Below are 57,671 nucleotides of genomic sequence, written 5' to 3' on the forward strand. Positions count from 1 at the left end.
GTCCAGTTCCGCCCGCTCCCGGGGCATCAGCCCGGCGCCGACCTTGTGCGGTCCGACCGAGGGGTGGTACACGATGCCCGCCGCCACGTCCCCGCATCCGTTGATCCAGCGTTCCGGGTGGGCGAAGAGCTCCTCGGGTTCCGGGTAGTGGCGCACGATGTCCAGGTCGGGCAGCAGCAGAGCGGGACTGCGGCGACGCCAGACCAATTCCTTCAGACGCCGGTCGTATCCGAGTGTGTTCACCGCCAGCCGATGCCCCCGGTCCGGTCCACCCGGCCACGGCAGCGGGGCGTCCAACAGGACCGTCGCCCCGCCGAGCGCGTGGGGGCGCACCTCCAGCTCCGTGGCCCAGCGGCGCACCTGGCTGGAGACGTGAACGCGGAATCGCGGGGCGAACGGCACGGTCTGGACCGTGATGTTCAGGCAGGCGGAGTAGTACCAGGTCCGCTTGTTCCGCTCGTACCGCTGGGGCGGCCAGGAGACGAGACGGGCCCCGCTCCCCGAGCTCTCCACCCGGAAGTGAAGAGTGGCGCCACGGGTGCGATACGGTCGGGCGGCCAACCGGAAAGCGACCCACTCCGGCAGCAGGCCGTAGAGGCGCGGAGCGGGTTCGGCGGTTCCTCCCGCCGATGTGACCGTCTCGGTGAGATCGATCCGCTCGGTCTGCCACTCGGGGAGCCTCATCGGAACAGTCGGGTCCGTCTCTGCCGCCAGCAGCCGCTCCTCCAGATCGGGACCGTCGTCGTCCTGTTGCTCGGACAGACGCGCCGCCCAGGTGCCGATCAGCGGGGCCAGCACATCCGGCGGCACCGTCTCCCTCGCGTAGAGCCAGGGCAAGCTGCCGTCCGTGCCCGCGTTGCGGCCCGTGGCGATGACCCCGGGGGCCAGCGCCTGGAGCAGGAAGTTGAGCTGCCGCACCGGAAGCCGGTCGGGGTGGGCCCTGTCTCCGCCGGCTTCGGCGTGCATCCGGGAGAGCTCGGTGTGCAGATCCTCGCCCAGCCGCAGTACATGCGATTCCTCCTGCCACGGGCCGTTCAGCGGGTCGGGTTCATAGGCGGTGGAACGAATGGTCCGGTACACGGCTGCCTCCTAGTGAGAGGTGAGGTGCGGAGCTTGAGAGCCCGCGGGCCGGGGGGCGGTGAGCAGACGGGTGAGCATGCGCCGCAGCGGCTCGTACAACGCGCGGGCGATGAACTGCTCCTCGGCCGACTTCGCGTCAGCCTCGAAGTAGGGATCCAGCACATTGAGGATGCTGTGCAGGAGGCTGGATTCGGGAGTGTCGGGCCGCTCCGGCGTCGCCGCGCGGTTCGGGGCGAAGGCCGCGTCGACGAACACCACCCGGGCCGGTACGCCGCCGCGCACCAGCCGCCCGATCACCTGCCACATCAGGACCAGCATGTCCCAGGTGACCGGTGCCCGTTCATCATCGTCGAGGCGGCTCCAGGCCATCGACCGTGCGAGTACTTGGTACCAGCGCGAGCGGGCCAGGCGGCGGACCTCGTCGGCGCCCTCCTCGATGCTGCGGGCCCCTCGCACCCAGGAGCTGAAGGTGCTCGTGGTGGTGGCGCGGACCATCCAGTCGTTGACGGCGTGGACGGCCAGGGACAGGTCTTCGGGGTGCGGGTTGGGCCGGGCCAGGAAGTAGACGGTGCCGATGGCGGCCTCGGCGTCGTCGTTGAGGATGTTGTGGCCCCGCTCGACCGCCAGCAGGGGCGCCACGAGAATCTCCGCCTCGATCTCGTTGAGGTGCTCGACGTCGCCCCGGCGCAGGGAGCGGGCGCGGTTGACCGAGGGTGCCTCGTCCTCGGGGTCGATCTCCTCGTCGTCCGACACCAGGCAGAAGACCTTGTCGCGCCAGCGCTTGTTGAGGTTGTGCAAGGTGTCCGCGACCAGGCGTGCTTCGACGTAGCTGCCGACCAGCAGCAGGATGCGCCCCCTCTTCGAGGGCAGGGCCATCAGCTCACGCTCCAACGGACCTCCTTCGGGAAGGTCGTGTTCTCCCTCGCCCAAGTAGCGTGCGATACGGCGCAGCTTTTCGGGGCGGTCCTCGGGGGTACTGCCGGAGATCCGCAGCTTCTCGTCACCGTCATCGATGAACTCGAACCGCATGTCGCTCTCGGCGGCGATGCGTTCGGTCACCTCACGCGGCGGCTCGATGATCACACCGACCGGGACGCAGATGTGGTAGCGACTGGACTCGCCGGCCCAGCTACTGCCGGACATCAGGAGCAGATGCGCACCGGGACGACCGTCCACGGAGGCCAGATGAGGCAAGGCGCGCAGCAGTTCACGGCCCACGCCGCTGCACCTGAAGAAGGTCAGCTCCCCGCTGCGGACTCCGCCGTCGTCCTTGCCGGGGACCCTGAACTGGAACCCCAGCACATTACCCATGGGCGCCTCGGGCACCATCGGCCCGTAGTCGAGCGGCCGACGGTACATCTGGTTGTAGCCCAGGTCGAGAGCTGCCTCGACCCTCGGCCACATGGCATTGATCATGGCGAGTCGGGGTTCGAGGGCGCTCAGCAGCAGAGTGAACTCGAAGCGGACGGCGAGTTCCTTGTGCCAGTCCTCCGGGCTCTTCGGCGGCTCGGTCCTTCTGGGTTCGCGGCCCTTGCGCGCGGCCTTTCTCCGTAACTCTTCCTTCCGCTCCCACTCGGCGAGTGCTGCCTCGTGGTCTTGCCGGCGGGCGGACATGTACGCCGCGTCCAACTGGAAGACCTCGTCCATCACCTTGACCAGAGCGCGTCGGGTGTTCTCCGGATTGCCCGTGTGGAGAAGCTCGTTGAGCAGGACTGTCAGGACACCGAAGTCCTCGTCCGTCCTACGGGCCCGGTCACCGAAGGGGTTGTCGCGGAACGCGTCGAGGCGCTTGCCCAGGGCCTCCCGGGGGGCGTGGTTCTCGTCCTCCGGGCCGCTGCCGTCCGCCAACGGATAGCGTTCGTCGAGCAGGCCCAGTTGCAGGGTCCAGGCGCTGAAGTACCCCGTCCGGACCCAGCAGCGCAGGTCGTAGTCGGTGACGAGCATCGCGTACAGCCGGTCCGTCGCGGCCGTGGCGGTGTTGAGCGCGGCGGAAAAGGTCTGTACGTCCCCCTCGGACAGCTGTGTGCGCCCGCTCGCCGCGAGTTCCCTGATCTTGTGCCGGGTCAGTTCGTCGATGAGGCCCTTGTCCTCGTCACTGGCGAGCACCGCCGCGGGCGCGAAGACCTGGTCGAGCTGCATCTGCACGCGGTCGGCCTCGTCCACGATCAGCAGGTCGCTGCGCCGACAGGCGAGTTCGAGGTAGCGGATGCGCTCGCCGTTCTGCGGGCGGGGTGGCGAGGCGTCGATCAGACCGGCCGGCGTGGCGACCCAGATGTGCGCGTCGACCAGAGTGCGTGCCCCGTGGTGGCGGGGGCAGACAGACCAGTACGGGCAGGTGGTCAGCCGTTTCTGCCAGGGATATTTCCCGTTCCCGTTCCCGCGTCTCGGGTCGGACGGCGGGCGCAGCCGGGAGCAAGGGGCCTCGCCGAAGGCGAGCGGCTCGGCGGGCGGGGCGGCGTCCTGTCGGTGGACGTTCAGGGTGCAGGAGGTGCCGAGGTAGGCGAAGGCGGGGTCGTCGTGGGCGAGCAGTCGGTGTTCGCCCCGCCCGGCCAGTCGGCGATGCAGTCGCTGGGCGTGCCGCTCCCGGCCGGAGGATCCCAGAACAGGGGCGGCGACACCCTCGGTGTAGAGGTTGTACGTCTCGACCAGCTTGAGTACCTCGGCGACGTCGGAGACCACGACGGTGGTGCGCTTGCCGAGCTTCGCGAGGTGGACGGCGATGATGTCGCGCAGCGTGCTCTTGCCCGCGCCCACGATGCCGAGGAGGTGCTGGATGCTGTCGATGGTGAAGGTGAAATCGTGGTCCTTGCGGAAAGCGCTCTGCGCCCCGCCGGTGGCGTCGGCCGGCTCTTTGACGGACATCTCGAAGTCTCCGAGCCGTGCCAGCCACCGCGGTGGCCTCCCCGACGTCGTGCCGGCGCGGACGGCTCGGGCGTGTACGGCGTCCATCTCCGCCGCGGTGCGCTCCAGGTCCTTCCTGGTGAAGACCAATGGTTCACCGCCGCCGGCCGGAATCATGTCGAGGTCGTGGGCGACGACAGGGGTGCTGGGCAGCATCGGCAGATGCACCTCCGCCAGGGAGCGGCTCACGGTGAAGGCGTGCGGCCCCGGACCTGCGACCGGCAGTCGCTTGCCCGCAAGCGGGGGTGCCGTCCGCAGCAGCCCGTCATACACCTGAAAGCGGTCGCTCGCGACGGAGATCTCGCGGCGAGCGGCCGGAGCCTCGGTGTCGGGCACGTCGTAGCCACGCGTCCGCGCGTCGAACTGCTGATAACGGTCGAGCGCCTCGCGCCATGTCCGGCCTCTGCGCAGGGTCCACAGCGAGTACCGGGCGACCCGCAGCGTCCGTTCCGCGTCCGGTGGCAGCGGTGCTCCGTACGCCTGCGCGAACCCGTATCCGCTGAAGAGCACCCACGCGCTGCCCGCCGGGGAGCCCGGCATCAGCTCCTGCTGGAGATACAGGCCGAGTTCCACCTGGCAGAACGCTTCCAGCGCGGGCTTGCGGAAGGATGGCCCCAGAAACGACTGAAGGCCGCTGAGCACGTCGTTCAAGGGCGGGGTGAGGCTACGCATCGGCCCGGCCCTCTCCTCGGATACCCGGTACGAGGCCGGTGGGCGTGGTCAGCACCATCCGCTCGCGGAGCGAAGCGGGCAGGGCGGACAGGAAGCGGGCTCGGTATCCCTCGCGGTCGGCGAGCCGCTGGGGCACGACGACGAACGTCCGGTCCGCGGACGGTGGCGAGTGGGCGATGCCGGCGGCGAGCAGGCCGGGCTCCAGACGATCGCGGATCCGTACTTCCATGGTTTCGCCGCCGGTCTCCCGCAATCGGTAGGTGCCCAGCTCTCCCGCTACGGAGGACCAACCGATCCCGGCCGCTTCGAGCATGCTCAGGGCCTCTTCCCCGACGGCGTGCGGCAGGGCGAGGAACACGCGCAGCGAGCGCGGCTGTACCAGGGCGAGCTTCGGTTTCCTGATCAGTTCGAGACCACCGTCGCGCGGGCATTCCTCTCCCTCGCACCACGCCTCCTCAGCGGCCATGGGGCTGCCGGGAAGGGGAACGGTGCGATCGTGCGTGAGGGCCGGGAGCCCGCATGTCGGACAGCGCAGGGCGACGTCTTCGACGTACAGAAACTCGGGCACGGGCCGGTAGAACTCCTTGACTTTGGCCCACGCGTCGTTGTTCCAGCCCGCCTTGTTCCTGCGGACGGCGAAGCGGTCCTCCTGGTGGACGACGGGGTTGCGCGCCAGGAACCGGCGGCACCGCAGGAACCGCTCGTCCGAACCACACCGTGCCAGGAGTCCGTCCAGGAGGGCGCGTACCTCGGCGTCCACTCCTGCGGCGTGGCGGTGGGAAGCCACTTCCAGGCAGGTCCGCGTGGGCATCACGCCGACGGGATGTACCAGTCTCGCGTCGGGAGCGACGAAGGAGGCCGGGACCCCGAAGAGGGGATCGGATGCCGTAAGACTCCTGCACCACTCCCACATCTCGGGCAGGCTTCTCGGCGGTCTGCGCCCGATGTCGAGGCAGCGGGCCACGGTGCGGTCGAACGCACGTTGCGCGAAGCCCGGGTAAGGCAGGGTGAAGGATCGCAGGCCCTGAATGTCGGCCAACGCCGCTACCGTCAGCGCGAGTTCGCAGAAGAGATCGGTTCCCGCTTCTTGCGTCTCACGGGCCTCGGGCGGGTCGCCGCGGTACGCGGCCTTCGGCGTGCTCACGCGGCGGCTCCGGCGGCGGGCGACTGATGGCACCAGCGCGCTACTTCGCACCGGTCGCAGGAACGCCCCGGGGAGGGAGCGTAGTCGTCGTCCCCGTGCCACGCGGTCACCATCGTCCGCACCACCTGCTCCGCCGTGTCCCGGTGGGCGGGGGCGAAAGGGTCGATGATCTCGAGGTCGGCCCCGCCGGGGCGCAGCACCTCCAACTCGACCCGTGCCCGGTCGGGGCTGCCCCCCAGGTCGCCCCGCGCCACCAGCAGGACCGCCAGCGCCAGTTGGGGGTAGTACTCCAGGAGCGAACGGTTCGGACGGCGTTCGCTCGCCGAGGTCTTGGTCTCTCGCCACACCCACGAGTCCGCGTCACGGTAGAGCAGATCGGGTTCCGCCAGCACCACGACGTCGGCGGCGGTGTCGTGCCGGACGACACGGGGCTCGGTCCTCACATCCGATCCGTCCCGGACGCACCGAAGCGGGCAGACAGCCGCGTGCCTGCGCAACAGCAGTTCGCCCAGTGCACGTTCGTGGTCGGGCAGGTCGAAGCCGTCCGGCACCCACCGCTCCGGAATCTGCGCCGTGCACGGGCGGGGAACGCGGCGGCCGTGGCGGTCGGCCAGGTAGGCGTGCACCGCCCGGCCCCGCTCTGCCGTCGCCTCCCGCTCGACGGCGTCCGCCGTCGGCAGCCGCAGTCGGCGCATGTGGTCACGGGCCGGGCAGGCGCGGTAGTTGCGCCCGTTCGTCACCGACCACGTGCGGCGCGGACGGCCCGTCGACTCCGTCCCCAGCAGTCCGGGTGTCGAGCGCAGGGCCGGGCAGACACTCACGTAGGAGCAGTCGACGCACGACGAACCAGGCCGGTACTCCTGGCCGTTGAGGATCTCGGCCAGGGCGCCCGGCCCGTGCGCACGGTAGCGGGCGAGCGCCTCGGTCCGGCTTCCGGCGAAGAGCTCCCGCGTACGACCGTCGAGAAGTGCGAACTCGACGATCCGTACGTGCTCCGGCGGCGGCCCCGGAGCGCCCTCGGCCAGCACCAGGGCCGTGGCGGCGACGAAACCCTCGGGCGGTGCGTCCGCGCCGATCCGGTGAACGGGCAGGCGGAGTTCACGGTGCTTCCCGTCCGAGGAGGCCAGGCAGCGGCCCCAGACGGTGAACCGGAACTCCTCCGCGCGCCCGGCCTCCGGACCGGAAGGCCGGTACCGGTAGAGCCACCGTTCGGCCACCTCGGTCAGTGGCCGCGACGGATCGGCCGGGAAGGCGGCGTCGTACATGGCCAGGCCGTGGTCCGTCCAGATCCGGAGCCCGTCGTGGAGCGGTGCGGTACGCGATCGGCCCGGGCCGGCCGGCGACGTGCCCGACCTGTTGCGGGCGTCGCAGGCGGCCATGAAGGGGCCGAGGGTGAAGTGCTCCAGTCGCTCGCGGCGGCGGGCCTCAGGGGCGACGGGGCGGTAGCCGCGCGCCTTGAGCGCGTCGGCGGCCGGGCAGCGGAATCCGCTCTTCTTGAACATGCCCGCGGAGACCGTGATGCACGGGGTGGTTCGGCGGACCCCGTCAGGGGGAAGCCAGGGTTGCGACATTTCCTGATCCTTTTCTACCGTCACAGCCATTCACCTTTCTCGAACAATTTTTCCGGCCGGGCTCTCCCGGCGGGAAGGAACGGAGACATTCATGGGCCATCTCGAAGAGATCGAGGAAATCGGCAACATCGAGAAGCACTATGAGGTAGTGGGGATGATGGGCGATGGGGGGCAGGGTGACCTCTACCTCGCGCATGGACTTCGGACCGGAAGGAGGGTCGCGGTGAAGACCCAGAAGGCGCGGACCGTAGGAACCAGCAGTGCTCACCAAAGCGCCGGCAGGCACCTCCTGGAGGAGGGCAGACGCATGTTGAAACTGACCGGCATCGACGGGATTCCCGAGATCTTCGCGTCCGGGAGGTACCGGAACCGCAGGTGCCTGGTGATGGAGTACATCGATGGCCCGCAGCTCCGGGACTCCTGGGCGAAGGCGAAACCGGTCAGGGACCCGGAAACGGTGGCGTCGGTGATCGGCCAGCTCTGCGAAACCCTGGAGAAAGTGCACGACCGGAAGCTGGTGCACGGTGACCTCAAGCCGGAGAACGTGATCGTGGAGCCGGACGGACGCCTTCGCCTCATCGACATGGGGCACGCGGTGAAGGAAAGAGAAGAAACAAGATGGGATCACGGCACCTTCGGATATTCCGCGCCGGAACAGTGGGACAGCAGCCCGCACGGCCTGACCCGCCGGGCCGACATCTTCTCCCTGGGCTGCATCCTGCTGGAGATGACCGTGATGTCCCTCCCCTACGGCGGAATGGAGGAACGTGTCACCCGGCACCACCCCGTACTCCCGGCCGACCGACTCGACGCGGTCCCCGTGGAATTCCGCGACCTCGCGCTTCACATGGTCCGGTGGGAGGCCGCGGAACGCCCCGCCGACGTGCGCGAGGTCTTCGAACGGATCCGACGCCACCTCCCGAAGGCGGGCTCGCGTCGGCGCCCGTCGAAGCGCCTGGAGCCCGACCCGACGGAGTACTACCGCGCCCGTCCGTCCCGGCCGTGACACCGCACCGTCCGCCGACAGGCGTCATCTCAGGCTCTCCAGCAACGCCCGGACCTCCCCGGCCTCCGCGCCGTCCATCCGCTCCCGCAGCACGAGAACGCGCTCCAACTGCTCGACCGCGGCCCCGGTTTCCCCCGCGGAGACCAGGACGTCCGCGAAGAGCCGCCGCACCTTGGCCTCGTCGGGCCAGTCCTCCTGCTCGCGGAAGATGTCGCACGCCTGTCGGTACAGCAGGACCGCTTCGTCCCGTTCGGAGCGGGCCAGATGCACTTTGGCCAGGGTGAACAGCACATCGGCCCGGCCGCTGCGATCCGCTGTCCGCTCGATGGCCACGAGGGCGTCCGCGCACCAGTGGAGCGCCTCGTCGTGCTCACCCCGGTCGTAGTGCATGGCCCCGATGCCATTCAGGGCCGCCGCTTCTCCCGCTGGGTCGGGGATCTCCCGGTACAGCTCCAAAGCCCGTCTGAGGTGTTCCTCCGCTTCCACCGCCTCGCCCTGCTTGCGCAGCGTGACGCCGAGCGCGTAGCAGGATCGGGCCAGACTGAGACGACTCTCCTCGCTGTCGTCCGTCTCGCTGAGGCGAACGGCCCGCCGCAGATACCCTGCGGCCGAGGCGAATTCCATGAGCCGCCACTGGGTTCCCGCCAGCAGGCGGTACACATGAGCGCACTCGACCGGCGATGCCCGGGTCTCCGCCACCGCGACCGCGGTTCGCAGGAACTTCAGCGCGTCGGCGAGCTTGGAGCGGCGCCACTGGTAGGGCACCAGGATCACCGGCAGCAGCCACATGTACCGCTCGATGTTCTGGCTGACGGCCAGTTCGAAGCAGTGCCGGACCGTCTCGTACTCCTTGTCAAGCGCCTCCGCGGCCTCCTCCGGGTCGGCCGGCTCGGGCAGAACCGTCACCCCGCCCGGTTCACCGATGGGCAGCACGCGTCGGCGGTCCAGCACGCGGCCGCACACCCGAACGTTCTGCAACTGGTGCTCCAACACCTGCCGCACGGTGGCCGCCTTCAGCTCTTCCGCGTCCTCCGGAGTCACGACGTCCAGGTGGTAGCGGGCGAAGACGCGCACCAGGTCGTGCAGGCGGTAGCGGTCCAAGCGAAACTCCACCAGGTTCGCCGCCACGAGCTGCCCCAGGGCGCGGTCCGTATCCATCTCCCCGTCCACGCCGCCGAGGTCCATGACCGCGTCCCAGGAGATGCTGGGGCCGGGATGGACGGCCAACTGCCATAGCAGAAACCTGGCTTCGTCTCCGAGAGCACGCGCGGAAACACCCAACGCCACGCGGATCGACCTCTCGTGCTCGGGCACGTGGAGGACCTCCAGCCTGGCTCCTTCCTCTTTCATCTGGGCCAGCAGATGCGGGAGGGCGCGCAGCGGACGGTTCTTGAGCCATCGCTCCACGACGACGAGCGCCAGTGGCAGATTCCCGCAGAGCCGAGCCACTTCGGTGAAGACAGGAGCGTGCTTGGCCCGGTCCTTCTCGGGCACGTTCGCCCAGAGCACTTCAAGAGCCTCTTCGTCCGGCAACAGCTCCACCTTGTGTCGATGCACCCCTTCCTGTGACCGCAACGCACCGAGATCGTCCCGGCTGGTGATGATCACGGCGTTGGCGCCCGCTCGCGGGAGCAACGGAAGCACCTGCTGGGCGTCGGCCGCGTCATCGAGGACCAGAAGCACTGAGAGACGAGCCAGGGCCGAACGCAGGACCCCGATCTTGTGCTGGAGCCCCGTCATCTCCGTCGAGTACGGCGGCACGGCCGCCAGGAGGCCGTCCAGCACGTGCTCGGGCTCGGCGGGCGGGATCCCGGTGTCGCTGAATCCGTTCAACTCCCTGTAGAGGTTGCCGTCCGGGAAGCACTCCCGCAGTCGCTGAGCGAGGGCACGGGCCAACAGCGTCTTCCCCACACCCGCCATGCCGGTGATCAGGACCACCGGCACCCGGCCGGCGTCGCGGTCGGTACGGACGGCGTCGACGAGGGCACGAAGCTCCGGCTCCCGCCCGACGATCTCGCGTTCGGAGGGCGGCAGTTCGTCGGGGGCGGGCGGCCGCAGCGTCCTGCCTTCCCAGGGCTCTCCGCTGCGTAGCCTGTCGATGATGTCCTGGAGTTCTCCGTCCGGCCTGCCGTACCGGCCGGTCCAGTCGTCGAGGAGGCTCTCGCGCTTCTCGTCGGTCATGTCCCGGCCGAAGGCGATCAAGTAGTATCCGCGCACCCTGGGGTTGGCCGGCAACCACGCGTACCACTTCTCCGCTTCCTCCCGGAGCCACTTCTCCTCGTCGGTTCGCCACGCGGCGTCCAGCAGGTCGCACACGGCGGCAACGCGTTCATCACGCATCCGCTGCCGGATCTTCTCGAAGCCCTTCTGACGCAGTCCCCGTAAGGGCTCGTCGTCCTTCCACTCCTCCAAGGCCAGACGGAGTTGCTCGTACTTCTCCAGAGGTGACCGGAGGGCGGCCGCCCGCTGCCGTCCCGCCAGGAAACGGAGATAGTCGACGCTCTCGGCCGGCACGAGGAGCTTGCAGCGACCCGACTTGCCCGCATGGGGCAGGAGCGCTTTCCCCAGGCGCTTGCGCAGATCCGCGACGGCTCGGTCCAGCTTGTCACCGACGTCCTTCCCTTCCCAGAGGACTTCGGCGATCTCCCTTCTGCTGCAGCTGCAGTCCGGCGACGTGACCAGCATCGCGAACAGGGCGGCCACCTTCGATGCCCCGAAGACAACCTCCTCGTCCGCCACTTCGACGCCGATCGAGCCCAGTACCCGCGCGTCCATCCCTCACCCCTTCCGCGCATGACAGCGGGGCCCGCCCCCGGTGACCTTGCGACACCCCTTGATCAGTGCGCAGCAGCGACCCGCTTCATACGCGTGCGCTCCTTCACGCCCCCCAACTACTCAGTTATCACTCAGTTTTCGCTCCGCGGAGGTCCTGGCCGGCCGGGCACGATGGCATCAGCCGCTCGCCGAACCGGTCGAGACGGCACCGTTCCCGATCAGGAAGGATCTTCCGCACATGAACAACCGCCAGCGCAGTCGCAGGCTGAGCCGTCTCAGGACGTCTCCCGGCTTCCCGCCGGATCGCCGCCGGAGGACGGCCACCCCGGCCGAGGGGACAACTCCCGCCACCCCGCGGAGCGAGTCACCGGACCCCTCGGCGCCCGAAACGGCCTGACGTTCAACACCTGGAGGGCGCCCGTCTGCGGGCGGGCGCCCCTTATCCGCTCAGAACAAGCGACACCCTTTTCCGAGCGGTAGGCCCGCAGCCACCCAACGTCACAGACGTCTGTAGAAAAGTGAGACGCCTGAGGCCACTTCCCGTTTTGTCCGGTTCTCACGGATGCTCGCAGCAGCGCACCGACACCGCGACAGCTCGCCTCTCTCCATCCGGCGCCCGAGGCCCTCACTGGGTCAAGGAGGGATATTTCATGATTGATTCCCACGGAACAAGTGCATTCGCCTCAGTGAGGCGGCACTTCGATCACCCTCGGATCAAGGACACCATCGCGTTGACCATCACCATGAACGCGGAAGGGGACGCAGCGACGGCGGAGCCTGTCCGGCTGACCGTCCCCGCCGCTCAGGAAGCCCTCTACGGACCGGACAGCAACCCGCGGCTCTCCGCCGCGATCTGGGAGGCGGCGCTCGCGGCCGCACAGGCCGATGCCACCCCCCACGGAACCGCGAAGCTGCTGGCCATCCGACTCGCGCTGCCGATGCTGAGCGGGACGGTTCATCGCATCTGCGGGCGTCTGCGCGCAGACAGGTCGGACGTGGAGGCCGAGATGATCCTGGCCCTTCTGGGCGGACTGGCGGCGTCGGAGCCGGCAACACCTCTCCGCATCACACCGCTGATCAAGGCGGCGCGCACCAGGGCGTGGCGCTTCGCGCGTGAGGGGCTGCGGGAGATTCCCTCCACGCAGGTGGAGCATGTCTCCCAGGACCGCGCCCTCGCCCCTGCCGGGACGGTGGAATCCGGCTCGTCGCCAGAGATTCTGGACGTACAGGTCGACCGCCCGGACGGCCCGGAGGGGCTGCGGGCACCGCTTCGCTTTCGCGTACGCTCCGAGCACCTGCGGGAGGAAGCTCTCACCGTCACATCCGGCGGGAGGGCGGACCGCCCACCGGCCTTCCGCCCGCGAAGGCGACGGCGTTCTCGGCATCGCGTCGGAACCCTGCCCATCCGCCCGTCTGCGGGGCGGCCGTGACGCCCGGGCCCGGAGGCCGACTGGGCTTCACCGAACTGTTCGACCTGCCGGTCGCGATCGATCTGCGCACGGCCGCCCGCGCGCTCGGGATCTGCACCGAAACCGCGTACCGGCTGAACCAGAGGGGCGTCTTCCCTTGCCCGGTACTGCGCGTCGGCGGCAGGTACCGGGTGTCGACCAGCGAGTTGATGCGCACCCTGGGGATCGATGAGCACCCTGTGTATGCCGTAGACCTCGGGCCGGACGAGGAACCGGGCGAAGTGCCGGGGAAGCGTTCCGGGAGCAGTGCTCCCTAGGCCTCCTGCCGCTCTGCCGTGCGTCCCCGGGACACCGGACCCGAGGCCGCACGGCAGGTGCGGTGGCCGCGACGACACACCCCCGCAGGGGGAGGTCCGCGCGTCGGTGATCCGACGTGACGGTTTCGTGCCACTGAGCGCGGCCATCGGGGCCGTACTGCCGAACTCGCGCGGGGCGCTGGCGTCGGTCAGGCTGCCGACCCAGGGGGCCGGCCGGGAGAAATGGGGAAGCGGGACGCGAAGCGCACTGAAAGGATGGCGCACTCCAGGGCCAGCCGACACGACGCGCGGTACGTCCGACCAGGCCGCCCGGCCCGGCACGCACCCCAGCACCAGGAGACGCACCACCGTGACCCGCACCAGCGCCGTTTCGCTGATCCGTTCCCGCTCTCTCTCCGACGTGGCCGAATACGCCTATGCGGCCACCGCCCCCGCAGAATCCCGGCTGATCTTCCTCGCCGGTTCGTGTCCGCTCGACGAGCACGGCAACACCGTGGCTGTAGGGGACTTCGCGGGCCAGGCGGCGAAGGCCGTGGAGAACCTCCGGACCGCGCTGGCCGACGCGGGCGCTTCGATCGAGGACGTCATCAGCACACGGGTCCTCGTGGCGTCGGCCCGACAGGAGGATCTCGTGGCCGCGTGGGGGGTGGTCCGGGACTCGTTCGGCGAGCACGACGTGCCGAGCACCCTGATGGGCGTCACCGTGCTCGGCTACGCGGACCAGCTCGTCGAGATCGAAGCCGTGGCCGCCGTTCTCGACGCACCGACGTCCGGTGGTCCGGCCTACGACCCGTCGGCGTGATGGCGAGGGGGGAGCCCCCGTACCCCTGTACCCCTGTACCCCGTACGGACGCGCGGACCGCGCCCTTCGCCCCCGCGCGGGCGACGATGGGGAGACCCGGCGCATACGGGGCCGGTACACCCCCGTCACTCGAATGGCACACCCCCACAGCAGGCTCATCTCATATCTGAGATAGTCTGCCGTTATGTCAGACGACTACCTCGTACGCATCGGCAAGCTCATCCGTGACGCCCGTCAGCATCGGGGCTGGACACAGACGCAGCTCGCCGAAGCGCTCGGTACCAGCCAGAGCGCCGTCAACCGCATCGAGCGCGGCAACCAGAACATCAGCCTTGAGATGATCGCCCGCATCGGCGAAGCCCTCGACAGCGAGATCGTGTCGCTCGGTTACGCCGGGCCCATGCATCTGCGGGTCGTCGGCGGCCGCCGGCTTTCCGGGGCCATCGACGTGAAGACCAGCAAGAACGCCTGCGTCGCGCTGCTGTGCGCCTCCCTCCTCAACAAGGGGCGTACGGTGCTGCGCCGGGTGGCCCGGATCGAGGAGGTGTTCCGCCTCCTGGAGGTGCTGAACTCCATCGGCGTGCGCACCCGCTGGGTCAACGACGGCGTGGACCTGGAGATCGTGCCGCCCGCGCAGCTGGACCTGGCGGCGATCGACGCGGACGCCGCGCGCCGTACCCGCTCGATCATCATGTTCCTGGGCCCGCTGCTGCACCGCACCGAGCAGTTCGCCCTCCCGTACGCGGGCGGCTGCGACCTCGGTACGCGCACGATCGAGCCCCACATGATCGCGCTGCGCCGGTTCGGCCTGGAGATCGCCGCCACGGAAGGGCTGTACCACGCCCAGGTCGACCGCTCCGTCACGCCGGACCGGCCCATCGTGCTGACCGAGCGCGGCGACACGGTGACCGAGAACGCCCTGCTGGCCGCCGCCCGCCACGACGGGACGACCGTCATCCGCAACGCCTCGTCCAACTACATGGTCCAGGACCTGTGCTTCTTCCTCGAGGCGCTGGGCGTACGGGTCGACGGGGTCGGCACGACGACGCTCACCGTGCACGGAGTGCCGCAGATCGATGTGGACGTGGACTACTCCCCCTCCGAGGACCCGGTCGAGGCGATGAGCCTGCTGGCCGCCGCGGTGGTGACCGAGTCCGAACTCACCATCCGCCGGGTGCCGGTCGAGTTCCTGGAGATCGAGCTCGCGGTGCTGGAGGAGATGGGCCTCGACTGCGACCGCACCCCCGAGTACGCGGCCGACAACGGGCGCACCCGGCTGGTGGACCTGACGGTACGGCCCTCCAAGCTGGAGGCCCCGATCGACAAGATCCACCCGATGCCGTTCCCCGGCCTCAACATCGACAACGTCCCGTTCTTCGCGGCCATCGCCGCCGCCGCGCACGGCCAGACGCTGATCCACGACTGGGTCTACGACAACCGCGCCATCTACCTGACCGACCTGAACCGCCTCGGCGGTCGCCTCCAACTCCTCGACCCCCACCGGGTCCTGGTGGAGGGCCCGACCCGCTGGCGCGCCGCCGAGATGATGTGCCCGCCCGCCCTGCGGCCCGCCGTGGTGGTGCTGCTGGCGATGATGGCGGCGGAAGGCACCTCCGTACTCCGCAACGTCTATGTGATCAACCGCGGTTACGAGGAACTGGCCGAGCGTCTCAACTCGGTGGGCGCGCAGATCGAGATCTTCCGGGACATCTGACCGGCGGGGTGTTGTGCCCCTTGGGGGCAAGGGGCACAACGCCTCAATCTGCCAGCCGACCTGCGGATACCTACCTTCACGGCCTTTCACTGATCTCTGTCATTTTTCAGTGCCTTGTGCAATGCATGTGCAAGATGATCTTGAATGACTGACGGCGTGCCAGGAAAGACTGAGTAACCGTCAGTCCTTATGGAGGGTTACCGCCGAAGTGACCTCGCAACATCCGATGTCGGTCGCGTCGCGCCGACCGCGTCTGGGCGACGAGGCGAACCGCCATCCGCTCGACGGCTCCGGCCTCGCGACGCAGCCTGGGGTAGACCGCGCACCCAAGTCCTCCGGCTGATCACTTCGCCACGCAGGAGAGGACCCACACCACGCGGGCGCGTCCTCTGTCGTAGACGGGCGCCGTGTCACGGGCTGAGCCTGCGCCCACCTCGTCGGAGCACCCGCCGCGACGTCCGGGCTGGCGGGGTGTCGGGCCGCCCTGCGATGAGCAGCGTGACAAGTCTCCGCGCCCCAGGCTGCGGCAGTGAACACACATCGACACAATGGATAGGAGAGTTGGGACCTCGACAGAGCTGCGGACGCACCGGATCAGGCTTCGACAACGCTGCCGCGGAAAGCTTCTGGGCACTGCTCAAGGAGGAGATCGGCATCCGCACCTGGCCCGACCGGGCCACCGCCCGCGCCTAGGTCTTTTCTTTCATCGAGACCTTCTACAACCGCCGCCGCCTGCACAAGACATTCGGCTACCTCACACCGGCCGAGACCAGGAAGCGGCATCAGCTCGCCCTCGCGGCATAACGATCACGCGTCCGAGATCACGGGGAAACTTTCACCGGGCCAGACACCTACTCCTGCGCCAGCTCATCCTGCTCAACTGACCATCAGTCACGCCGATCAACACCTACGAGAATCTTGGAAGACCCGTTCGCTACACAAACCCGTCCAGGACTCAGTCACGCGGGCAGGCTACTGACGCGCGGCCTCCACAGCCGTGATCACGGCCCGTGAAGGAGACCTGCCGAGCTGCCCGCCTGGCTCGCGCGCGCCTATCCCATCGCCGCCAGCCTGAGTCTCATGACAGCATGGTCCTCCGAAAAGGCGGTGGCGATCTCCAAGGAGAGCAAGTGGATCCGAGTGAACCCCCGTTGATCCAGCGCTTCAGGTCCTGGCTCGAGCCAGCGCCGTCGGCCGAGGACACTGCTCGAGAACTGTTCTTCACCGACGGGCTGGTCGTTCTCGACACGAACATCCTGCTCAGCTTGTACGAGTACACCGAGTCGGCTCGCGAGGACGTGTTCACGGCTCTGGAGGCTGTTTCGGATCGGCTCTGGATGCCGCATCAGGTGGGTCTGGAGTTCGTACGCGGGCGGCGAAGCACTTTGGAGTCCCGCAAGGCCGCCCTTACTGGCGCGGCCAAGGACGTCAACCGGCACCTGACGCAAGCGGTGGCATCGGTCATTGCAGCCCGCAACGTGGTGATCAGCCAGCTGGCGAAGTACGGAGCGGCGCTAGACGTCGGCGAGGAGCTGGCCCTGCTGATCAGCGATTCATCGGTGAGCAACCTGCTGCAGGAAAACCGCGCCCTGTTGAAGAAGCACCTCGACGGGCTCAAGTCGCAGCACGGGCTGCCGACGAATCTTGCCGAGGCTAATGACCCTGTCCTCCTCCGGGTCGCTCACATGTACGGCGATCGCATTGGCGCTCAGCCGGACGACTCCGTGCTTAGGGCGCGGATCGAGGAGGCCGTTGGCTTCCGCTTCCCCAACGAGATCCCCCCGGGCTACCGGGACTTCGGCAAGGACACCCCCGTGAAGGCCGCGGGTGATTTCCTCCTTTGGGAGGAGGTAGTCGAGCACGCGAAAAGCCTTCCGTCCGGATCCCGCATCCTCTTCGTCTCCAACGACACGAAGGAGGACTGGTACGAGACCAGGAAGGGCTCCGGGGGTGCTCAACGACCCTGGCCGAGGCTCTTCGAAGAAGTGCGCACCCGGGCTGGTGCGGAACTCCGTATAGAGACTCCCTCCCTCTTCTACGCCGGTATCAAGCAGTTCCTGCACACGGATCTGGACGCGACCACGTACGAAGAGATCGAGCGGGTCTCTTCAGCACAGGATCTTCCCGTAGACGAGGAAGGCGAGACCGGCCTCGTCACCGTGCACAGCGCGGCCCACTTGGCGCCTCCCCGAGGCCTCGCTACCGAAGCGTCCCAGTCCATCGGACTCGCCACGATGGGGACACGGACCGCTCTGGAGTCGGCGGCGCCGTCGTTCCGCATCTTCCAGTGGTGGATCATCAGTGTCACGGCGCAGTTGGGGCGGCGGGATGCTCAAGCGGCCGAGTACAAGATCGATATTGCTGCCGCAGTACGAGGGGACAAGCCCCCGCGCGGTTCGTGGGAACCTGCGACGGTGTTCAGGCCAGGAGAATGGGTTCACCGGGATTCCTGCTGGATCGCCTCCTGGTTCATTCGGCTGCTGAACGAACTGCCGAAGTCCGACCACGCAGTGCTTCGAAGCCTTGCCGCGCAGCAGGCCGAGGCGAACCGATTGGCCTCTGAGTAGACCAGCACTACTGCCGCAGGGTCTCCGCAACGGCTCTGCGCACATCACGACTAGCCACCCGCGCTCTGCTGCCGAGCAGTGCGCTGAAGAGGAGCCATGGAGAACGAGGAAGCGTACGCCTCCTGGAACCGCCTGAAGCCCGACACCAAGTTCGCCGTGGAGCAGCTGGCGGCTGCGCTCGGAGCGGCTGGTGAGTCAGCCGAGGCGGTTTTCGATGCCTACCTGTTCGCGAAGAAGGATCTGGCCCGCTCGATGCAGGACCTGCTCCGCGCCACCCTTCCGCCGTCCCGTCCTGCCTTCGCAGAGCTGCGCTCGCGCGTCAGTGAGTCACTGCAAGAGCGCTTCGGCGACCGGATCCCCGAGAGATACCTCGCCGTCCCGTACGACTCCGTAGCCTGCCAGGACCTGTTCGGGCTCCTGCGCGAGAACCTGGGCAAGCCGGTGGATGCCGCGGTCCTGCGTGCCATCAATGCGGATGACATCCACACGGAGCGGCGCATCCGCGAACTGCGGGAGCTCGGACTTCGTATCGACTCGGTCAAGCACGACGGAGTCGGCTGCTACCTGCTGGCGTCGCTCTATCTCGATCCCGCTCAGATGCCAGCTCTCGTCGCCAAGGCAATCAAGAAGTCCTCTCTGCCTCAGGCTGAGCAGAACAAGCTGATCGCTGCCCTCGACGCGTGATCTTACTGATGCGCCGACCCGCGAACTCCACGTGTATCTCGGCCGGGTTGGTCTTGCCCACTCTGAAGACCCCGAGGTCAGCGGCCACTAGGATGACCCTGCTGGGAGCCGAGGTCGCCCTAGGTGCGATGGCCAGCCGTCCGTTCGCGGTGGTGACAGCACGGTTCTGCATGAAGAGTGGGGGCTCGGAGTGGGGTTCGCGGCGTATGCCGAGTGGCAGCACGCACTGGAGCAGGCCTTCTTCAGCGAAGAGTGGGACAGCCAACCGGTTGTCCTCTTCGTTGATGAGCGCGAAGCCAGGTCCCTGCAGCAGAAGTACGGGGTCAGTGTTCCGCTCGTAGAAGCGGTGAAGCAGGTCGTGCAGCCCAGTTCGCCGCGGCCGTTTCAGGCTGTGGAGGACTACGAGTCATCGCGGCGGAACGGCGAGCGCGCTCCGTCAGTGCTGCCGCTCCTGGCCTGCTCCGTGATCGCCGCCACTCGGATGGCGAATGACGGAACGCACAGGGCCAACAACTACCACGACCGCTTCTCCGAACTCCTGGCGGACAGGCCCGGCGTCCTGACCTCGCAGCACTACCTCCCCGTTGCTGAAATGTGGAAGCGCCTAGCTGCATGGCAGATGCGATGGCGTGGTTTCCACGGGGTGTGCACCATCCCTTCGATGGAAGCCCTCCCCCACCATCAGGCGCGGATCGGCTATGCCCTGTCTCAGGCAGTGCTGCGAGACTCGGATCGTCAGCAGTTGCTCCGGTTCTTCAATGTCATGCGCGCAAGAGACGAGGCTGCCTGGCCCTTGCCAGGGGACGCGCTGGTCAACGGGGTCAGCGTCTGGGACTACGAGGCCAAGTTCTCCACGTCCTTCCAGCACTCGCTGCGCGACCCTGACTTCCGTCCCCTCGTGGAAGACCTGCTGGCGGCGATCGCCGACGCTTGGGACGGGTCTGACGTCTATGCCCCGCATGGTTCCCTGCGCGGGGAGCTGCTCGTGCGCTTCGAAAGCAAACGGCTGGGCTGGCTAGTGCGCCTTCCGCAGCCCGGTGACCCGAAGTACCAGCTGGAGAACGGTGTCACCCTGCGCCAGATCGCGGCTACGGAGTACTACATGCCGGAGGGTCTCGCCCTCCCGACAGCTCGCAGTCTGCAACGGGGGGCCCAATTGCATGGAGACGGTATAACCGTCTCCCGCTCCGCCGCGCCCATCGTTCTGCTCCGCCAGAATGTCGCCCTGGACTGCCGTACCAGTGCGGAACGGTTCTTGCCGGGCGAGGACCACATGATCCTCTCAGCTCCCGAAGCGGCTCCCGACGTTGAGCGGCTCCTCAGACGTGCGGCCTCGCCGGGACGCAAGAAGGAGCCGGGTCGCCTCTCCTGGATGCCGGACGGTTGGACTCTCCACCATCACGTGGTCTTTGATGATCCCGTCGTCCTTCGCTCAGCCATCCTCGACACCGCCGGCGCGGTTGTAGGGGCAATGCCGGCACCGCGATTCAAGGCCCGCTTGCAGGGTGGCCTCCTGATCGCGCCGGACATCAGCCGCGGCCTGTACCTGGCCGGGGGCGAACCGGACCTTGCATTGCCTGACAGCGCTCCAGGGAGCGTTTTCCTTGATGGCCGGGACCTGCGATCAGGGCCCCGGACCGCTGCACCACTGCAGCTGTCTGCCTGCGAACCTGCCCCCGGCAGGCATACGGTTCAGGTAGAGGGAAGCAGTCTGGAGTTCACGACCGCGGAGTCGGCTCCTTCACTGCGCGAAGCAGCCGTTCCGATCGGATTTCCCCTCGTCGGAGGGTGCGTCAAGGCTTACGCGGAACATGCCTGCGGCGATACGGCGATACGAGGCGCTGCGCTTGGCGCAGGCCTGGCCGAAGCTGATGCTGAGTGGCCTGTCCTGCTATGTCGCCGTGGTGCCGACGAGACACTTTTCCTTTCAGCCGACGGACGCGGGTGGCGAGTTGCTGAGCCCGACATCCCGGGATGGTGGGAGAGGCTGCCCGAGACCCCATCGGGGTACTGCTTCGAAGTCCGCGTGCCTACCTGCGGTGGATGGATCTTCCAGAACAGTCGCGATGCCTGGCGTCTTGAAGCAGCTCTGCCGGCCTTCCCCAACCTGAAGCCGGATACGCATCGTGGGCGGTGGGCTCAGTCAGTACGTGCTGTAGCTGACGTCGGCATCGGGGACGAGTGGGAAGCATGCGTACGGCTCGCGCAGGAGGCCATGCAGTAATGGAGATCGGGAACCTGCTCCTCCGTTGGGCCAGCGAGGTCGGCTACGGGAAGATCGCTGACTTCAAGGCAGCTCTAGCTTGGACAACGCGCAGCCGGGGTGTCAGCGTCCGAGTAGGGGCTGAAGGGCGGTGGCTGCGGGATGTATCGGCGCTCGGTCACATCGATGTCGACTGGCGAGCCGGACGATGGGCTGTTGCGCCGCCCGTGCTGACGACCCTTCCCTACTCGGACGGTCTCGCAGTTCTCACTGGTCGGCGCCCCGCCGCTGTCAGCGATGCTGTGGCGGACCTCTACGACTCCGGCGAGCGGATCCATTGGATTCGCAACGAGACCGCCGAAGGAGACATCACAGTGCCCGACACCCTGCTGCTGGGATACGAGCACCCCGACAAGCTCCTACAGCACGCAGCGAGCGTCGGCTGCACGTTCGTCCCCTGTGCGTCCCTCCGTCTCTTCGCCCTGCTGCCGGACCTGACGCCCGGCCCTCCGGCCGCTCCTCCGGCCGTCGGCAACATCCACACGGTGGAGCGCTACAACCACGAGAACCGGAATTACGAGCCTGCACAGTCCTATTCTGAAGACGGGCTGTACCGATGGCGCAGCACTGACTGGGCGCGCCTCGTGCAGATCCGCCGGAGGCAGGAGTGGCACAGCACGGAGCATGAGAACGGCGTCTTCTTGGAGCATGCCAGGCTCGGGACAGGCACCATGCGGTGGCGGCCGGAGTCCGGCAAAGGCCGTGAACGGACCGGCAGGCTCTCTGTTGACTGGGGAGCCCCGCTTCCGCCCCTGCACGCAAGAGCCGCCGTTCTATGCACGGGAATCCAGCCTCGAATCCACGAGCAGGCCCAAATAGTCCGCTACGACAACGTTCCCCGGCATGCAGCCGAGAAGCTGGCCGCATCACTGCTCCAGCAGCTCGAAGTCGAGCCCGCAGCAACCCGGAAGGCCGCACGATGACGACTTCGTCCCCCAGCCCGGGCCATCCTTCGGCCTCTGACATCCCCGGCTCGTTCCGAGCGCTGCGGGACACCCTCATGCGTTACTACGACACGCCGTTCGCGGTCGATGACGATTCCGTCATGCGAGAGAGGCGGGAGCTCCTCAACACGGATGGCGGGGCGTGGAGGGAGCCGCTCCTTGAGCTGCGACCGCAGTACCAGATGAGCGGGATGCCTCTGGCGGACTCCTTCCGCGCGGCTGGGGCGCACCGCCAGGCTGCAGAGTTCGCCCGGTTCGCGCTGCCCGACGGCGTGGAGGAGCTCTTCCGCCACCAGCACGACGCCCTTGTCAGTGCGTGCGGGGACGGCCGGGACTTCGTCGTCACCGCTGGTACTGGTTCTGGCAAGACCGAGGCATTCCTGCTTCCGCTGATCGCCGATCTCGTAGCCGAGTCCTTCCATTGGACAGGGCGGGGAAGCAGCCAGCCCCGGTGGTGGCAGGGCCGTGAAGGATTCACTCCCAGCCGGAGCGGCGAGTCCGGCCACCCAGCAGCGATGCGGGCTCTCGTCCTCTACCCGACCAACGCCCTAGCCGACGACCAGTTGGTGCGGCTTCGCCGGGCCCTCGACAGCGATCCGGCCCGTGCGTGGCTTGACCAGCACCGCAACGGCCACCGCTTCTACTTCGGCCGCTACACCGGGGCCACCCCGGTATCCGGGCCTTCGGACTCCCGGCCCGCTCTGGACCGGATGCGCGGCTACATGTCGGGCCTCGAAGACCGCGAGAACCGCAGCGGCGAGCAGTCCCACGACTTCATTCCGCGTGCGGGCGGCTCCGAAATGCACGCCCGCTGGGACATGCAGCATGCTGCTCCCGACATCCTGGTCACCAACTACTCGATGCTCAACATCATGCTGACCCGGCCGCGGGAGGACCCGCTCTTCAGCGCCACCAAGCGATGGCTTGAGACCACCCCGGGGGCCCGCTTCACCCTCGTTCTCGACGAACTCCACATGTACCGGGGAACGGCTGGAACCGAAGTCGCCTACCTGCTGCGGAAACTGCGCCATCGCCTCGGCCTGGACTCAGCTCCCGACAAGTTCCGTGTCCTTGCTGCCTCTGCCTCTTTGGAAGCGGGACGCGACGATGACTTCCTTGAGGCATTCTTCGCGCTGCCGAGCGGTCGGCAGACGGTAATCCCCGGCCACCTTGTGCTGCCTGCGCCGCGGCCAGTCGACCTCTCGGAGCACCTAAGCGCACTGTCTGCGGCCGCCTCCCAGCAACTCACGAGCAGCAAGGCCAACGAGCTGCTGGACTCCACCGGCGCTGCCGACGCGCTCGCCCTGGCGCTTGCGCCTGCGGGAAAGCCGCAGGCCATGCCGCTGCCCGATGCTGCCGAGAAGCTCTTTCCCGGCGCGCCCACGCGCGAGGGGCAAGCGGAGGGGCTGCGGGGCGTCCTCAAGGCCCTCGCCGTCGCGGACGGAAAGGGGCGTCCGAAGCTCCGCGCCCACATGTTCTTCCGCAACATCGACGGCATGTGGGCCTGCTCGGACCCCATGTGCCCCGACGTACCCGGGGAACGCAGTTCGCGGCGCCGTGTCGGCCGCCTGTTCCGTACGCCCACCCCTCGCTGCAGCTGCGGCGCGCGCGTGCTGGAACTCCTGTACTGCCAGAGCTGCGGCGATCTCATGCTCGGCGGATACACCGTGCCGTCCTCGATGGGGCGTGAGGCGTTCAAGGGATCGCTCCATACGGACTTCCCTGACTTCGACCGGCTACCGGACGAGGTGACCGGCGCCCCCGATGCGGGCAACTACGTCGTCTACTGGCCGCGTGCCGCAGCGCTTGGTACGGAGGAGGCGTCGTGGAGCGGCGGCGAGTCCAACAAGGGTCGCCGTGCGGCGTTCGAGTTCCGGGAGAGCCGCTATCTGCCGGACACAGGGCGCCTGGTCAACGACAAGGCGACTCCGACCGGCTGGTCCTTCCACGTCGTACCCGACCGGACGGGGGAGGGCCGGCCCATCGACCTCAAGTCCCTGCCGGCCGTTCCTACCCGTTGTCCCGCTTGCGGAGACGACTGGGAGCAGAGGCAGGTCCGCGACGCCCGCACCGGGGCCATGAAGCCGGTGGGCATCGATCACCCGTCCCGCCTGCGCAGCACTCCGGTGCGGCGGATGCGTACCGGCTTTGAGAAGCTCAACCAGGTCCTGACAACAGAAGTCCTCGGTCACCTTCCGGACGCAGAGCGCAAACTCATCGCGTTCTCCGACAGCCGGGACGATGCTGCAGATCTTGCGAGCGGCCTGGCCCTGCGCCACTACCAAGACCTCCTCCGCCTTATGGCGGCCGACGCTGTGCAGGGGCAAGGCGACCCGCAGTCAGACCTTCGGCTGTTCAAAGCGTTCTACGGTGGCGGAGGCGCTTCCACCGACCGGGACCAGGCAGTCGAAGCCATCACTCGTCTGCGCGGCAGGCATCCGCGGGAAGTAGCCGACCTCAAGGACATCCTCCAGAACGACCCCCTCGCCGATCCTGCGCGGATGCCGGAACTCGAGTCCGTTCTCGGCCGCCTGCCGTCGTTCGCGGACCTGCGCTACGACCTTCGAGGGCGCCTCCTCGACCGGGGCATCAATCCTGGCGGCCCCGCGGCTTCCTTGCAGGAGCACAAGGGGATCCGGTGGACGTCTCTCTTCGACTGGAAGGGTGACCGGGGACGCAAAGCGGGCCTTATCGGTGACCAGGAAGATTTCCTCTCACGCATCGAAGACAACCTGGGCCGCGAGTTCGTGCAAGGGCTCTTTACTGGTGCCGGCATGGACTTCGAATCCCTCGGTCTCGGCTGGCTCAGCTTCTCCGACGACCGCTCCCCCATCGACTTGTCGGCGAGCTCCGGCCTCTCCCTGGCCCGGGCCAGCCTGCGGGTACTCGGCATGATGCGCCGCTTCAAGGAACTGCGCGGCGGCTCCGAGAAGCCGCCGGCTCCGCTGGCCCGATTCTGGAAGGCTGTCGCCCAGAGGGAGGGTACGGAGTACAGCGAGGTAATCGATCGCGTCCTCGCTGTCTGGGGAACTGCCGTTGTCCAGTACACGATCGACCCCGCCAAGGTCTCCTTGAGAGTAGGCAGCGGGTGCACCTGGACCTGTACCACCTGCCGCCGCCCCCACCTCCATCCTGGCGCGGGCATCTGCACCAAGTGCCGAGCCCAGCTGCCCTCCGACCCTCAGAAGTACGAGGGCGCGCTCAACGACGACTACTACGCGTGGAAGGCGGACAGCGGCACCGGAGGGTTTCCGTTGCGCGCCGCCGAACTCACCGGCCAGACTGACCGCATCGAAGCGCAGTCCCGTCAGGCGAGGTTCCAGGATGTCTTCCTCGGCGAAGACGACGTCGAAGCTGCCGACGGCATCGAAGTCCTGTCGGTGACAACAACTATGGAAGCGGGCGTCGACGTCGGATCCCTCCACACCGTCATGCTGGCCAACATGCCGCCGACGCGGTTCAACTACCAGCAGCGGGTCGGACGCGCCGGCCGGCGGGGGCATCCGACCGCGGTCGCCCTCACCGTCTGCCGCGGTCGCAGCCACGACGAGCACTACTTCGCCCGGCCTCAGGAGATCACCAACGCGCCGACTCCTGCCCCCTACCTCGCTCTCGGTATGGAGTCGGTTTTCAAGCGGGTCCTACTCGGCGAAGTACTCCGCCAGGCGTTCGCCTCAATCGCCGCCTCGGGGGTTTTCAAGAGCACACCGCTGACTCAGAACATCCACGGTGAGTTCGGTCTGGCCGAGGACTGGCCGACGCACTCCGATGCGGTCCGTCGTTGGGTCGCGGAACACCAGGGAGATGTGGCGGCCGCGGGACGGGCGCTCCAGGCCCGGACACCCGAACCGGTCGCATCTCTTGAGCCAACGGCCTGCGTAGATGGACTCATCGACCAGATCGATAAGGTTGCCGATGCCGCTAGCGGCCATTCCGACCTGAGCCAGCGCCTCGCCGAATCCGGCCTGCTTCCGATGTTCGGTTTCCCGACCAGGGTCCGCTACCTCTACACCCGTCTGCCAGACCGAAACTTCCCATGGCCGCCGGACGGAGCCATCGACCGGGACCTCTCCCTCTCCCTCACCAAGTTCGCACCTGGCGCAGAGACTCCTCGCGATGGGCGCCTGCACCAGTCGATGGGCGTTGTCTCCTTTCGGCCGGGCCTAACCAAGCCCATCGCGCAGGAGGAGCCCTTCGGACCCGAGAACTGGGTTGCCATGTGCCGTCTCTGCGCGCACATCCAGCCCGTGGACCAGGAGAGCGACGCTGTCTCCTGCCCGGCGTGCGGAGCCGCCGGGCGCAGCTATACGGCGTTCCCCTTCCGCGAACCAGCAGGTTTCCGCGCAGGCGAGCCGCGAGACTACGACGGATCCCGCGAGTGGGGCCGCGGCGGAGCGAGCACGCGCACCGCTGCCGACCTTGAGAACGACGCCCCCCGCGTTCGCCGCACGGCCGACGACTGGCTTGTTGTCCACGCTGGCAGCGGCAGCCGCTACACCATCAACAGCAACAACGGCCGCCTCTTCCGCTTCAAGAAGGCCAATGGCCCGTGGCGCGGCTATCACGTCGTTGACAGCCCCAAAGCCCAAGCAGACATAGAGACCGCACTGGGCGGTACTGAGCACACGGACATGCTCTTCATCGGCGCCCGTGCCGCAGTCGACCCCGTACGGGGTCTCAGGTTCGACATCTCCGCGTACGGCCAGCAGCACGGCTTCACCGATCAAGTGCACGGTCGCCGAGCTGCTTGGTACTCCTTGTCCGCCCTGCTCCGCCGCGCCGCGGCCCCGTACCTCGATGTCCAGTCTGAGGAGCTCATTGCCGGCATCCACGGGTCAGCCTCAACCGCCTCCCCTGTCTTCGCCTATCTCGCAGACAGCCTCGAAAACGGCGCAGGATTCAGCACCCATCTGGGCGCAGTGGATGAGATCGACAAGTTCCTAGGGACGGTCGTCACCTACCTGGAGAAATTTGGCGCAGCCCACGCAGATGAATGCCTCGGCTCCTGCTACCGCTGTCTTCGCGACTACTCGAACATGCGCCTGCATCCTCTCCTCGACTGGCGTCTCGCCCGGGACTTGCTGGGTGTCCTGCGCGGCGGGGACTTGCAGGTCGACACAGCGGCCCACGAAAGGCTGCTTGACCGCTGGGCTAGGGACCGGACAGAAATCGAAGCGAACCTACGTCGGACACCCGCTGGCCTCATCGCTGTGGTGGAGAGCGACTTCTCAGAAGAACCCCTCGCCGTGGCGGTCAAGCACCCCATGGAGTCGGCTGAGTCTGGGTCCATGGCGCTGCGGCTAAGCAAGCTGTCAGAAGCCGCTGTCGAGCTAGGAATTGCCGAGCGGACCGCGTTCGTGGATGCGTACTGCCTGGACCGGACGCCGGCGGCAGTGACCTCCGCGATTGCCCGGTACGCCGAGGATGAGCTGTGATAGGAAATCCGCTCTTTTCGCACTCTCCGGAGCCCGTGCCCGAAGTCGGCGGAGCCTCGGCCACGCGATTGGCACTCATCAAGCGGGAGCGACAGCGTCGGCTCTCCCTGATCGCTGCCCGGGCCGCAGGCAAGGAGGCACCCGGTTCCGCCCCCGCAGTGCCCCAGAGCCCTGAGCTACTCGACTCCGTACCGGGGAACTCCCCCACGGCGCGACTACCCGAAGGGTTTCTCTCCGAGGAGCAGTGGAGAGCTGCCGTCGGCGCGGTCCAACGCCTCGCTCAACGCGTACGCGCAGCGGGGTTCCCGGCAAACGGTCTCGAAGAGCGGGCTGAGGTGGCCGACAAACAGTGGTTGGCGGCGGCAGCTGTCTCCGCTGTTCAACCGCTGCGCTCCATCGCAGCCGTCTGCGTGCTGGCCGAAGCTCTGGACGCGTTCCCGAATCTGCTACCTCATCTGCAATCGGCTCGCGCACTGGCATTGGCCGACGACTTGCCCGGCCGGATCCCTGATGGCCACAACAGCGAGCAGGACGCCGAAGGCCGGAAGGAGGACCCCGACGCGGCGTGGAGACGCTACACCTCCTACATACGTGTGACCATGGGGATCCGCATCACTGAAGAGGCACAGCAGGAGCTCCTGCTGCACCTGCCGTTGCCTGTCATCGACGACCTGATCGACCAAGGGCGCCTTCGCAACCAGGGTATAGGTGTCGCTGACGACCGAAGCCTCTACTTGCAAGCGCGCATAGCCCCAGCACAAGTGCCGACCCAACGGCTCGCGGAACTCTGCTGGGACGATGAGATCGTACGGCGCAGTTGCATCACACGCCTCGCACAAGGCGACGTCACGGCCATAGACGACCTGATGCCGTACGCATCGGAGCCTTGGTCCCTGGCCTCCCAGCTGAGAGCAGTTCGTGACAGCGGCAACATCCCCAGAAGTCTTACAGATCACAAGTGGCTCTGGCCCGTTCTGGAGAATCTCGCTCCAAAAGCCCGGATAGACCTGACCGCCCAAAGAGAATTTGGAAGCTGGTTCATGGTCCGGCGGACTCTCTGGATGGTAAGGAATGGGAGTCTGGCGGAACTGCACGGTGACAAAGATCGCGCGGACATTTTCTTCCGACACGCGTGGGATGAGACGAGAGCCCTGCAGAGGCTCACGGCAGCCGCCAGGTGGGAAGGTCACAATACCCGCGCCTTTCTCCGCATCCTCCGGACTTCGCCCAAACCGTCGTATGACGATGCCCTGGAGGAGATCCATCCATCCTCTGCCCGAGAGAGGGTTGGCGAGGACCGGCTTCCTCCGCGAACCCGTGCGAACCTGGAGGGCAACAGAGAAGTCATCCGGAAGCTTCAGCACCGCCGGGAGAGCGCCTACGTGCTGAATCCCTACATCGCACTGGGACTTCAGGACCTGGCCCCCGAGTCTGAGTGGAAGAGCGCATGGCGAAGACTGCGCCGTCGCCTCAGCGGAGAAGGCGAAGCAATGGCGAACCAAGCCAAGGACGCCATCCAGGATGAGGAGCGCGGTCACGCCGTGACTGGATCCTTCCGGCTGCCGCTCTCTCCGGAAAAGTGGGAGCTGTCGTCTGCGGCCAATGTGCCTGTCCATGATGGAGCCCGACCTCTGCCGCGCCGTACTGACCCGGCAACCACCAGCGAACGCGAGTACGCGAGAAGCCAGGCTGCAAGTGACATCCTTCGAGCTGCCTGTACCACCCTGGGACTGCACGATGCGGCAGGTACCAGCTCAGCCCCCCATCTGAAAGCAGCAGCAAGTGAGTAGCAATTCGAATAAGCGCAAACTGACTTCGGGCGGCAGGTCAAAGCGGCGACGAAGGCCTCACCAAGGAAGCACCCCTTCCGGTACGGCCGATCAGAAGCAACAGACCGTTCCCAAAAGGAAGATGCCGATCTCTACTGGAGGCGGCCGAGAGGTACCGCGTGATCGCGCGGTTGAGATCCTCATCGGACCGGGCCATCCAAGAGTCGCTGTCGGCACATTTGATGCTGCAGCCCTGCTTGCCGAGCTGCTGTCTGTGCTCGAACCGAGAATCGAAGCCGGTTTGGGCGCTCTATGCGAAGCCCTCGGCGAGCAGGACGACGGCGGCACCGCACGTGCTGCGCGATCAATGGGTAAGCAGATCGCAGACTCCGTGCGCGCTGGCGTGGTCGAAGGTATGCGAGTAAGAGAGCGGCACCTTGCCCAACTGGCGGTGATCGACCGGGCAGCAGCCCACGCATCTTCTCTACGGGAGCTGCGGGATCGGATCGAGACTGAGCTGAAGCTCGCTGGTCTCCAGCGCGTGATCGAGCCCGGTGACCTGTCCGCGTTCAACCTGGCGCGGTCCAACGAGGAAACTGCTGCCGATGCACCTCCGACAGCGGGCGACGCATACGAGGTTCTGAGCCCCGCTTACCTGGATACCGAGACCAATCGAACAATCGAGTCAGGCTGGTTGCGGCCACTGGGGGCCGGCTTCGCGGAGCCTCCGCCGCGCGGGAAAGAGCACGGGAGTCACTCACGTCGGCACCCCCGGGGAGGGGCGTCCGAGACACGGCATGTTTCGGTCGGCGATCGGGAGCAGACCGTCCCCGATCTCCGGGAGAGCAGTGCGTCTCCGAACGAACGGCCCGCTGCCGACCATCATGACTGGCGCCTCGTAGAGATGGAGGCCGAAGGCGCCCCGTCGGAGAAGTTGCCTCTCCGGCAAGCTGAAGGTGTTGGCGAAGAGGCACCTCCGGTGAGTCCTGACGAAGGCCAGAAGTCCTATGCGGACCAGTCGATGCCTCACGTGGCAGCGGCACGTGGTGGAGGCGCGCGTTCGGCGAACAGAGCCGTTCCCCCACTCGTACGTGCATACGCGGCGAAGCTCCGCGGCCCGGAGCAAGCAGGGAAAAGCGACCACGCTGACGACAAGGGGGACCAGTGACTTTTGGAATCGACTTCGGTACCAGTAACTCGGTCGTTGCACGCTCGGACGGGTTGTCGAGCGAGATCGTTCCTGTCGACGGTGGAAACGTGCCTGCACAGTGGCGCCTTCCAGAGTCCGAGGACCTGTTCCCCAGCGTCCTCGGCATCCGGGAGCTGCAGCGCACGCTCTGCTTTGGCTGGACGGCGAAGACGTCTTCGACCGTCCCGATCGACGCAGTCAAGCGCATGCTCGGAACCCGTTCCGCGGGCACTGAGCTAGCTGACGCCGACAGCCCTCTGCTTGACGAGCACCACGTCTGGCTTGCCGGGCAGCCGTTCCGCAGCACGGCGGCTGCTGCAGCCCTCTTCTGCCAGATGAAGGAAGCTGCTCAGCGCGCTTTCCTCGACCTCAGTGAAGCTGTCATCACAGTTCCTGCGAATGCGACCGGTGGGGCCCGATACCGAACCCGGGCTGCAGCACGGTTGGCCGGCATCAATGTGAAGGCCCTCCTCAACGAACCAACCGCAGCAGCGATCTCTTATGCGAATGAAATTGACATCGCGGGAAATCTGCTCATATTCGACTGGGGTGGTGGCACTATTGATGTCACCCTGCTGGACTACGATGGCAAGTACTTCGAGGAGCTCTCCTCTCGAGGCATCGCGGCGCTTGGCGGCCTCGAATTCGATGAGGCGCTGGCCCGGATTGTCCTGGAGAAGCTCGGCGAGATCCCTGAAAAGATGTCACGGGGCGAGCGTGACAGATGGCGCAGAGTCGTTGAGCTCACGAAAATCTCACTCTCTCGACGGGATGTCTCTGAGGTTCCTCTCGATATACCGGAACTTGGGAAGTCTCTCAAAATTTCCCGTACCGAGTACACCGCGGCAGTGGCCCCGCTAATTGAGCGGGCAATGGAACCGCTGGCGCAGTGCCTGCAAGACACCGGCGTCACCCCGGCCGGCGTGGACGCAGTCCTGATGATCGGCGGTACTTCTCAGATCCCCGAGGCCCGGGATGCAGTCGCGAGCATCTTCGGCGCTGACCGCATCATCCCGCCTGAGCTCTGCAACCCCATGACAGCTGTGGCTCGCGGCGCTGCCATCTACTCCGCTGCTCTTGACGATCCCGACCATAAAGACCGCTTCAGCCTGGTCACCAACTACGATCTCGGGACCGCCTTCGATGCAGGCCCGCGCAAGGGATTCCAACCGGTGATCCGCCGGAACCGGACCCTCGCTGCAACCGGTGAGTGCCGCTTCCTTCCCTCGCGCCCGATGGCTTCTTCTGTGACCGTAGAGATCGTCGAAGGCGAGAATGGGTACCCTGCCGACAGTGATCGCGCCTTCCCACTAGCCGGTCTGGAGGTGAGGCTTCCAAAACCCGAGCAAGATCCTGAGCGGAATGCCCTGCTCGTCCGATTCATTTATGACCACAGCGGAATCCTGACCGTAAAAGTTACGCATGAGTCGACTCAGCGCCTTCTTTTCAGTGGCGAGATCGAATCCTTTGGAGAGGACGGAACCCCTCTCCAAGAAGGCTTGCAGAGCGAGCTGATCCGACTCCTTTCCCTTGCGGATACTCCACTGATAGAAAGGGGTGAGCGGCCCAAGGAGCCCAACGATGCGGAAGAGGAGAGGGAAAGCTCGCGCCTCGACTCAGGGCTGACCGTTAACGGCGTCCCTCAAGCAGCGGTTTGACCCGCATCGGTGGGAACCCCTTCTGGTCTCACCGGATCCACGATCGTGCGAGTCAGCTGATCTTGGAGCGGTGCTGGGTGAAGAAATCATGGCGCTGGTGGTCGTCCTGACCAACGAAGGCCTTGAACTCGCCGAGGGTGTAGGCGTCGGCCCCGTTGGAGCGCATCACAGTCGTCATCTCGAAGTCGTGCTTGAGGTGGTTAAGGTGCCGCTCCACCGTCGGGTGGTCCATGGCAGTGCCCGCGGCCGAGAGCTTCGTGATGATTTGGTCGACTGACAGCGCCCGTGTACTGCTGCGCAGCAGTTTGTATACGGGGTCGGTGACGACATCTGCAGTTTCCACGAGATCGTGGGGCTCGCCCTCCATCTTCAGGGCGTTGTAGATCGATTTGCCGAGTGCTTTAGCGACGGGAGGCGGGAACGCGTTGCCGATCTGGCGGTACACGCTGGTCTTCCGTCCGTGGAACCTCCAGCGGAAGTCGTCCTCCTTATCGGAGACCTCGCTATCCGCGTCCTGCCAGCCCTGGATGCGGGCGACCATGGCCGTGGTGAGCTTCGGGCGCGGGAGGCCCTCGATGATAGGGGGCCCGGCTGCAGTGGGCGCCTCGTCTGCTACGCCCATCGCGTCGACGCCCCTCTCCGCCCACGCGCGCTTGGCACGCGTGGGGCCCAGGTCGGCTCCGCCGTGCTTCTTCGACCCTCCGACGATAGTGGGCGCAATGCCGGTAGCTCGTTGGGCCCACTCCTTAGCGCCCGTCCAGCCGTTCTCCGCCATAAGGTCCTCAAGGAGCTCCCCGACGGACATGGCCTTCTCAGGGTTGGGCTCAGGCCAATGGAAGTAAGGTGCGTACTCCTCCTGCAACGCCACCAGGACGAAGCGGGGGCGCAGCTGGGAGACGCCGAAATGGTCCGCCTGGAGGAGTTTCCAGTCCGCGATGTACCCGTACTCCTTGAGCCGGTCGAGGACGTGCTGGCGATAGCCCGCGAAGCGGTTGGCGCTGAGTCCGCGCACGTTCTCCAGCAGCAATGCCTTCGGCCGCACCTTGCCGCAGAGCTCGATGGCCCAGGCGAAAAGATCGCGCTCATCGCTTGAGCCCAGCTGCTTGCCTGCGATGCTGAAGGGGGGGCAGGGCACTCCGCCGGCGAGAAGGTCCAGGTCCTTTGCATCGATGACCGGGTTCCAGACAGCAGGGTCCGCGACGTCGCCGACCTTTACGGAGTCGCGCGCCTCGTCTTCGCTGTATCCGAGGAACTCCACAAGATTGCGGCGCAGCGTCTCGGCAGCCTTGTCGTCGAGCTCGATGGCGAGGCGGTGGCGGAAACCTGCCCGCTCCAGCCCGAGGGTCTGGCCGCCCGCGCCCGCACAGATCTCGACGACCTCAAGCGGCTTCTCAGCCTTGACAGCCGACATTTCGATCTCCCTCCAGGCACGCCAGGCTCTCCAGCGCAGAACCGGCGGCGCCGCTGCAACCACCGTCATGAACACACGGGCATCCGGTAGCACAGGCTCCGCGCCAGCACCATAGTCGCAGGTGGCGGCCCAGGGGTGCTTCTCGGCCTCTGCGAATCAGACAAGGCTGGCAGTGTACGCGGCAGCAGTGACAGCTCGCATGATGATCATTAAACGCGATGAGCCTTCAGTGCTGGTCAGGCGTCCAGTGCATTGCGGACTTCCTCCTGCGCTTCGCTAGGAAGACGGCGGTAGGCATTCCACGCCCGCTCAAGCGCTGTCGAGCCGCGGCGGCCCCGCTCGGCCCACCGGGCCAGCCGCCGCTGATCTGCTGGGTCCAGGTTCTTGATCTCGGCGAGGGCTTCATCGGCGCGTACCACCTGGCCGCCGCCACCAGCACGGCATCGCTTGCATTCCGTGACGAGGAGCTCCTCCTCGCTGCCGTCGAGGAGAACAGAGGTACGCCGGGTGACCGAAAGCACTGCCGTCTGGTTCGAGTCATCCAGGTAAGGTTCTGCACCGCCGATACCGCACACCGTGCACATGTAGTCGTCGCGAGACAGAACGGCCTGGATCTGCTTGGCCGTGATCGCCTTCCGGGGCGCGGCTGCCCTGCGGGCCGCTGGATCCCACACCGGCACCCCGGCTTCCACGAAACGCTGGTCCTCGGCCATGAGCGAGGCGTCCTCAGTGTTCGTGTGGATGACCCACCCGTAGGGCCGGAGGTCTCGCAGGCGGCGGTCTGCCTGCGAGACGCCGGGGAACGCGTCGCGCAGCTGCTCTTTGGTGAAGGTATTGCCCTCACCGACCTCCTGGACGAGCCACAGAGCTCCCCTGATCATGGTTCCGCCCTTGAGCGCCGGGTCGTTCCAGGCGGGGAGGGTCACGTCTGCTCCGTTCCTCGGGTCGTCAGACGTGCAAGTCTGGATGATCACCCGTCCCGTTGTCAGTGACTCCTGCCATTATTCCTGACAAGCGCGTACGGCTGCTTACCCACCTAGGAGAGGCCTGGCTATGGCTGTGAAGTTCGGTGTTCCGCCCGAGGGCGAGCGGATCCGGTCCATGGTCGAGGAGCGGCTGAGGCAGGCCATGGCTGAGAACGGCGCCAAGGTCACGGTGGAGTGGCGCGGCGAGCAGAAGCACCTGAGCGTGATCTCCATGCCGGTGGACCTCCTCTACCTCAACCCGGACACCCACCGCATCCGCGCGCAGCGCACGCTGGACCCCGAACAGAACCAGGTACTCGAAGAGGAACCCTGGAGCGAGGATGCGCAGGACTACCTCGCTCTCCTCCTCAGTCGGAGCCCTGCGAATCCGACGCAGACGGACCCCGACTTCACTGCGCTGCAAGACGAGCTGGACGACTTCGGGCAGAAGGAGCCCGGCATCATCAGCCCCGACGGAATCCTCGTCGACGGGAATACCCGCTGCGCGGCCCTCCGCAAGATCGGGATCAAGGACATCCGCGTGGGGGTCCTGCCTGCGGACACGTCGCGGCGCGACATCAACAACGTCGAGCTCGCCCTCCAGCTCCGGAAGGACAAGCGGCGCGAATACTCCTACATCAACCGCCTCATCGCGATCGAAGAGGAACTGGCCCACGGACGCCGCCCGGAGGACGTGGCACGGGACTTCAACATCAAGACCACCACACTGCGCCAGGACCGGTGGGTCTACGAACTCGTCAACGACGCCATCGACCGCAGCAAGGATCCGGCCACCGGCGTCGGGCTGCGCCTGGTCGACTTCGAAGACCACCAGGAGAAGCTCCGCGAGCTGCAGCGCGACTACACCAAGCTCGCGAAGACGGATCCGGACGGAGCCGAGCAGCTGAAGGAGTCCCGGCTCGCGATGGTCGTCCTGAACTACCCGAAGACCTCGGTCCGCCTCGCTGAAGCCGACTTCCACACCCGTTTCCTCGACGAGCGGCTGCCGGCCGACCTGCGCCCCGCCGCGCAGGATTCCGCCGCAGTGTCCATCCCCGGCCTTCCGGGCGTCGCGGTCCAGGACGGCACCGCGGTGGTGAAGGCGACCCGGGCCCTCACAGACAGTCTGCTCAAGGCCAAGGCCGCGGCCCTCGCCGGCGCCAAGCTCACGCCCGCGGAGGTCACGCAGGCCGCTGCGAAGATCAAGTCGGCCCGCGGCACGTTCGACGTCGCAGTGAAGATGGCAGGCCAGAACGCCCAGCTGCAGAAGCGGAAGATCGCGGTGCCCGAGCGCCTGACGGACGCCGCCGACTACGTGAACCAGTGCGCAGCGGAGTTCGCCGAGGCGAAGGCGAAGCGTGCCCTCGACGAGGACTCCTTCGACGACGCACTGCTCACCCTCCGTGCGAGTCTCGCGCGCCTGGCCAAGCAAGCGGGCCGCACGTTCAGCTCGCCGGGGGACGGCGTCGAATGGCTGCTCAACGCCACCCGGGAGAGCTGATGGGAATGCCCGCAACCGCTCCGAGCCTGGAGATCGGCTTCGGTGACAGCGTGGCGAAGGCCCGCTTGCGGGCCGGCGCCGGGCATGAGGCAGACCTGCGCCGTCTCGCCCTCCGCTTCCGCAGCAGCGTGCAGCGCTCCCCCGTGAGCATGGACATCGACATCGACGACCTCCTGACGAACCTCGTGGCGCTTACGGCATGGCCCGCGCAGTCGAGCGTCTCGTGGGACCCGCAACTGGCCGCCCTTGCGACGGACTCCGCAGTCGACGCCCAGACGGTGTCCGAGCGCCTCGACCCGGCGGCCGGAGGGGCAGACGAAGTACCCGAGAACGAGGTCGACGCGCTTCTCGGCCCCGGGTGGACCGCGGACCTCACTTCGTTCCAGCGCCGGGACATCGCCAAGCTCCTCTCGCTGCGCCACGGGGCCAACTTCTCCGTCCCCGGGGCCGGCAAGACGCGCGTCGGACTCGCCGTCTTCCAGGCGCTGCGCACGACCAAGGGCGTCGAGCGCCTGCTGATCGTCGGCCCGAAGTCCTGCTACGAGTCGTGGCAGTACGAGAACGAGCAGTGCCTCAGCGAGCCGCTGCGCATGGAGGTGCTGTCCCGGGACACCGACCCGGCAGCGGACGTGCTCATCATCAACTACGAGCGCCTCAGCCAGTCCGTCGAAGAGCTCGGCCAGTGGCTGACCATCCGGCCCTCCGTACTCCTCCTCGACGAGGCGCACCGGATGAAACTCGGCGTGGAGGGAACGTACGGGGCGGCCTGCCTCGCCCTGGGCCCGCGGGCACGCCACCGCCTGATCCTGACAGGCACCCCGGCTCCCAACGGAGTCAAGGACATCGAGAACCTCTTCGGTTTCGTATGGCCCGGGTACGGGCGCCAGAAGGTGACGCAGGCCGTGGCCGGCGGCGACCTCGCCAAGGCCAGCCAAGTGCTGCGCCCGCTGTTCACCCGCACGACCAAGCACGAACTGGGGTTGCCCCCGGTGACAACGACCCTCCGCACCCTTCCGATGCCCCCGCTGCACCACGAGGTGTACGAAGCCCTCATCGGCCGGTTCTCCGCCCGGGCCGCCGGATCGGAGGGCGACTTCCAGGCCCTCGGCAAGATCATCGTCTATATGCTGATGGCGGCCACCAGCCCGGCCCTGCTCGCTGTCGGCACAACCCGCTACGAACCGCTGACGTACCAGGTCCCGCCTCTGGCCGTGCCCGAGGGCAGCCCGCTCTTCGACCTCATGCGGGACCTCCCCAGCTACGAGATGTCCCCGAAGTACCGCGAGGTCCTTGCCATCGTCGCGAGGAACGCGGCCCAGGGCCGCAAGACCCTGGTGTGGTCCACGTTCATCCGCAGCCTGAACACCCTGGAGCGGGTCCTTAGGGAGTTCCGACCGGCCATGGTCCACGGAGGCACGGAGGACCGCGAAGCAGAGATCGAGCGCTTCCGGAAGGATCCAGACTGCATGGTGCTGCTGTCCAACCCGGCCACGCTCGGCGAGGGCATCAGCCTGCACCACGACTGCCACGACGCGGTCTATGTCGACCGCGACTTCGCCGCCGGACGCTTCCTGCAGAGCCTCGACCGGATCCACCGCCTCGGCCTCGCGCCCGAAGCGGAGACCCGCATCACCGTGCTCGCCTCCGAAGGGAGCATCGACGAGGTCGTCGAGCAGCGGCTGAGCGACAAGCTGCTCTTCATGGGGCGCATCCTCGACGACCCCGCCGTCCAGGAGCTCGCAGACCTCGACGAGGAGCCATCCGTCGGCGGCGGCCTCGACCAGAGGGACCTCCAGGCGCTGATGGGCCACCTCCGTGGCCGTCCCGCCTAGCCCCGTCCTGCGCGCCGCCCTGCGGTGGCTGGAACGGCTCCCAGACTCCAGCCCCGCACGGTGCCGCGCACTGTTCACCAACCACGCCGACTACAGCGACCTCACCCCCACTCAGTACGAAGCGGCCTACACATGGCTCGGCGAGACCGGCCTGCTCGCGGACCTGGACAACATCGCCGCAGCAAGCGAGCCCCTCTTCCGCGCCGCTCTGGCCTCCAGTGGCGTGCCGTGGCTCCAGGACGCCGACATCCTCGTGCGCGGCCCGGAGGAGCTTCCCGAGGATGCCCTGCGGGCCGCCGATGCCCTGGGTATCTCTGAGAACCAGGCGTACGAGCAGGTCAGTGCGGTCTGGGGCAAGGTCGATACGGAGGCGCGGGCCCTCATCGGCAGCGCCGGCGAGCTGGCCCTCATCGAGCTCCTAGCCGAGGCCACTGACGTCCGCATCGAACACGTCGCCGCATACTCCGACGGCTTCGGGTACGACATCGCCGTCCACGCGAGGCGGCACCCGCTGCATATCGAGGCGAAGAGCACGGTGCGACGCGGACGGCTGGCCATCTATCTGTCCCGCCATGAGTACGAGACCATGCGCCGCGACCCGGCATGGCAACTCGTAGCCGTACACCTCACGCAGGACCACAAGATCGCTGCGGTCGCATCCGTCTCTGCCGAGTGGATCAGCGCCCAAGTTCCGCAGGACGGGGGCCCTTTGGGGCGGTGGGAGGCGTGTCGTCTCGACGTACCTCCTGAAGCGGTCGTCCCAGGCATCCCGCGGCTGGCCCCTTTGCTCGGGGCAGGGACGGCCGGAGCAATGCTTCGAGGCGGCGTGAGCGGCTGAAGGCGGGAGTGCTGTGCTAGGGCTCCCGCCTTCTTCGGAGGGCGCTTACGGCCGCTGGACGCCGAGGTCCGTCAGCAGGAACTCCTCAGCTTCGCCGACCCACGCCTGCAACTCCTGCTCAGGGCAGTCGGCTGCAGGCAGGGCATCCGAGAAGGCTTCCTTAAGGGCCAGCCGCCACTGGTCCGCAGTACCGCGGAGCCGGAAGGGGCCGACCGGCAGCGTGATGCCGTCCTCGTCGACCGCCAGCGGGGCACTCTCGCCGGCCACGGTGACGTCACTGTCGAGTCCGCTTGCAGCAGCATCGAGCGCTGCGTCCAGTTCAGCGGTGTCGATCCGGCCGGCCCAGTGCTGTGTCCCGGCCTGTGCCTCGGCGAGCAGCATGGTACGGCTCCCCGCGCCATACCCGGTCAGGACAAGCGACCGGCGGGGCGCCTCGGAGCTCGCGCTGCTGGCGTCCCCCGCATCGATAAAGGAGGGGCGGAAGCGCTCGAGGAGGGCGTTGATCCTTCCTGCGAGGAGCGCACGGCGAGCAACGAGAAACTCCCGGAACCCGTCAAATTCCAAGACCCGGGGGTCAGCCGTCGGGACAGCGTGAGCAGCCAGGTCGTCGGCCTGCACCTCCCCGATGTACTCGGCGGGAGACCGGTTTCCGATCATGTTCTTGGCCGTTTGCGGCGAGACGAAGACGATGTTCGCCAGCTCGTTGATCTCTGCCGACGAATACTTGTTGCGGTGGTTCCGCAGCTGCACAGCAGGGTGCAGGCTGCTGTACTGCAGCTTGTCGGTCCCTTCGGCAACAACGGAGATGGGCCCGCCAGCCCACCAGTCCTCCGCGCCGGAATGGGCTGCTGCCAGGTAGGAGAGCATGATGTACGGGCTCTGGATGTTCCGCCCTGCCAGATCTCGGGCGGTGACGCGGAAACCCTTCTCCTCCAGGCGCAGGTTGGCGAGGAGCGCGCGGACAGGCTCGACGGAGTCGAGGGCGTTGACGTCCTGGGTCAGGGCGCTGTCCGTCGCACCGCCGTAGCGGTTGCTTCCGGACGCAGCGAGGAACCAGTAGAGCAGCCCTTTCTCCACCTCAGGGTCTACCTTGGCGTCGGCAGGCAGTCGGCCGTAGAAGACGATCAGCGGGTGCAGGACCGAGACGGATGAAAGGAGTACCGAGGTCGGGACGAGCAGCTGCTCGGAGAGCAGCGGGACGACGCGCTCGAGTCCGCGGCGCACCCGCTCCCAGGCCTCCGCCACGGACTCCCGATTCGCCGTCGTCAGTCTGGAGACGGACGAGGTCCGCTTGCCGGAGATGGACAGGCTGAGCGTGATCGCCTTGATGAGGAAGTTGGTGTCCACGGCCCGGTAGCCGTGGTCAGCCCACCGCGCCGACTCCTTCTCCAGTTCTCCGAGGAATCCCGGCGACCGGGCGGAAAGCGTCGCCATCGCAAGATCCGTCGTCTTCAAGGGGCGGCCGCCGCTGTTGACGCGGACGAAGATCTGTGTGACCTCCTCGTAGCCGAAGCCGTGGAGGACCTCCATGTGGAAGTCGCGCTGCGAGATCGATTCCAGTGCCTTGAGGCGGCGCCCGATTTCCGCGTTGTCGATGGACAGTCCCGCCGAGCGGAGCTGCATCTGCAGCGAGAACGAGTCGGCCTCAGGACCGACGACGTCGTAGACCCTGACCCACTTCGGACTCCTGAGCGTGGCGTTGCTCTGGTTCTGAAACGCCTCGGTCTCGATGTTGAAGACGATCTGCGCTGCGGGATGGTCCTTGAAGACGCGGTACAGCGAGGTGAGTCGCTGCTGCCCGTCGAGCAGATACAGCGGCATGACGCTGGGAAGCCCCTGACCGGATCCGGTGGCCGCTGTGCGCGTCTCAGCTCCCTCGTCCGTCTTCCACAGCAGGAGCGTCCCGGCCGGATATCCGAGGTACAGCGACTCCACGAGCTTTGCGACCTGCGAGGCCCGCCAGACATAGCCCCGCTGGATCTCCGGGAGCATGATCTCCCCATCGGCGATCTGGCCGATGAGCGACTTGATGTCGCGGTTCGTGCGTTCGACTGCCATGCGTTGGTGCCCCCACCCCTGCTGCTCCCCACCAGGCCGCGTTCGACCCGGGCTAGCGCGATCACAACTGCGCTGGTCAATACGGTAGACGAAGTAGATGGCGCCGGGCCTGCCGGATCCGCATGCAGAGGCCGCGGGCTCGGCGTCGCTACTCCTCCTGTTCCTCTCGGAGTGCCGCCGCGCCTCGGCGCGATCGGACCGCAGCGCAGACGATCGCGCAACTCGCCTCAGCCGCATCGTGCTCCCAGAACCGGAGGACGAGCCAGCCCGCTTCCTCGAGGCGCACATCCGTATCCCTGTCGCGCTTCACGTTCCTCCCGATCTTCTCTCGCCAGTAGTCGGGATTCGTTTTCGGCGGCACGAAGTGCTCCGGGCATCCGTGCCAGAAGCAGCCGTCGACAAAGACTGCGACTCGGGCCGGACGGAAGACGAGATCCGCTGTACGGCGCATCTTCGGGAGCGGCTTGGCAGCCACCCGGTAGCGGAGGCCCGCCGCATGGACGAGGGAGCGCAGCGCACGCTCCGGGGATGTGTCCCGGTTCCGGTTCCCCAACATGCTGCGGCGGTTCGCAGCGGAGGACGCCCAGGATCCATCTGGTGGAGACCAGCCACCAGTGGTCGGCTCTCGAGGCAGCGAGTTCATCAACTCCCAAGTATGGCCGATGCGGCTTGGCCGTGATCCTGGGGCGCAGATCCGTGCCCCACCCTCGCTCCGAGTGCTGTGGAAGACTGCCGCCATGCTGCGCGAACCAACTGAACTGGAGATCGGCGAGGACGGCCGACTCGAGCTTCCCATAGGAGTCCTTGCCGAGGCCGGGCTGAACCCTGGAGCTCGCATCGTTGCGTACAGCGCCGACGACGGCCGGATCGTGCTCCGTAGGGCAGAGGATGCGCTCACCGAGTTGGTGACCACAGGTTCTTTGACCTGACACTTCGGGGTTGCCGAGTTGACGATCTTCTGCGGCTATCGGTGAACTGGCTGGCCTCAGGGCCGGCCGCCAGGAGCCCTGGTCCGTGCAATGGCCCGTAGCCGCGATCCGTGCGGGTTCGAACGCTTTCGGAACCTGGGCGCTTCAGTTGAGGACGTACGATCGGGCGCCGTCAGCGCGGCTTTCTGCAGCAACGCCCTCATCCTCGCGGCCAAGGGCCACAGCAAGGGCCACAGGCTGACCGGGATCACCGTCGGCAACGTCCTGGGATCTTCAGGCTCAGGCCACGGCCTCAAGCGGATGAATGCGGGGACGGAATTGTTCTACCGGCTGCTGCACCAGCTCGTCCCCTGGGAGAGGATGCCTCACAGGATCTGCGCGAGGCCCGCAACCGAGGACAGCGGGCCCCTGAGGAACTGGTCGCCCCCTACGAGCTGTGCTGCCGCCCCCTCCGTGACCTGCTGGTGGACGGAGGCGGGCAACAGTGAGCATTTTCAGCGTTGGCACTCCAGGGTGAGGATGGCTGCGGCGATCGCGGTCATGCGGTTGGGGTTGCAGCGGGCCCGGCGGAAGATTCGCCAGGTCTTCAGCCTTGCGATGCTTCGTTCGACCGGTGCCCGCGCCGCAGAGAGGGCGCGGTTGATCGTCTGCTGGGTCGTGGTGAGGTCCCGGCCGGGAAGTCGTCTGATGGGTGTGGTCACCCAGGGGTCGGCGCCGATGTAGGCGCGGTCGGCGAGGACGGGGATGCTTTGGCGTTCGCAGATCCGGATGATGCGGTGGGTGCGGGCGGCGGTCAGGTCGTGGGTGCGGCCGGACAGCGCGGGCGAGATCCACAGCAGCTTGCCGGCGGGGCCGGTGATGACCTGCACGTTCACGCCGTGACGGCGGTGCTTCTGTGAGAAGTCGGCCCGGCTGTCGCCGACCCGGTCGCATTCGGCGAGCGTCCCGTCGAGCAGGACGTAGTCCGGGGTGGTCTCGCGCAGAACCCGCAGCAGTCCGGAGCCCGGCCGGACAGGTGCCGGACGACTGCTGTGACGTAGGCGTGGGCGGTGTCGACGGGTATGCCGAAGCCGCGGCGATCTGCGTGAGCGTGTCGTGGCGGCGGAGGTAGACCAGGCCCACGAGGGCACGCTGGTGGGGCGGAAGCTTGCAGCGGCGGTCACCCCCACGGGTGACGATGAGCATGGATATCCACTCGATCAGAGCATGAGGCAGGTCGAGTGCGGCAGGGTGGGGAACCAACAGGGCTCCTGTGCCGATGGGTTGAGACTTCGAACACCTCCCTCAACGGCACGGGAGCCCTGTGCGTTGCGGTCCTCATCCTGACTCGGCCTGAGTCACTCGATCAGGGGCCACTCTGAAAGAGCTCAGTGATCCATACTCCACGCACTTCCCAGGCGGCTTTGACCAGTTCATCAAGATCGCCTTGCCAGACGGCGCCGGGTGGGTGAGAGGTCAGGGCCCATCGGGGCGAAGTACCAGCCACCGCGCGAAACCGGCTGTCCGCGCCAAGGCGCGCGGCGAAGCGCCGCCGCAGCTTCCCCCGCTCGGTACGTTTGGCTTCGTCGATCAGGAAATTCCTGATCGGCGTGAAGAACATCTTCTCCAGGGAAGCGTCGTCGACCGTCTTCAGAAAGCAGGTCAGGAGGAAGTTCTCGCCCTTCCTGCTGATCATCTCGAACAGGAGCTCGTCGACGGCCTCGTCCGTCCACGCAGCATGACCTTCGGGCGGTGGGAATCCCTGGGATCTTGCCACCTGATGACCGACACGTCCGAGCAACTCAAGACCCAGATCACCAAGCTGGCCGTACTGCGCCAGCTCCTCATGCGCCCCGCCCGCCATCGACCACCTCGGCCTCACCCTGCGGACTGCGCCGTCCGCACTGGCCTCTTCCTATACACCTCCCGAGGCGCGGACGGAGGTCCGCACGCCGTTGGCTCAGCACGAGAATGCTCGCCCGGCTGCGAACGGCGGTGCGTGGCAGTTCCCCACGGGTCATCCCCCTGCCTCTCCATCCCAGGGACTTTTCAGGGACTTTCAGTCCTGTCTGAGGGACTTCCGAGGGACTTTCCGCCGCCTAAGGGCTGTCCCCCGAAAGGCCAGAAAGGGCCTCCAACGCAGGCCAGAGGCCCTTTCCCGGGCAAAGCCGCAGGTGGCGGCAGACGAGTCGGGCTGTACGCCGGGTTCTGTCGCCCGACCAAGGACAAGGGCGGCAGCCAATCTTGGCCGATCAGGTCGCGCGATTCACTGCTTGAGCTTCCAGCCATGCCTCTACCTCCGACCAACGGTAGCGCAAATAGCGGCCGACCTTGTGGGCTCGCGGACCCTGGTGTCGGTGATTCCATATGTAGACCGTATTCAGAGGTACGCCCAGGAAGTCGGCCAGCTCCTCCGCGCTTATCAAGGGACAACGGTCCCCCGCGCCACTAGCGGCTTCTTCTGCGCGGGCAGTGGTTCGACGCATGGGCACTCCAGAACGGTTCGAAGCGGGCAGGAAAGAACCACGTGAGCGGTATTCCGTCGTGGTGGTGAACGGAACGTTTGCATTAAATTCCGGCCGGACCAAACAGAGGGCCTTCCGACGAAATTCCTACGACTCTTGCGAACTCTCAAAGGACAGCGGCGAATCTTCGCCGAGGGTTCGGCGAGCCCTCGTCGAACCCTCAGCGAGCATTCGCATAGGTGAAATCTTCTCTGCCACTCTGCACCCTTTGTCGCGAAGACCCCAAGAATGAATTTGACATCTTCAGCTCGCCTGGATCAACATCCAATTCACTCAGGGCGCGATGAACGGGCAGACAACCTCGCTCGCCGTCGACGATGGCCCTGATTAAAAAGAGTCCAAAAATAGGCTCAAAGGGCCGTTGGAAACTAGGAGGTGAGTCGATGCCGTACGACCGCTGGCACAAGTCGCGCCCGAAAGGCGGGGAGTCGACCTGCAAGGAACACGGCAAAGTCCCGACGCGGGATCACGGGACGGGGAAGCGGTGGCAGGCCCGATGGCGCAACCGGGAAGATGTCCAGCAGACGGAGCTGTTCCGCACCGAGGTCGAAGCCCGCAGGCACAAGACCAAGATGCGGTCCGGAGTGGACGACGGCTCGTACATCAACCCTCGCGCCGGTGAGGTCAGGGTCGGTGAACTCGCCCTCACGTGGCTCAAGGGGCACGAACAAAAGAATCCACGGACTTACCAACGTCACAAGGAGCGGATTCTCCTGCACGTCGTTCCTACCGCAGTTGGGAAGGTGCGCGTAAAGGACGTGAACGCCTCATCTTTGCTGGACTGGCTGCACGACCGTCGCAGGCTGCCCGAAAGTTCCACGCTGCGCCTGGTCTTCGACAATCTTCGGGCCGTCTTTGACCTGGCCGTGGACGACAGCCTGATACACAAAAATCCGTGCCTCGCCAAATCGGTGCAGGACGCCAAGCCGAAACGAGGAGGTAGCGGCCGGGCAGAGCTGACCCTGACATGGGAGGACACCGAGAAGATCCGCGCCGAACTTCCCGACCGCTATAAAGCACTCGTCGACTGTGGTCGCGGCCTGGGTCTTCGGCAAGGAGAGGTATTCGGCCTGTCGCCAGAAGATATCGACTGGGCACATCCGGACGGCGCCATGGTCCACGTGCAACGGCAAGTAGTCCACGACGGCTCGTTCCTCGTATACGCCCTCCCCAAGGGCGGAGGCGACGAGGACCCGAAGGACCGGTGGGTCGAGCTGACCGATGACGTGGCCATCCCCCTGCGCGAGCACATGCAGAAGTACCCGCCGGTCGAGGTGACCCGTCCGTGGGGCAGCAGCGGTGGCGACCCGGTCACGGTGCGGCTGATCTTCTACACCCGGGAGAAGACCGCCATTCAGTCGAATTGGTTCAACTCCTACCGCTGGAAGCCCGCCCTGGCGTCGGCCGACCTCATCAAGCCCCTTGAGCCCGATGCGAAGGGACGACGCTGGGAGAAGTCCCGCGACGTAATGATGCACGCGCTCCGACACCTGTACGCGTCGATGATGATCAACGGCGGGGTAGACGTGTACACGCTTGCGGACCGCCTCGGACACACCCATCCCGCTTTTACCCTGTGTAAATACGTGCACCGGGTCGTGGGAGCCGGTTCCAAGGTCCGCATCGCGGTCCGGAGCGCCTACACCAGGGCCGCGTGACTCCTGCACCGTTCGGCTTGTGCAACAACCGTGCAAGATGATCTTCGGGAGAGGGCGTTTGCGCAGGTCAGGAGCTTTGTCCATGAGTTCCGGGACATCTGAGGTGAGGATGCCGCCGCACCCTGTCCGACCTGCGGCTTGACGGGTCAAAGGGGTGCGGCGGTGTCTCCGGGACTTCTCCGGGACCGGGAGCCCGCCGGCGGGTTACGCGGCACGCTCCCCAGGTCCTGCCGACGGGCCTCGGCTGCGCGAAAACCGCGTCGATGGCGGCACCGCCTCGTGCGCCCGCCCGAGGCGGGAAAGGGAGTACTCCCGCGGCGTTCACCGCTCCGGGTGGACCACCCCGGGATCGCGATGCAGTCCTTGAGGGAGGAGGAGGGCCGCGAGCACGGCGGGCGCCGGGGGCCGGACGGCCCAGCAGGCGGGCGGAGACGGCAGTGTGCTGGTACGGCGGCGCCGCGACCGTGCAGCGATGAACCGGTTGATGGCCCGGTGCTGAGTGCTGACGGGCCCTGCAAAGTGAGAACGGCCCCTGGAGGAGTCCGTCCAGCTCGTCCTCGGCCACGCGTTCGCCGCGCAGACCGCGCTCCGGCCGGTCGTCCGGAGAAGTGTCCCGGGCGGCGAGGAGCTGACCCCAAAGGTGGAGGTTCGGTGATAGGGCGGCGATTCTCGGGGTACCCACCGCTCACCGGAACGAGCCCCTCAGAAAGAAGGTCCTGATGTCCACCCCTCCCGTTGCGGCACGGAACCCCCGCACGCCGGTCCAGCAGGCCGCGATGATCGTCGGAGCGGTGTTCCTCCTCGTAGGGGTCCTCGGATTCATCCCGGGGATCACCACGGAGTACGACACCATGGAGTTCGCTTCGCATCACTCCGAGGCCAAGCTGCTGGGGATCTTCCAGATCTCGATCCTGCACAACCTGGTTCACCTGGCCTTCGGGGTCGCAGGGCTGGCCATGGCACGCGCAGCGTCCACAGCGCGCATGTTCCTGCTGGCCGGTGGCGCCGTCTACCTGGTCCTGTGGGTGTACGGCATGTTCGTCGGGCATCACAGCAGCGCCAACTTCGTGCCCCTCAACACGGCTGACAACTGGCTGCACTTCGGCCTCGGTGTCGGCATGATCGCGCTGGGCACCGTGCTGACCCGTCGCCGCACGAGCACCCCGGGGGCGTGACGGCCGGGCCCGCCGGGACGGCGCTTCCTCCCGCCGTCGGGGAGGTGCGAGCACTCTCCCATCGGGCGGCGTACAGCGTCATCCCGGGCGCCGTGCGCGTGGCGTATGACAGGTTCCAGCCCGACCACCGTGGCCACGTCCGCGCGGTCGTCCGGCCTGGGCGGTGACAGGGCCGACGGGTGGGGCGAGGAAGGGCGTACTCCTCGGCCTCACCCGTTGCCGGTTCCCCGACCCTGCGGATCGCTCCCACGATGCGTCGAAAGTACCGAGAGGGGTACCCAGCAAACCATGGTCAAGCAGGGACTGATCGCAGGCGCTGCAGGAAGCATCGTGATGACCCTCGGCGAGAAGCTCGAACAAGCCGTCACGAAACGGCCCGACTCACATGTGCCGGCGCGGGTGCTGGAACGTCTGACCGGCCTGCCCGAACGGCCGGGAAAACAACCCCTGGGCCTTGACTGGGCCATGCACTTCGGCCAGGGCGCCCTCGTCGGTGTGCTGCGCTCCGTCATGGCACACGCCGGGCTGCGTGGACCAGTCGCCTCCGCGCAGTTCGCCGTCGTCCGGCTCACCACCGACCACATCCTCGAGAATGCCACCGGGGCCGGCGCGCCGCCTCCCACCTGGCCCCGCGGGGAAGGGAGGAGGGGATGGACGGCGACTCGACCGGGGCGTCGACAGACCTGCCCGTGCGGCTGACGTTGGTCTCGGACACGCATGTGCCCCTGCGCGCCAGGCGGCTCCCCGACGAACTGCTGCGCGAGGTGGAACGGGCGGACGTCGTCGTCCACGCCGGGGACTGGGTCGACGTCGCCACCCTGGATCTGCTGGAGGGGCGCGCGCGGCGCCTGGTCGGGGTGTACGGCAACAACGACGGCCCGGAACTGCGGGCCCGGCTGCCGGAGCTGGCCCGCGTCCGCCTCGGGGGCCTGCGGTTCGGCGTCGTCCACGAGACGGGGGCGGCCCGCGGACGGGAAGCGCGCTGCGCCGCGCTCTATCCGGACCTGGACGTCCTGGTCTTCGGCCACAGCCACATCCCCTGGGACACCGAGGCCCCGGGCGGTATGCGCCTGCTGAACCCCGGCTCGCCGACGGACCGCAGACGACAGCCGTACTGCACGTACATGACGTGCACGGTGGCGGACGGAGTGCTCGGCGAGGTGGCGCTGCACCGCCTGCCCCGGCACTGACCGCCTCCCGCGGGGCGGCGGCCGGCAGCGGGCGAGGGGAACGGTCAGCGCACGTGGACCCGCGGGTCGTCGGGCGTGAGCGTCGCGACCCGGCCGCGCCCGCAGTGCACGACCCGCTCCCCGAGACCGCGCCGGTCCATCTCGTCCAGGAACGCGCTCAGCGGCGACTTCATCACGCTGTAATCGTCGTAATGGACGGGGAGCGTGTGCTGTGGACCCAGGCGCCGCGCGAATTCCGCACCTTGCCGTCCGTCCATGGTGACCACGAGGCCGCCCGGCAACCGGGTGCCGCCCAGATGCAGAACCGCCAGGTCGGTGTCCGGGTAGCGTCGGGCGATCTCGTCCACTCCGTCGAACAGGAGGGTGTCACCGGAGATGTATACGCGCAGTCGCACCGGTCCGCTCTCGGGGCCGAACTCGATCATGCTTCCCATGACACGCGGCAGCAGGCCGCGCAGGGGACCGAGCGCGTGACGGCCGGGCATCGCGGTCAGGCGCATCCGGTGGCCCTCCTTGACGAGGCTGCGGTGCTCCCAGTCCCGCAGTCCCGTGGCACGGCTGAAGCCCTGGAAAGTGCGCAGGATCCGCGCCGCCTGCGGGGTCGTGAGGACGGGCAGGCCGGGATCCAGGTTCTTGCGGGCCACCCGGTCCCAGTGGTCGCCGTGCAGGTGGGACAGCACGATGGCGTCGAGGTCGGGGAGCTGACCGACGGTGAGAGCCGGTTCCTTGAGACGCTTCGTCAGCAGGCCGTATCCCAGGTGGGCGTGCTGTCCGCGATGCAGGAAGTTCGGATCGGTGAGCAGGGTCAGCGGCCCGTACCGCAACAGCAGCGTCGCGTTGCCGACGAACTGGACCTGCACCGGCGTATCCGTGGAAGACATGATGACGTCCTTCGGTAGACCCTCGGAGTAGCCCGTTTCCGGCACTCCACACCCGTAGCAGGCGTCGGACGGCCGTCACGGGGCCGGGCGCGTCAGCCGCCGAGCTTGCCGACTGCGTCGTCCAACGACGTCGCCACCAGAGCCAGGTCCTCAGGGGCGGGGCATGCGGTGCCCAGCCGGTCCACGAGCTCTGCCCGGGTCAGCACCACCGCAGCGCCGCGGAGGTCGGCACCGTCCAGGGCGGACCGTCCGGCCACTCGGGCACGGCCCTCCAGCAGGATGAGGGCGGAGTCGTCGTCCGCCGCGTCCAGCAGTTCGCGGACGAGAGCCTCGTCGATCACCACGTGTCCTCTTCCCTTCTTCTCGGTTTCCCTCGCAGGCCACCGGGGCGCCGGAGCCCCCGTTCTCGCTCATGGCTGGGGGGACGGCGCCCCGGATGCGGTGCGTCAGTACGGCGACGGGCCCGGGAGCCGTGTTCGCCGTGGCCGACCCGGCTGCGGGCTCCGCGCCCCACCGCGCGCCCGACACCCGCGATGCGCCGGTCGAACCGGACTCCGGGAGATGACCACGACGCGCGCCCAGAATCCCGCACCTGCCCGCTCCGGTCTTTCGTGTCCTCAACGGCCTCTCCGGCCGACGGCCTCTCAGCATCGGCGGGAGGTCACCGTGGTCACCGTCCCGGCGCGAGTCCGGGGGACGGCGACGAAGCGCGGAGTCGAATCCTGACTGCTCGTCTACCGCGCGGTCGGCACATCGGCTGTACCGCCTATGCGCCTGAGGCCTCCTGCGGACGCCGCCATCCGCGGGCCAGCCGCTTGACGCCGTGGTCAGCCGTCTTTGCCCATGGCTTTGCGTACGGCGTCCTTGGTGCGGTCCATGAGCGCGGCGAGGGGCCCCAGAGCCATGTTGGCGCCGGCGGATTCCACGCCCGGATGGGGCCGGGTGGGGGCCATGGCCTCGGCGGCCTTGACGCCGCGTGCCATGGAGGCGAGCCGGGCGCTGTCGGCGCTGCGGCGGATGTGGGTGAACTCGTAGCGTTCCTCGGCGCGTGCGTGGTGCTGGACGTCCCTGCGCAGCTTCATGAGCTGGGGCATGAAGGTGGGGTCGTCGGTGTCCAGGGCGTCGAGGTCGGCGAGGGTTTGCTTCGCTGCCTTCTCCTCCTGGAGGCGGTCTTCCACCACCTGCTCGCCGCCGGGGAAGCTGCGGCGGGCGAAGGGATGGACCACTTCCTCCTCGGCGGTCTCGTGGACGGCCAGGAGGCGTACCAGTCGCCGGAAGGCGTCCCGGCGCGCGTCGCCGCTGCTGTGCTCGACCTCGTCGAAGAGGTTGCGGATGTCTCCGTGCTGGCGCATGAGCATGGCCACCACGTCGTTGTCGTCGGCCGGCGGAGCGCCGGACTGTCCAGCCTGGGCGTTCATGGGGCTCTCCTCGGTCGTTGTCGGCCGGTGACCGGGTGGCGGGGTCGTCACTTGGCCGACCGGAGCTCGGGGACCGGGTGCTCGCCTTCGGTCTCCAGCCGGTAGTCCCCGCCGATCATGGCGTCGTGCTGGGCCAGCACCTGGTCGCTCGGGGCGGGCTCGCCGCCATGGATGGCCTCCTGCATCGCTTCGAACCGTTCATGGGCCTCCCGGACGTAGCCGGTCCCCAGCGTGGTCAGGTCCAGCTGGTTGGCGATCAGCTCGCGCAGGTAGCCCTTGTTCGGCTCGAAGGTGAGGATGTTGGGCAGCGACGGCGCGCAGACCTCGGCCGCCTCGCGGCCGTCGTGGCGGCGCATCAGCTCCGCCGCGATGTGCAGGTGCTCCAGCTCCATGTTCAGGTGCAGCTCCCAGATCGCCTTGACCTTCGGGTCGCTCTCCTGCTCCATGAAGGAGTGGTAGAGGTAGCACTCGTTGTACTCGTGGTGGACGAGCTGCTCCCACCAGGACTCGCCCGGATCGACGAGCGACTCGTAGTGGGTGACGTGCTCCTCCTCGATGAGTCCGATCTCCTGGTAGAGCCGGCGGGCGATGGGCTCCATGTAGGTGGGCCCGGTGTTCATGTAGAAGTTCATCGTCTGCTGTTCGGCCGACATGATCGTCAGCGCGTGCAGCCGGGACAGCGGGTTGACGGTGTCCTTGTCGTACGGCTCGCGCACGTTGTCGACCGGATCGCGGTGGTGCAGCGGGGTGGGACGCCCGGGCATGACCTCGGTCAGCCCGTCCACGATCTTCTCGGCCTTGCGGTGCTCGATCATCTCGTACAGGTTGGCGTACCGGTACAGGTGGTCGAAGTCCTCCAGAACACCGAACTGGTACGCCTGCTTCAGGTACGGATCCGGCTCCATCCTCGCCACCCAGGCGGTGAGGTCCACCGCCACCTGCTCATAGGCGATCGTCGTCTCCAGCACCGAAGAAACCCCGGGGAGCAGCCAGTTCACCACCTTCTGCTGCTGCGCCTCGATGTAGCGCGTCTGGGCGAGCTGCTGCTTGACCGCGAGGTCCGGACAGTGCCGGGCCATCTGGTGACTGAACATGATCGCTTCGACCTCGATGCCGTTCATCGTGATGATGCGGCACCGGGTGTAAGGGTCACAGTGGTCGGGGTCGATCGGCTTCACGTTCAACTCGCGCCAGTTCCTCAGCTGACGGTCCAGCGGGATACCGCGCTGCTCCAGCGGATTGAAAGCCATGCGACGCCTCCTTCGAGGACAGACGGGGGATGACCGAGTATCCCGGCGGCATGTGCTCAAACCAGGAAGCCGAACCGCCCGTGCCCGCACGCCTCGGGCCGAATGCGCGGACCGTACCCGACCCATGGAGCTGCTGCGCCGGTGCTGCCCGAGGTGCTGGGGCGATGTCCGGCCGGAAATTCGCGGATTCCTCGCTGGAAGCACCGGATCCGGCCAAGTGCACTCGGGGCGCGTCCACCCGGGTGACAAAGCAGTTTGGGGAGCCGGGATCAGGGCACTCAGCGATCCGCTGCCCAGCGACTCCGATTCGAGGTAAATCCATGGTCACAACGACCGAGCCCGTCACTCCCGTGCCCGTTGCCGGCAGAGGTCCAGGAAAGGTGGTGGTGAGCTGGCTGACCACCACCGATCATAAGAAGATCGGACACCTCTACCTGATCACGTCCTTCTCGTTCTTCCTCTTCGGCGGTCTGCTCGCCCTCCTCATGCGCGCGGAGCTGGCGCGCCCGGGCATCCAGCTGATCTCCAACGAGCAGTACAACCAGTCATTCACCATGCACGGCACCGTGATGCTGCTCCTGTTCGCCACCCCCACGTTCGCCGGTTTCGCCAACGCGATCATGCCCCTCCAGATCGGGGCGCCGGATGTCGCGTTCCCGCGACTCAACATGCTCTCCTACTGGCTCTTCCTCTTCGGCGGCCTCATCGTCGTGGGCGGCCTGCTGACCACCAACGGCACTGCCGACTTCGGCTGGACCGCCTACACCCCCCTGAGCAGCGGTGAACGCACCCCCTATGTCGGGGCCGACATGTGGATCATGGGCCTGGCTCTGTCCGGATTCGGCACGATCCTGGGCGCCGTCAACTTCATCACCACGATCATCTGCATGAGGGCGCCCGGCATGACGATGTTCCGCATGCCGATCTTCACCTGGAACGTCCTCCTGACCTCGGTACTCGTTCTGCTGGCCTTCCCTGTCCTCGCGGCAGCACTTCTGGTCCTCGAGGCGGACCGCCGTTTCGGAGCCCAGGTGTTCAATCCGGAGAACGGCGGAGCTCTTCTCTGGCAGCATCTCTTCTGGTTCTTCGGCCACCCGGAGGTCTATATCCTGGCGCTGCCGTTCTTCGGCGTGGTGACCGAGATCCTGCCGGTCTTCTCCCGCAAACCCGTCTTCGGATACATCGGACTCATCGCGGCGACCATCGCCATCACCGGGCTCTCCGTCACGGTCTGGGCCCACCACATGTTCGCCACCGGGGCGGTCCTCCTGCCCTTCTTCGCCTTCATGAGTTACCTCATCGCCGTACCGACCGGAGTCAAGTTCTTCAACTGGATCGGCACCATGTGGAAGGGCTCGATCTCCCTGGAGACGCCCATGCTCTGGGCGGTCGGATTCCTCGTCACCTTCCTCTTCGGCGGCCTCACGGGGGTGATCCTCGCGTCTCCTCCCCTGGATTTCCACGTCCATGACAGTTATTTCGTGGTGGCTCACTTCCACTACGTCCTGTTCGGGACCATCGTCTTCGCCATGTTCGCCGGTTTCCACTTCTGGTGGCCCAAGATGACGGGCACCATGCTCGACGAGCGCCTCGGGAAAATCCATTTCTGGACGCTCTTCGTCGGATTCCACATGACCTTCCTCGTCCAGCACTGGCTGGGTGCCGAAGGAATGCCCCGCCGCTACGCCGACTACCTCGCCGTCGACGGCTTCACCGCACTCAACACCCTCTCCTCCATCGGCGCCTTCGTGTTGGGACTTTCCACACTCCCCTTCCTCTGCAACGTGTGGAAGACAACGAAATACGGAGAGCGCGTCACCGTCGACGACCCATGGGGATACGGCCGATCCCTCGAGTGGGCCACATCCTGCCCCCCGCCCCGGCACAACTTCGTCACCCTGCCCAAGATTCGATCCGAGTCACCGGCCTTCGACCTCCACCACCCCTCCGTCGCCACCATCGACCGGCGGGCCAACGAAGGCAGGCGCGACATCGTCGAACCAGGCGAAGGCATCGCCTCTCCCCTGTCCGACAAGGACAGCACCTGACGAACAGGGCGGCGAGCCGGTGCACGCCGGCCGCCGAACCCTGGCTGCTGCGCGGCTTCGAAGCCGCGCGGGAGTTCGTCCCCGTCGCCGTAGCGGAAGGAGGGTCGCCCCCCGGCGGGCCGGCTCAGCGCGCGTCTCGCGAGGGCGGCGGGCCGGGACTGCCGGGGCGGCAGGATGTGCGCAGACGGCCGCACGAGGGGGGCCTGCGCCCGGACCGAGCACGTCCCTGAGACGCGGACCGGTTCACTCGTCGGGGTCGTTGAAGGTGAGGGCGTCCAGGGAGCAGACGCGAGCGGACATGTTGCGTTCCATCATGCGCAGGGCCGCGTCGGCGAGGTCGGCGTCGATGTGGGCCAGGGTTTCGGGGGCGACGCTGACGTCGATGTGGCGGATGTGGGCGTCCAGGGCGGAGTAGAGGACGCATTGCTCGGTGACCTGCCCGCACAGGACCACGCGCCGAGCTTCCAGTTGGCCCAGCAGATAGGCCAGGGGAGTTTCGTAGAACGCCGAGTGCCTGGCCTTGACGACGAAGAGGGATTCCTCGTCAGGGGCGATGGGCTTGACCAGGTCGGGATGGCGTCCGGTGAGCGCGGCCTGAAGGATCTCGCCATGGTGGGAGCGCCACCGGCCGAAGTTGTCGTTGACGTAGATGACCGGGGCGCCGGACGCCCGGGCGCGCCGGAGGAGCTCCTCGATACCGGGCAGGGCTTCGCGGACGGAGGGCACGAGGGCGTCGGCGTCCTCGTGCTCGTAGGTATTCAGCATGTCGATCACGATGAGCGCCGTTCGGGCCACGGGATTCTCCTTTCACGTCGTCGACGCTCCACCCGGGTGGAATCGTCCTCACAAGGATTCAATTTCGTATTCGCCTGGTGGCGGACGTGGGAGCCGATCACATGATGAGCTCCTCGTACAGCCGGGTGCACCGGTCGGCCATGGTGTCCACAACGGCGCCGACACCCGCCTGTGGATCCCCCGCCCAGGCGGTCCCTACCTCGCCCGGTCGGGCCGACCGGCCCCCGCAGGGGGCCGCTCTCGGCCGTCACGGGCCAGAACCAGCATGAGCCGTTGGCCGGCGGGGCGCCCGGCCCACCAGAGTTCGCGGTACAGGGCGGCCAGGCGGGGGACATCGATCCGCGCCCACTCGGCCACCACCGCTGGAAAGTACTGGGCGCGGCGAGGGGCAGCAGGCCCACACACACCGACGAGGAGCCTCGTTCGGGGCCGCGGGGCCGGTGAAGCGGACCGGCCGCTCATGAGGATGCCGACCCATGCACGAGTGTTCACCTCCCGCAGCGTTTGTTCCCCGGGTTATGGCACGCACACGTACTGCACACCTGAATGCGCCTGTGCCCTCCCCCGGAAGGCATCCGGCCCTCTCCTTCCCCGCGTTCCCTCCCTTCCGCCGCTTTCCGTCGACGGGCCCTCGTTATGGGCGCGGTCCGTATGGACCCTCGTCAGCGGCGGAAGAGAGTTGTCCTGCCTGTTTTTTCGTTACTGCCGACGACTCTCGGGAACACGTGTCGTGCCGAGGCTGGTATGACGAAGTACCGGCACCTCACGAGTGAAAGGATTGTGTGATGACGAAGGCACGCGACATCATGACCGGCGGCGCCGAATGCGTCGGGGCCCGGGAGACGGTGCTGGACGCGGCGCGCAAGATGAAGGACCTCGGGGTCGGAGCGCTGCCGATCTGCGGTGAGGACAACAAGCTCAAGGGCATGCTCACCGACCGCGACATCGTGGTGAAGGTCCTGGGGGCGGGCAAGGACCCGGCCTCCTGTCCGGCCGGTGACCTGGCGCAGGGCGAAGCGGTCACGATCGGCGCGGACGACGACGCGGAGGAGATCCTGCGCACGATGACCGAGCACAAGGTCCGTCGCCTGCCGGTGATCGACGGACACGACCTGGTGGGTGTGGTCGCCCAGGCCGATGTGGCTCGTGCGCTGTCCGACCCGAAGGTCGGGGACCTGCTCCAGGCCCTGTCCACCGACTGAGTCGGCAGTCCTCCCCCGGCCCCGGGGCGTGCGGTCGTCGTCGAGCGCCCCGGGGCGGACGCACGGCGCGGGAGGCGTATCCCCGGTCGGAGTGGGGCGGCGTCTCCGAGGCGGGGCCTGCGGCGGGCCGCGCTTCCGGGTTCTGGTCCCGGTTGCGCGGAAACCGCGGCGGGACCGGCGGTCCGGCCCGGCTTTGCTCGGAGTGGGTCAGTCCGTGGGGCCGGGGGTGAGAAGCAGCTGCCGGAGCTCCGCCGTGCACATCATGTAGCCGTCAGGGGCCGGCAGGTGGGCGAGGTAGTGGTCGAGGTCCGATGCCAGGGTGAAGACCCGTACCGGTGTGCCTGCGGCGCGGGCGGACTCGACGACACGGCGTACCGCGTCCAGGACGGCGGGGTGGCGGGTGCGGTAGGAGTCGGCGACCAGGTGGTTGCCCCGGTCCGCGGCGAGATAGAACTGCACCAGGTCCTTGAGGCCGACGAAGAGTTCGCCGGCTCCGGCGGCGCACAGCGCGGAGGTGGCGTGGACGGCGGAGGGCGTTTCCACGAAGGCGGACAGGGGCGTGCCCTCGGGCAGGTCGAGATGGTCCCTGAGCTGTGCGAACTCTCTCTCGTCGCTGACGAACGGCACCGACAGGCTCACCCGTTCGGCTTCGTCGCCGAGACGCTTGCGCAGGGTCGCCAACACCGTTCGCAGGGCCTCGCGGTAGCCGGTGGAGCCGAGGAGCCAGCGTGCGCCGTGCAGGCCCATCTCCGGGTTGGGCTCGACGGCGACGGGGGCGGTCTCGGTGACTTCGGCCGCGTGGTCGGAGCGCAGGTCGAGCAGGCGCAGGACGAGTCGCTGACCGGGCAGAAGCGCTTCGACGAAGCCGCACAGCCGCTCTCCGACGGCCTGTCCGTAGGCGGTGGTGCCCGCGGTGTCGCCGGCCATGGCGTCGAGCGGGCGCAGCCCCAGCGCGAGGCAGAGGAACTCCTCACGGATGAAGAAGGACTCGACGCGGGCGGCGTCGGGGCCGCAGGAGTTGACGGCCGTGATGTCCTGGAGGTCCGCGATGACCGCACACGCCGAACCGATGGCGTCCAGGGCTGAGTTGCCGGTGTCGAGTCGCGGGGCCGTTCGAGCCCCGACGACGAGGGACGCGCTCTCCAGGTGGAGCGTCACCTCTCCGGTCAGCTCCGCGAGGTCCTTCTCGTCCACGCGGAGGACGGGAATCCCCCTGCCGCGGCACAGGGACTGCATGTGGCCGGTGAGCCCGCCGGAGCTGCACACGACGGCGCGTGAGGCCACGATGGCGTCGTAGAGCCCCGCTTCCAGGGAGGGCGCGACGAGGATGGTTCCCTCCTGCGCGTGCCGCGTCCGGTTGCAGGCGCCCCGCACCACGTTCTCGGCGCCCCCGGCCAGCAGCGTTCCCAGGATCCGTCGCCCGTTCCCGTTCACCTAGTCCTCCGGATGTTCGGCGTTCTCCAACCCCAATTGCCGACGCAGCTGCCGTGGTGTCACGGAGACGTCGTTGAGCCGTTCCACGGCCACCCGGTTGACGATCGCCCTCATCAGGCGTTCGTCGCGGGGGACGCCCGTGGGAAGTGCGGGAAGGCCGCTCCTGGAGTGGAGGCGGGCTTTCAAGCGGGCTTCCAGTGCTTCCCTCCTCCCGCGTTCGCGCGTGGCCAGCCTCCGCACTTCCAGAACCACAGACTCCTCCAGTGCCACCCGGACCGCTTCCTCCGGGTTGCGGACCTGGCTGCGGTAGTGGAGGTAGCGTGCGGCCAGGTCGTGACAGCCGTCCTGTCGCAGTTCAAGCTGTTCGACGACGTGGGCGGCGACGGAGACGGAGTGGTTCTTGATGGCCGCGAGGTTGAACGCGAAGGCGCCGGTCCGGCCGTGCCTGACGATCTCGTCGCCCTCCCTCGGCACGCCGACGGTCGAGATCGGCCCGGCCGGTCTGCCCTCGGTGTCCAGCAGCGTTCCGCATTCGTCGACCTCCACGCCCCGGCCGGTGCGCTCGTGAGGGGTCGCGATGCCCTTCTGGAGGAGGTTGCGCCAGAGCGGCCGCCCCACCTTGGTGTAGTCGTACTCCCTGGCGAAGTTGCACACCACGAGGTCGGCCTCGATGGTGTGCTGC

At 67.3% G+C, this 57,671-nt stretch carries 41 protein-coding genes and 1 pseudogene (2 of these 42 running past the window's edge); 23 read left to right on the plus strand and 19 right to left on the minus strand.

Going from position 1 to position 57,671, the window contains the following annotated elements:
- The 4 genes in view from ACH4K1_RS06150 to ACH4K1_RS06165 are tightly spaced (at most 9 nt apart) and all read right to left on the minus strand, a layout consistent with a single transcriptional unit that may run on beyond the window.
- Window positions 1–1,080, minus strand: the beginning of a protein-coding gene (locus ACH4K1_RS06150; RefSeq protein WP_398087102.1) for a pPIWI_RE module domain-containing protein. It extends 1,584 nt beyond the left edge of the window; the window shows 1,080 of its 2,664 coding nt (coding positions 1–1,080); its start codon is at window positions 1,078–1,080; its stop codon lies off the left edge, out of view.
- Between the two features lie 9 nt (window positions 1,081–1,089).
- Window positions 1,090–4,653 carry a hypothetical protein gene (locus ACH4K1_RS06155; RefSeq protein WP_398087104.1) on the minus strand — a complete coding sequence of 1,188 codons (3,564 nt, stop codon included), beginning with the start codon at window positions 4,651–4,653 and terminating at the stop codon, window positions 1,090–1,092.
- Complete coding sequence (locus ACH4K1_RS06160) at window positions 4,646–5,899, minus strand: hypothetical protein (protein WP_398087106.1); 1,254 nt, start codon at window positions 5,897–5,899, stop codon at window positions 4,646–4,648. Before ACH4K1_RS06160 ends, ACH4K1_RS06155 begins: the two co-directional genes overlap by 8 nt.
- Window positions 5,794–7,368, minus strand: a complete 1,575-nt coding sequence (locus ACH4K1_RS06165; protein ID WP_398087107.1) for a PD-(D/E)XK nuclease family protein — start codon at window positions 7,366–7,368, stop codon at window positions 5,794–5,796. Before ACH4K1_RS06165 ends, ACH4K1_RS06160 begins: the two co-directional genes overlap by 106 nt.
- Before the next feature lie 91 nt (window positions 7,369–7,459).
- Here ACH4K1_RS06165 and ACH4K1_RS06170 point away from each other — a divergent pair, with 91 nt between their 5' ends.
- Window positions 7,460–8,374, plus strand: a complete 915-nt coding sequence (locus tag ACH4K1_RS06170) for a serine/threonine protein kinase (RefSeq protein ID WP_398087109.1) — start codon at window positions 7,460–7,462, stop codon at window positions 8,372–8,374.
- Window positions 8,375–8,398: 24 nt separating this feature from the next.
- Here ACH4K1_RS06170 and ACH4K1_RS06175 read toward each other — a convergent pair whose 3' ends face one another.
- Window positions 8,399–11,149, minus strand: coding sequence for a tetratricopeptide repeat protein (locus tag ACH4K1_RS06175; protein WP_398087111.1), 2,751 nt, complete (start codon window positions 11,147–11,149; stop codon window positions 8,399–8,401).
- Between the two features lie 650 nt (window positions 11,150–11,799).
- Between ACH4K1_RS06175 and ACH4K1_RS06180 the strand changes: the two genes are divergently transcribed.
- The 12 genes from ACH4K1_RS06180 (at window position 11,800) to ACH4K1_RS06235 (ending at window position 31,900) form a co-directional block, all read left to right on the plus strand.
- Window positions 11,800–12,579 (plus strand): hypothetical protein, encoded by a 780-nt coding sequence (locus tag ACH4K1_RS06180; protein ID WP_398087113.1) that lies wholly within the window; start codon window positions 11,800–11,802, stop codon window positions 12,577–12,579.
- The gene (locus tag ACH4K1_RS06185; RefSeq protein ID WP_398087115.1) at window positions 12,576–12,875 is read left to right on the plus strand and encodes a helix-turn-helix domain-containing protein; all 300 of its coding nucleotides are present in this window, start codon (window positions 12,576–12,578) and stop codon (window positions 12,873–12,875) included. The genes ACH4K1_RS06180 and ACH4K1_RS06185 overlap by 4 nt, the downstream gene beginning before the upstream one ends.
- A 349-nt stretch (window positions 12,876–13,224) precedes the next feature.
- Window positions 13,225–13,677, plus strand: a complete 453-nt coding sequence (locus ACH4K1_RS06190) for a RidA family protein (protein ID WP_398087116.1) — start codon at window positions 13,225–13,227, stop codon at window positions 13,675–13,677.
- A 184-nt stretch (window positions 13,678–13,861) separates the two neighbouring features.
- The gene (locus tag ACH4K1_RS06195; protein ID WP_398087118.1) at window positions 13,862–15,391 is read left to right on the plus strand and encodes a helix-turn-helix domain-containing protein; all 1,530 of its coding nucleotides are present in this window, start codon (window positions 13,862–13,864) and stop codon (window positions 15,389–15,391) included.
- 561 nt (window positions 15,392–15,952) lie between these two features.
- Entirely contained in the window at window positions 15,953–16,084 is a 132-nt protein-coding gene (locus ACH4K1_RS06200; RefSeq protein WP_398087120.1) for a hypothetical protein, read from the plus strand.
- Window positions 16,085–16,521: 437 nt separating this feature from the next.
- Complete coding sequence (locus ACH4K1_RS06205) at window positions 16,522–17,958, plus strand: PIN-like domain-containing protein (protein WP_398087122.1); 1,437 nt, start codon at window positions 16,522–16,524, stop codon at window positions 17,956–17,958.
- Window positions 17,959–18,054: 96 nt separating this feature from the next.
- On the plus strand, window positions 18,055–18,642 hold the full coding sequence (locus ACH4K1_RS06210) for a hypothetical protein (protein ID WP_398087124.1): 588 nt from the start codon (window positions 18,055–18,057) through the stop codon (window positions 18,640–18,642).
- Window positions 18,643–18,832: 190 nt separating this feature from the next.
- The gene (locus tag ACH4K1_RS06215) at window positions 18,833–20,866 is read left to right on the plus strand and encodes a hypothetical protein (protein WP_398087126.1); all 2,034 of its coding nucleotides are present in this window, start codon (window positions 18,833–18,835) and stop codon (window positions 20,864–20,866) included.
- The gene (locus tag ACH4K1_RS06220; protein WP_398087127.1) at window positions 20,866–21,828 is read left to right on the plus strand and encodes a hypothetical protein; all 963 of its coding nucleotides are present in this window, start codon (window positions 20,866–20,868) and stop codon (window positions 21,826–21,828) included. The genes ACH4K1_RS06215 and ACH4K1_RS06220 overlap by 1 nt, the downstream gene beginning before the upstream one ends.
- 77 nt (window positions 21,829–21,905) lie before the next feature.
- On the plus strand, window positions 21,906–27,284 hold the full coding sequence (locus ACH4K1_RS06225; protein ID WP_398087128.1) for a DEAD/DEAH box helicase: 5,379 nt from the start codon (window positions 21,906–21,908) through the stop codon (window positions 27,282–27,284).
- Window positions 27,285–27,619: 335 nt separating this feature from the next.
- Window positions 27,620–29,074, plus strand: coding sequence for a hypothetical protein (locus ACH4K1_RS06230; RefSeq protein WP_398087130.1), 1,455 nt, complete (start codon window positions 27,620–27,622; stop codon window positions 29,072–29,074).
- A 1,143-nt stretch (window positions 29,075–30,217) separates the two neighbouring features.
- Window positions 30,218–31,900 carry an Hsp70 family protein gene (locus ACH4K1_RS06235; protein WP_398087132.1) on the plus strand — a complete coding sequence of 561 codons (1,683 nt, stop codon included), beginning with the start codon at window positions 30,218–30,220 and terminating at the stop codon, window positions 31,898–31,900.
- Window positions 31,901–31,952: 52 nt separating this feature from the next.
- Here the strand turns inward: ACH4K1_RS06235 and ACH4K1_RS06240 are convergent, their stop codons facing one another.
- Together ACH4K1_RS06240 and ACH4K1_RS06245 are read right to left on the minus strand one after the other, a co-directional pair.
- Window positions 31,953–33,311 carry a DNA cytosine methyltransferase gene (locus ACH4K1_RS06240; protein ID WP_398087133.1) on the minus strand — a complete coding sequence of 453 codons (1,359 nt, stop codon included), beginning with the start codon at window positions 33,309–33,311 and terminating at the stop codon, window positions 31,953–31,955.
- A gap of 236 nt (window positions 33,312–33,547) precedes the next feature.
- Window positions 33,548–34,237, minus strand: coding sequence for a hypothetical protein (locus ACH4K1_RS06245; RefSeq protein WP_030124239.1), 690 nt, complete (start codon window positions 34,235–34,237; stop codon window positions 33,548–33,550).
- Between the two features lie 127 nt (window positions 34,238–34,364).
- Between ACH4K1_RS06245 and ACH4K1_RS06250 the strand changes: the two genes are divergently transcribed.
- Genes ACH4K1_RS06250 through ACH4K1_RS06260 form a run of 3 tightly spaced genes read left to right on the plus strand, consistent with a single transcriptional unit; the run spans window position 34,365 to window position 38,447 of the window.
- The gene (locus ACH4K1_RS06250; RefSeq protein WP_398087135.1) at window positions 34,365–35,777 is read left to right on the plus strand and encodes a transcriptional regulator; all 1,413 of its coding nucleotides are present in this window, start codon (window positions 34,365–34,367) and stop codon (window positions 35,775–35,777) included.
- The gene (locus ACH4K1_RS06255; protein WP_398087137.1) at window positions 35,777–37,609 is read left to right on the plus strand and encodes a DEAD/DEAH box helicase; all 1,833 of its coding nucleotides are present in this window, start codon (window positions 35,777–35,779) and stop codon (window positions 37,607–37,609) included. Before ACH4K1_RS06250 ends, ACH4K1_RS06255 begins: the two co-directional genes overlap by 1 nt.
- Window positions 37,593–38,447, plus strand: a complete 855-nt coding sequence (locus tag ACH4K1_RS06260) for a protein NO VEIN domain-containing protein (RefSeq protein WP_398087138.1) — start codon at window positions 37,593–37,595, stop codon at window positions 38,445–38,447. Before ACH4K1_RS06255 ends, ACH4K1_RS06260 begins: the two co-directional genes overlap by 17 nt.
- A gap of 45 nt (window positions 38,448–38,492) precedes the next feature.
- Here ACH4K1_RS06260 and ACH4K1_RS06265 read toward each other — a convergent pair whose 3' ends face one another.
- Both ACH4K1_RS06265 and ACH4K1_RS06270 read right to left on the minus strand, forming a co-directional pair.
- Window positions 38,493–40,505, minus strand: coding sequence for a DUF262 domain-containing protein (locus ACH4K1_RS06265; RefSeq protein ID WP_398087139.1), 2,013 nt, complete (start codon window positions 40,503–40,505; stop codon window positions 38,493–38,495).
- A gap of 148 nt (window positions 40,506–40,653) precedes the next feature.
- On the minus strand, window positions 40,654–41,148 hold the full coding sequence (locus tag ACH4K1_RS06270; protein ID WP_398087140.1) for a very short patch repair endonuclease: 495 nt from the start codon (window positions 41,146–41,148) through the stop codon (window positions 40,654–40,656).
- A gap of 94 nt (window positions 41,149–41,242) precedes the next feature.
- Here ACH4K1_RS06270 and ACH4K1_RS06275 point away from each other — a divergent pair, with 94 nt between their 5' ends.
- Window positions 41,243–41,434: a hypothetical protein gene (locus ACH4K1_RS06275; RefSeq protein WP_398087142.1), complete on the plus strand. Its 192-nt coding sequence runs from the start codon at window positions 41,243–41,245 to the stop codon at window positions 41,432–41,434.
- Between the two features lie 494 nt (window positions 41,435–41,928).
- On the opposite strand, the pseudogene ACH4K1_RS06280 reads toward ACH4K1_RS06275, so the two are convergent.
- The 3 genes and pseudogenes from ACH4K1_RS06280 to ACH4K1_RS06290 form a co-directional block, all read right to left on the minus strand.
- Window positions 41,929–42,676, minus strand: a pseudogene (locus ACH4K1_RS06280) (transposase family protein).
- Between the two features lie 103 nt (window positions 42,677–42,779).
- The gene (locus ACH4K1_RS06285; protein WP_398087144.1) at window positions 42,780–43,277 is read right to left on the minus strand and encodes a hypothetical protein; all 498 of its coding nucleotides are present in this window, start codon (window positions 43,275–43,277) and stop codon (window positions 42,780–42,782) included.
- A 388-nt stretch (window positions 43,278–43,665) separates the two neighbouring features.
- A complete protein-coding gene (locus tag ACH4K1_RS06290) occupies window positions 43,666–43,899 on the minus strand; it encodes a helix-turn-helix transcriptional regulator (RefSeq protein WP_398087146.1) in 234 nt (77 codons plus the stop codon).
- Between the two features lie 422 nt (window positions 43,900–44,321).
- Between ACH4K1_RS06290 and ACH4K1_RS06295 the strand changes: the two genes are divergently transcribed.
- The 4 genes from ACH4K1_RS06295 (at window position 44,322) to ACH4K1_RS06310 (ending at window position 47,961) form a co-directional block, all read left to right on the plus strand.
- Window positions 44,322–45,596, plus strand: coding sequence for a tyrosine-type recombinase/integrase (locus ACH4K1_RS06295; RefSeq protein WP_398087148.1), 1,275 nt, complete (start codon window positions 44,322–44,324; stop codon window positions 45,594–45,596).
- Between the two features lie 719 nt (window positions 45,597–46,315).
- Window positions 46,316–46,771, plus strand: a complete 456-nt coding sequence (locus ACH4K1_RS06300; RefSeq protein WP_398087150.1) for a DUF4383 domain-containing protein — start codon at window positions 46,316–46,318, stop codon at window positions 46,769–46,771.
- A 288-nt stretch (window positions 46,772–47,059) separates the two neighbouring features.
- Window positions 47,060–47,470 (plus strand): hypothetical protein, encoded by a 411-nt coding sequence (locus tag ACH4K1_RS06305; protein WP_398087152.1) that lies wholly within the window; start codon window positions 47,060–47,062, stop codon window positions 47,468–47,470.
- Window positions 47,461–47,961, plus strand: coding sequence for a metallophosphoesterase family protein (locus ACH4K1_RS06310; protein WP_398087452.1), 501 nt, complete (start codon window positions 47,461–47,463; stop codon window positions 47,959–47,961). The genes ACH4K1_RS06305 and ACH4K1_RS06310 overlap by 10 nt, the downstream gene beginning before the upstream one ends.
- A gap of 44 nt (window positions 47,962–48,005) precedes the next feature.
- Here ACH4K1_RS06310 and ACH4K1_RS06315 read toward each other — a convergent pair whose 3' ends face one another.
- The 4 genes from ACH4K1_RS06315 to ACH4K1_RS06330 all read right to left on the minus strand — a co-directional run bounded on the left by ACH4K1_RS06315 (window position 48,006) and on the right by ACH4K1_RS06330 (window position 51,510).
- Window positions 48,006–48,842, minus strand: a complete 837-nt coding sequence (locus tag ACH4K1_RS06315) for an MBL fold metallo-hydrolase (RefSeq protein ID WP_398087154.1) — start codon at window positions 48,840–48,842, stop codon at window positions 48,006–48,008.
- A 92-nt stretch (window positions 48,843–48,934) separates the two neighbouring features.
- Complete coding sequence (locus ACH4K1_RS06320) at window positions 48,935–49,186, minus strand: hypothetical protein (RefSeq protein WP_398087155.1); 252 nt, start codon at window positions 49,184–49,186, stop codon at window positions 48,935–48,937.
- A gap of 483 nt (window positions 49,187–49,669) precedes the next feature.
- Window positions 49,670–50,260: a hemerythrin domain-containing protein gene (locus ACH4K1_RS06325; RefSeq protein ID WP_398087157.1), complete on the minus strand. Its 591-nt coding sequence runs from the start codon at window positions 50,258–50,260 to the stop codon at window positions 49,670–49,672.
- 47 nt (window positions 50,261–50,307) lie between these two features.
- On the minus strand, window positions 50,308–51,510 hold the full coding sequence (locus ACH4K1_RS06330; RefSeq protein ID WP_398087159.1) for a ferritin-like domain-containing protein: 1,203 nt from the start codon (window positions 51,508–51,510) through the stop codon (window positions 50,308–50,310).
- Window positions 51,511–51,830: 320 nt separating this feature from the next.
- On the opposite strand from ACH4K1_RS06330, the gene ctaD reads away from it, so the two are divergent.
- Entirely contained in the window at window positions 51,831–53,558 is a 1,728-nt protein-coding gene (gene ctaD / locus ACH4K1_RS06335; protein WP_398087161.1) for a cytochrome c oxidase subunit I, read from the plus strand.
- Window positions 53,559–53,801: 243 nt separating this feature from the next.
- Here the strand turns inward: ctaD and ACH4K1_RS06340 are convergent, their stop codons facing one another.
- Window positions 53,802–54,353: an isochorismatase family cysteine hydrolase gene (locus ACH4K1_RS06340; RefSeq protein ID WP_398087163.1), complete on the minus strand. Its 552-nt coding sequence runs from the start codon at window positions 54,351–54,353 to the stop codon at window positions 53,802–53,804.
- Window positions 54,354–55,138: 785 nt separating this feature from the next.
- Here ACH4K1_RS06340 and ACH4K1_RS06345 point away from each other — a divergent pair.
- Complete coding sequence (locus ACH4K1_RS06345) at window positions 55,139–55,555, plus strand: CBS domain-containing protein (protein WP_398087164.1); 417 nt, start codon at window positions 55,139–55,141, stop codon at window positions 55,553–55,555.
- A 207-nt stretch (window positions 55,556–55,762) separates the two neighbouring features.
- Here ACH4K1_RS06345 and ACH4K1_RS06350 read toward each other — a convergent pair whose 3' ends face one another.
- Window positions 55,763–56,989 (minus strand): putative PEP-binding protein, encoded by a 1,227-nt coding sequence (locus ACH4K1_RS06350; protein WP_398087166.1) that lies wholly within the window; start codon window positions 56,987–56,989, stop codon window positions 55,763–55,765.
- Window positions 56,990–57,671: the final stretch of an FAD/NAD(P)-binding protein gene (locus ACH4K1_RS06355; RefSeq protein ID WP_398087454.1), read on the minus strand. The gene runs 1,220 nt beyond the window's last position; only the last 682 of its 1,902 coding nucleotides appear in the window; its start codon lies beyond the right edge, outside the window; the stop codon is at window positions 56,990–56,992.

This window comes from Streptomyces sp. NPDC017448, assembly GCF_044330565.1.
Classification (GTDB): Bacteria; Actinomycetota; Actinomycetes; order Streptomycetales; family Streptomycetaceae; genus Streptomyces.

Excerpts from the sequence above, each read along its gene's own strand:
- ACH4K1_RS06155 (WP_398087104.1), bottom strand. The coding sequence starts at position 4,653 with ATGCGTAGCCTCACCCCGCCCTTGAACGACGTGCTCAGCGGCCTTCAG.
- ACH4K1_RS06165 (WP_398087107.1), bottom strand. The coding sequence starts at position 7,368 with ATGTCGCAACCCTGGCTTCCCCCTGACGGGGTCCGCCGAACCACCCCG.
- ACH4K1_RS06170 (WP_398087109.1), top strand. The coding sequence starts at position 7,460 with ATGGGCCATCTCGAAGAGATCGAGGAAATCGGCAACATCGAGAAGCAC.
- ACH4K1_RS06175 (WP_398087111.1), bottom strand. The coding sequence starts at position 11,149 with ATGGACGCGCGGGTACTGGGCTCGATCGGCGTCGAAGTGGCGGACGAG.
- ACH4K1_RS06180 (WP_398087113.1), top strand. The coding sequence starts at position 11,800 with ATGATTGATTCCCACGGAACAAGTGCATTCGCCTCAGTGAGGCGGCAC.
- ACH4K1_RS06195 (WP_398087118.1), top strand. The coding sequence starts at position 13,862 with ATGTCAGACGACTACCTCGTACGCATCGGCAAGCTCATCCGTGACGCC.
- ACH4K1_RS06210 (WP_398087124.1), top strand. The coding sequence starts at position 18,055 with ATGGAGAACGAGGAAGCGTACGCCTCCTGGAACCGCCTGAAGCCCGAC.
- ACH4K1_RS06220 (WP_398087127.1), top strand. The coding sequence starts at position 20,866 with ATGGAGATCGGGAACCTGCTCCTCCGTTGGGCCAGCGAGGTCGGCTAC.
- ACH4K1_RS06225 (WP_398087128.1), top strand. The coding sequence starts at position 21,906 with ATGCGTTACTACGACACGCCGTTCGCGGTCGATGACGATTCCGTCATG.
- ACH4K1_RS06240 (WP_398087133.1), bottom strand. The coding sequence starts at position 33,311 with ATGTCGGCTGTCAAGGCTGAGAAGCCGCTTGAGGTCGTCGAGATCTGT.
- ACH4K1_RS06250 (WP_398087135.1), top strand. The coding sequence starts at position 34,365 with ATGGCTGTGAAGTTCGGTGTTCCGCCCGAGGGCGAGCGGATCCGGTCC.
- ACH4K1_RS06255 (WP_398087137.1), top strand. The coding sequence starts at position 35,777 with ATGGGAATGCCCGCAACCGCTCCGAGCCTGGAGATCGGCTTCGGTGAC.
- ACH4K1_RS06265 (WP_398087139.1), bottom strand. The coding sequence starts at position 40,505 with ATGGCAGTCGAACGCACGAACCGCGACATCAAGTCGCTCATCGGCCAG.
- ACH4K1_RS06270 (WP_398087140.1), bottom strand. The coding sequence starts at position 41,148 with ATGAACTCGCTGCCTCGAGAGCCGACCACTGGTGGCTGGTCTCCACCA.
- ACH4K1_RS06275 (WP_398087142.1), top strand. The coding sequence starts at position 41,243 with ATGCTGCGCGAACCAACTGAACTGGAGATCGGCGAGGACGGCCGACTC.
- ACH4K1_RS06285 (WP_398087144.1), bottom strand. The coding sequence starts at position 43,277 with ATGGCGGGCGGGGCGCATGAGGAGCTGGCGCAGTACGGCCAGCTTGGT.
- ACH4K1_RS06290 (WP_398087146.1), bottom strand. The coding sequence starts at position 43,899 with ATGCGTCGAACCACTGCCCGCGCAGAAGAAGCCGCTAGTGGCGCGGGG.
- ACH4K1_RS06295 (WP_398087148.1), top strand. The coding sequence starts at position 44,322 with ATGCCGTACGACCGCTGGCACAAGTCGCGCCCGAAAGGCGGGGAGTCG.
- ACH4K1_RS06300 (WP_398087150.1), top strand. The coding sequence starts at position 46,316 with ATGTCCACCCCTCCCGTTGCGGCACGGAACCCCCGCACGCCGGTCCAG.
- ACH4K1_RS06305 (WP_398087152.1), top strand. The coding sequence starts at position 47,060 with ATGGTCAAGCAGGGACTGATCGCAGGCGCTGCAGGAAGCATCGTGATG.
- ACH4K1_RS06315 (WP_398087154.1), bottom strand. The coding sequence starts at position 48,842 with ATGTCTTCCACGGATACGCCGGTGCAGGTCCAGTTCGTCGGCAACGCG.
- ACH4K1_RS06325 (WP_398087157.1), bottom strand. The coding sequence starts at position 50,260 with ATGAACGCCCAGGCTGGACAGTCCGGCGCTCCGCCGGCCGACGACAAC.
- ACH4K1_RS06330 (WP_398087159.1), bottom strand. The coding sequence starts at position 51,510 with ATGGCTTTCAATCCGCTGGAGCAGCGCGGTATCCCGCTGGACCGTCAG.
- ctaD (WP_398087161.1), top strand. The coding sequence starts at position 51,831 with ATGGTCACAACGACCGAGCCCGTCACTCCCGTGCCCGTTGCCGGCAGA.
- ACH4K1_RS06345 (WP_398087164.1), top strand. The coding sequence starts at position 55,139 with ATGACGAAGGCACGCGACATCATGACCGGCGGCGCCGAATGCGTCGGG.